This window comes from Amycolatopsis sp. lyj-23, assembly GCF_046549135.1.
Classification (GTDB): domain Bacteria; phylum Actinomycetota; class Actinomycetes; order Mycobacteriales; family Pseudonocardiaceae; genus Amycolatopsis.
In genome coordinates this window covers 1-55,334 of record NZ_JAJPWN010000025.1, presented here as the reverse complement: position 1 = coordinate 55,334, position 55,334 = coordinate 1, and the positions used below count along the sequence as shown (strand labels likewise).

55 protein-coding genes, 1 tRNA gene and 1 pseudogene are annotated in these 55,334 nt (G+C 68.3%); 23 read left to right on the top strand and 34 right to left on the bottom strand.

Translation table 11 applies throughout. The annotated features are described in order from the left end of the window. The first annotated feature begins 10 nt into the window (after positions 1 to 10). From ACLJPY_RS44965 to ACLJPY_RS44950, 4 genes are all read left to right on the top strand, one after another. Positions 11 to 931 carry a GNAT family N-acetyltransferase gene (locus ACLJPY_RS44965; RefSeq protein ID WP_410597113.1) on the top strand — a complete coding sequence of 307 codons (921 nt, stop codon included), beginning with the start codon at positions 11 to 13 and terminating at the stop codon, positions 929 to 931. A 159-nt stretch (positions 932 to 1,090) separates the two neighbouring features. Further along, positions 1,091 to 1,816 (top strand): ABC transporter ATP-binding protein, encoded by a 726-nt coding sequence (locus tag ACLJPY_RS44960; RefSeq protein ID WP_410597112.1) that lies wholly within the window; start codon positions 1,091 to 1,093, stop codon positions 1,814 to 1,816. Continuing rightward, positions 1,813 to 3,711, top strand: a complete 1,899-nt coding sequence (locus tag ACLJPY_RS44955) for a YhgE/Pip family protein (protein WP_410597111.1) — start codon at positions 1,813 to 1,815, stop codon at positions 3,709 to 3,711. The genes ACLJPY_RS44960 and ACLJPY_RS44955 overlap by 4 nt, the downstream gene beginning before the upstream one ends. Further along, a complete protein-coding gene (locus tag ACLJPY_RS44950; RefSeq protein ID WP_410597110.1) occupies positions 3,708 to 4,280 on the top strand; it encodes a TetR/AcrR family transcriptional regulator in 573 nt (190 codons plus the stop codon). The genes ACLJPY_RS44955 and ACLJPY_RS44950 overlap by 4 nt, the downstream gene beginning before the upstream one ends. Here the strand turns inward: ACLJPY_RS44950 and ACLJPY_RS44945 are convergent. After that, positions 4,277 to 4,996, bottom strand: coding sequence for an AraC family transcriptional regulator (locus ACLJPY_RS44945; RefSeq protein ID WP_410597109.1), 720 nt, complete (start codon positions 4,994 to 4,996; stop codon positions 4,277 to 4,279). The genes ACLJPY_RS44950 and ACLJPY_RS44945 overlap by 4 nt on opposite strands. 86 nt (positions 4,997 to 5,082) lie before the next feature. Here ACLJPY_RS44945 and ACLJPY_RS44940 point away from each other — a divergent pair, with 86 nt between their 5' ends. After that, entirely contained in the window at positions 5,083 to 5,994 is a 912-nt protein-coding gene (locus ACLJPY_RS44940; protein ID WP_410597108.1) for an NADP-dependent oxidoreductase, read from the top strand. Here the strand turns inward: ACLJPY_RS44940 and ACLJPY_RS44935 are convergent, their stop codons facing one another. The 3 genes from ACLJPY_RS44935 to polA all read right to left on the bottom strand — a co-directional run bounded on the left by ACLJPY_RS44935 (position 5,995) and on the right by polA (position 11,069). Then, complete coding sequence (locus ACLJPY_RS44935) at positions 5,995 to 7,596, bottom strand: trypsin-like peptidase domain-containing protein (protein WP_410597107.1); 1,602 nt, start codon at positions 7,594 to 7,596, stop codon at positions 5,995 to 5,997. 102 nt (positions 7,597 to 7,698) lie between these two features. Further along, positions 7,699 to 8,238: an EF-hand domain-containing protein gene (locus ACLJPY_RS44930; protein ID WP_410597188.1), complete on the bottom strand. Its 540-nt coding sequence runs from the start codon at positions 8,236 to 8,238 to the stop codon at positions 7,699 to 7,701. A gap of 89 nt (positions 8,239 to 8,327) precedes the next feature. Then, positions 8,328 to 11,069 carry a DNA polymerase I gene (gene polA, locus ACLJPY_RS44925; RefSeq protein WP_410597106.1) on the bottom strand — a complete coding sequence of 914 codons (2,742 nt, stop codon included), beginning with the start codon at positions 11,067 to 11,069 and terminating at the stop codon, positions 8,328 to 8,330. Positions 11,070 to 11,131: 62 nt separating this feature from the next. Between polA and ACLJPY_RS44920 the strand changes: the two genes are divergently transcribed. Together ACLJPY_RS44920 and ACLJPY_RS44915 are read left to right on the top strand one after the other, a co-directional pair. Next, positions 11,132 to 11,572 carry a hotdog fold thioesterase gene (locus ACLJPY_RS44920; protein WP_410597105.1) on the top strand — a complete coding sequence of 147 codons (441 nt, stop codon included), beginning with the start codon at positions 11,132 to 11,134 and terminating at the stop codon, positions 11,570 to 11,572. 5 nt (positions 11,573 to 11,577) lie between these two features. Continuing rightward, positions 11,578 to 12,549, top strand: coding sequence for a LysR family transcriptional regulator (locus ACLJPY_RS44915; RefSeq protein WP_410597104.1), 972 nt, complete (start codon positions 11,578 to 11,580; stop codon positions 12,547 to 12,549). Here ACLJPY_RS44915 and ACLJPY_RS44910 read toward each other — a convergent pair. Beyond that, positions 12,515 to 13,285: a prolyl oligopeptidase family serine peptidase gene (locus ACLJPY_RS44910; protein WP_410597103.1), complete on the bottom strand. Its 771-nt coding sequence runs from the start codon at positions 13,283 to 13,285 to the stop codon at positions 12,515 to 12,517. The two genes, ACLJPY_RS44915 and ACLJPY_RS44910, sit on opposite strands and share 35 nt — an antisense overlap. Positions 13,286 to 13,822: 537 nt before the next feature. Between ACLJPY_RS44910 and ACLJPY_RS44905 the strand changes: the two genes are divergently transcribed. The 5 genes from ACLJPY_RS44905 (at position 13,823) to ACLJPY_RS44885 (ending at position 18,649) form a co-directional block, all read left to right on the top strand. Further along, positions 13,823 to 14,977 carry a branched-chain amino acid ABC transporter substrate-binding protein gene (locus ACLJPY_RS44905; protein ID WP_410597102.1) on the top strand — a complete coding sequence of 385 codons (1,155 nt, stop codon included), beginning with the start codon at positions 13,823 to 13,825 and terminating at the stop codon, positions 14,975 to 14,977. Between the two features lie 112 nt (positions 14,978 to 15,089). Continuing rightward, positions 15,090 to 16,052, top strand: coding sequence for a branched-chain amino acid ABC transporter permease (locus ACLJPY_RS44900; protein ID WP_308673362.1), 963 nt, complete (start codon positions 15,090 to 15,092; stop codon positions 16,050 to 16,052). After that, entirely contained in the window at positions 16,049 to 17,176 is a 1,128-nt protein-coding gene (locus ACLJPY_RS44895) for a branched-chain amino acid ABC transporter permease (RefSeq protein ID WP_410597101.1), read from the top strand. Before ACLJPY_RS44900 ends, ACLJPY_RS44895 begins: the two co-directional genes overlap by 4 nt. Positions 17,177 to 17,181: 5 nt before the next feature. Continuing rightward, positions 17,182 to 17,946, top strand: coding sequence for an ABC transporter ATP-binding protein (locus tag ACLJPY_RS44890; protein WP_410574590.1), 765 nt, complete (start codon positions 17,182 to 17,184; stop codon positions 17,944 to 17,946). Next, positions 17,936 to 18,649 (top strand): ABC transporter ATP-binding protein, encoded by a 714-nt coding sequence (locus ACLJPY_RS44885; protein WP_410597100.1) that lies wholly within the window; start codon positions 17,936 to 17,938, stop codon positions 18,647 to 18,649. Before ACLJPY_RS44890 ends, ACLJPY_RS44885 begins: the two co-directional genes overlap by 11 nt. A 48-nt stretch (positions 18,650 to 18,697) precedes the next feature. Here the strand turns inward: ACLJPY_RS44885 and ACLJPY_RS44880 are convergent, their stop codons facing one another. After that, complete coding sequence (locus ACLJPY_RS44880) at positions 18,698 to 19,225, bottom strand: hypothetical protein (protein WP_410597099.1); 528 nt, start codon at positions 19,223 to 19,225, stop codon at positions 18,698 to 18,700. A 33-nt stretch (positions 19,226 to 19,258) separates the two neighbouring features. Further along, entirely contained in the window at positions 19,259 to 19,873 is a 615-nt protein-coding gene (locus tag ACLJPY_RS44875; RefSeq protein WP_247021332.1) for an ANTAR domain-containing response regulator, read from the bottom strand. A gap of 192 nt (positions 19,874 to 20,065) precedes the next feature. Between ACLJPY_RS44875 and ACLJPY_RS44870 the strand changes: the two genes are divergently transcribed. Both ACLJPY_RS44870 and ACLJPY_RS44865 read left to right on the top strand, forming a co-directional pair. Beyond that, positions 20,066 to 20,139 (top strand) — tRNA-Leu (locus ACLJPY_RS44870). Positions 20,140 to 20,264: 125 nt separating this feature from the next. Beyond that, a complete protein-coding gene (locus ACLJPY_RS44865) occupies positions 20,265 to 20,720 on the top strand; it encodes a hypothetical protein (protein ID WP_410597098.1) in 456 nt (151 codons plus the stop codon). Positions 20,721 to 20,759: 39 nt separating this feature from the next. Here ACLJPY_RS44865 and ACLJPY_RS44860 read toward each other — a convergent pair. Beyond that, positions 20,760 to 21,212 (bottom strand): annotated as a pseudogene (locus ACLJPY_RS44860) (recombinase family protein); the annotation flags it as partial. On the opposite strand from ACLJPY_RS44860, the gene ACLJPY_RS44855 reads away from it, so the two are divergent. Beyond that, complete coding sequence (locus ACLJPY_RS44855) at positions 21,177 to 22,043, top strand: hypothetical protein (protein WP_410597097.1); 867 nt, start codon at positions 21,177 to 21,179, stop codon at positions 22,041 to 22,043. The pseudogene ACLJPY_RS44860 and the gene ACLJPY_RS44855 sit on opposite strands and share 36 nt — an antisense overlap. Positions 22,044 to 22,457: 414 nt before the next feature. On the opposite strand, the gene ACLJPY_RS44850 is transcribed toward ACLJPY_RS44855, so the two are convergent. From ACLJPY_RS44850 to ACLJPY_RS44790, 13 genes are all read right to left on the bottom strand, one after another. Beyond that, the gene (locus tag ACLJPY_RS44850) at positions 22,458 to 25,157 is read right to left on the bottom strand and encodes a LysM peptidoglycan-binding domain-containing protein (protein ID WP_410597096.1); all 2,700 of its coding nucleotides are present in this window, start codon (positions 25,155 to 25,157) and stop codon (positions 22,458 to 22,460) included. Between the two features lie 11 nt (positions 25,158 to 25,168). Then, positions 25,169 to 25,573 carry a pilus assembly protein TadG-related protein gene (locus ACLJPY_RS44845; RefSeq protein WP_410597095.1) on the bottom strand — a complete coding sequence of 135 codons (405 nt, stop codon included), beginning with the start codon at positions 25,571 to 25,573 and terminating at the stop codon, positions 25,169 to 25,171. Further along, positions 25,570 to 25,989, bottom strand: a complete 420-nt coding sequence (locus ACLJPY_RS44840; RefSeq protein ID WP_410597094.1) for a hypothetical protein — start codon at positions 25,987 to 25,989, stop codon at positions 25,570 to 25,572. The genes ACLJPY_RS44845 and ACLJPY_RS44840 overlap by 4 nt, the downstream gene beginning before the upstream one ends. Then, the gene (locus tag ACLJPY_RS44835; protein ID WP_410597093.1) at positions 25,986 to 26,357 is read right to left on the bottom strand and encodes a hypothetical protein; all 372 of its coding nucleotides are present in this window, start codon (positions 26,355 to 26,357) and stop codon (positions 25,986 to 25,988) included. Before ACLJPY_RS44835 ends, ACLJPY_RS44840 begins: the two co-directional genes overlap by 4 nt. After that, positions 26,357 to 26,551 (bottom strand): hypothetical protein, encoded by a 195-nt coding sequence (locus ACLJPY_RS44830; protein WP_410597092.1) that lies wholly within the window; start codon positions 26,549 to 26,551, stop codon positions 26,357 to 26,359. Before ACLJPY_RS44830 ends, ACLJPY_RS44835 begins: the two co-directional genes overlap by 1 nt. Before the next feature lie 13 nt (positions 26,552 to 26,564). Next, positions 26,565 to 27,407, bottom strand: a complete 843-nt coding sequence (locus tag ACLJPY_RS44825; protein ID WP_410597091.1) for a type II secretion system protein — start codon at positions 27,405 to 27,407, stop codon at positions 26,565 to 26,567. Continuing rightward, positions 27,404 to 28,261 (bottom strand): type II secretion system F family protein, encoded by an 858-nt coding sequence (locus tag ACLJPY_RS44820; RefSeq protein ID WP_410597090.1) that lies wholly within the window; start codon positions 28,259 to 28,261, stop codon positions 27,404 to 27,406. Before ACLJPY_RS44820 ends, ACLJPY_RS44825 begins: the two co-directional genes overlap by 4 nt. Next, positions 28,258 to 29,610 carry a CpaF family protein gene (locus ACLJPY_RS44815; protein WP_410597089.1) on the bottom strand — a complete coding sequence of 451 codons (1,353 nt, stop codon included), beginning with the start codon at positions 29,608 to 29,610 and terminating at the stop codon, positions 28,258 to 28,260. Before ACLJPY_RS44815 ends, ACLJPY_RS44820 begins: the two co-directional genes overlap by 4 nt. After that, a complete protein-coding gene (locus ACLJPY_RS44810; protein ID WP_410597088.1) occupies positions 29,600 to 30,406 on the bottom strand; it encodes a hypothetical protein in 807 nt (268 codons plus the stop codon). Before ACLJPY_RS44810 ends, ACLJPY_RS44815 begins: the two co-directional genes overlap by 11 nt. After that, complete coding sequence (locus ACLJPY_RS44805; protein WP_410597087.1) at positions 30,403 to 31,050, bottom strand: SAF domain-containing protein; 648 nt, start codon at positions 31,048 to 31,050, stop codon at positions 30,403 to 30,405. Before ACLJPY_RS44805 ends, ACLJPY_RS44810 begins: the two co-directional genes overlap by 4 nt. Further along, positions 31,047 to 31,931, bottom strand: a complete 885-nt coding sequence (locus ACLJPY_RS44800) for a hypothetical protein (RefSeq protein ID WP_410597086.1) — start codon at positions 31,929 to 31,931, stop codon at positions 31,047 to 31,049. The genes ACLJPY_RS44805 and ACLJPY_RS44800 overlap by 4 nt, the downstream gene beginning before the upstream one ends. Then, positions 31,925 to 32,494 carry a hypothetical protein gene (locus ACLJPY_RS44795; protein ID WP_410597085.1) on the bottom strand — a complete coding sequence of 190 codons (570 nt, stop codon included), beginning with the start codon at positions 32,492 to 32,494 and terminating at the stop codon, positions 31,925 to 31,927. The genes ACLJPY_RS44800 and ACLJPY_RS44795 overlap by 7 nt, the downstream gene beginning before the upstream one ends. A gap of 86 nt (positions 32,495 to 32,580) precedes the next feature. Next, entirely contained in the window at positions 32,581 to 32,922 is a 342-nt protein-coding gene (locus ACLJPY_RS44790; RefSeq protein WP_410597084.1) for a DUF6355 family natural product biosynthesis protein, read from the bottom strand. 629 nt (positions 32,923 to 33,551) lie between these two features. Here ACLJPY_RS44790 and ACLJPY_RS44785 point away from each other — a divergent pair. After that, complete coding sequence (locus tag ACLJPY_RS44785) at positions 33,552 to 35,513, top strand: tetratricopeptide repeat protein (protein WP_410597187.1); 1,962 nt, start codon at positions 33,552 to 33,554, stop codon at positions 35,511 to 35,513. A 491-nt stretch (positions 35,514 to 36,004) separates the two neighbouring features. Here ACLJPY_RS44785 and ACLJPY_RS44780 read toward each other — a convergent pair whose 3' ends face one another. From ACLJPY_RS44780 to ACLJPY_RS44770, 3 genes are all read right to left on the bottom strand, one after another. Continuing rightward, positions 36,005 to 37,093: a hypothetical protein gene (locus ACLJPY_RS44780; RefSeq protein WP_410597083.1), complete on the bottom strand. Its 1,089-nt coding sequence runs from the start codon at positions 37,091 to 37,093 to the stop codon at positions 36,005 to 36,007. Between the two features lie 896 nt (positions 37,094 to 37,989). Then, complete coding sequence (locus tag ACLJPY_RS44775; protein WP_410597082.1) at positions 37,990 to 38,181, bottom strand: hypothetical protein; 192 nt, start codon at positions 38,179 to 38,181, stop codon at positions 37,990 to 37,992. 648 nt (positions 38,182 to 38,829) lie between these two features. Next, positions 38,830 to 41,268 (bottom strand): NACHT domain-containing protein, encoded by a 2,439-nt coding sequence (locus ACLJPY_RS44770; RefSeq protein WP_410597081.1) that lies wholly within the window; start codon positions 41,266 to 41,268, stop codon positions 38,830 to 38,832. An 817-nt stretch (positions 41,269 to 42,085) separates the two neighbouring features. Here ACLJPY_RS44770 and ACLJPY_RS44765 point away from each other — a divergent pair. Next, a complete protein-coding gene (locus tag ACLJPY_RS44765; protein WP_410597080.1) occupies positions 42,086 to 42,415 on the top strand; it encodes a hypothetical protein in 330 nt (109 codons plus the stop codon). A gap of 293 nt (positions 42,416 to 42,708) precedes the next feature. Here ACLJPY_RS44765 and ACLJPY_RS44760 read toward each other — a convergent pair whose 3' ends face one another. Genes ACLJPY_RS44760 through ACLJPY_RS44750 form a run of 3 tightly spaced genes read right to left on the bottom strand, consistent with a single transcriptional unit; the run spans position 42,709 to position 46,018 of the window. Next, positions 42,709 to 45,027, bottom strand: a complete 2,319-nt coding sequence (locus tag ACLJPY_RS44760; protein WP_410597079.1) for an MAB_1171c family putative transporter — start codon at positions 45,025 to 45,027, stop codon at positions 42,709 to 42,711. Then, positions 45,024 to 45,575, bottom strand: coding sequence for a hypothetical protein (locus ACLJPY_RS44755; RefSeq protein ID WP_410597078.1), 552 nt, complete (start codon positions 45,573 to 45,575; stop codon positions 45,024 to 45,026). Before ACLJPY_RS44755 ends, ACLJPY_RS44760 begins: the two co-directional genes overlap by 4 nt. Next, on the bottom strand, positions 45,572 to 46,018 hold the full coding sequence (locus ACLJPY_RS44750) for an XRE family transcriptional regulator (RefSeq protein ID WP_410597077.1): 447 nt from the start codon (positions 46,016 to 46,018) through the stop codon (positions 45,572 to 45,574). Before ACLJPY_RS44750 ends, ACLJPY_RS44755 begins: the two co-directional genes overlap by 4 nt. A 152-nt stretch (positions 46,019 to 46,170) precedes the next feature. Between ACLJPY_RS44750 and ACLJPY_RS44745 the strand changes: the two genes are divergently transcribed. Then, entirely contained in the window at positions 46,171 to 46,623 is a 453-nt protein-coding gene (locus ACLJPY_RS44745) for a winged helix-turn-helix transcriptional regulator (RefSeq protein WP_410597076.1), read from the top strand. Here ACLJPY_RS44745 and ACLJPY_RS44740 read toward each other — a convergent pair. The 4 genes from ACLJPY_RS44740 to ACLJPY_RS44725 all read right to left on the bottom strand — a co-directional run bounded on the left by ACLJPY_RS44740 (position 46,615) and on the right by ACLJPY_RS44725 (position 48,627). After that, a complete protein-coding gene (locus tag ACLJPY_RS44740; protein WP_410597075.1) occupies positions 46,615 to 47,253 on the bottom strand; it encodes a prepilin peptidase in 639 nt (212 codons plus the stop codon). The two genes, ACLJPY_RS44745 and ACLJPY_RS44740, sit on opposite strands and share 9 nt — an antisense overlap. 97 nt (positions 47,254 to 47,350) lie before the next feature. Further along, positions 47,351 to 47,536 (bottom strand): hypothetical protein, encoded by a 186-nt coding sequence (locus ACLJPY_RS44735; RefSeq protein WP_410597074.1) that lies wholly within the window; start codon positions 47,534 to 47,536, stop codon positions 47,351 to 47,353. Positions 47,537 to 47,617: 81 nt separating this feature from the next. Beyond that, positions 47,618 to 47,794, bottom strand: a complete 177-nt coding sequence (locus ACLJPY_RS44730; protein ID WP_308673337.1) for a DUF397 domain-containing protein — start codon at positions 47,792 to 47,794, stop codon at positions 47,618 to 47,620. Then, positions 47,791 to 48,627, bottom strand: coding sequence for a helix-turn-helix domain-containing protein (locus ACLJPY_RS44725; protein ID WP_410597073.1), 837 nt, complete (start codon positions 48,625 to 48,627; stop codon positions 47,791 to 47,793). Before ACLJPY_RS44725 ends, ACLJPY_RS44730 begins: the two co-directional genes overlap by 4 nt. 179 nt (positions 48,628 to 48,806) lie before the next feature. On the opposite strand from ACLJPY_RS44725, the gene ACLJPY_RS44720 reads away from it, so the two are divergent. From ACLJPY_RS44720 to ACLJPY_RS44700, 5 genes are all read left to right on the top strand, one after another. Then, positions 48,807 to 49,037, top strand: a complete 231-nt coding sequence (locus ACLJPY_RS44720) for a hypothetical protein (RefSeq protein ID WP_410597072.1) — start codon at positions 48,807 to 48,809, stop codon at positions 49,035 to 49,037. Positions 49,038 to 49,469: 432 nt separating this feature from the next. Continuing rightward, positions 49,470 to 49,802 carry a hypothetical protein gene (locus ACLJPY_RS44715; protein ID WP_410597071.1) on the top strand — a complete coding sequence of 111 codons (333 nt, stop codon included), beginning with the start codon at positions 49,470 to 49,472 and terminating at the stop codon, positions 49,800 to 49,802. A gap of 168 nt (positions 49,803 to 49,970) precedes the next feature. Further along, positions 49,971 to 50,192, top strand: a complete 222-nt coding sequence (locus tag ACLJPY_RS44710) for a hypothetical protein (RefSeq protein WP_410597070.1) — start codon at positions 49,971 to 49,973, stop codon at positions 50,190 to 50,192. Then, complete coding sequence (locus ACLJPY_RS44705) at positions 50,189 to 50,995, top strand: Scr1 family TA system antitoxin-like transcriptional regulator (RefSeq protein ID WP_410597069.1); 807 nt, start codon at positions 50,189 to 50,191, stop codon at positions 50,993 to 50,995. Before ACLJPY_RS44710 ends, ACLJPY_RS44705 begins: the two co-directional genes overlap by 4 nt. After that, entirely contained in the window at positions 50,983 to 51,249 is a 267-nt protein-coding gene (locus ACLJPY_RS44700; RefSeq protein WP_410597068.1) for a zinc finger protein, read from the top strand. Before ACLJPY_RS44705 ends, ACLJPY_RS44700 begins: the two co-directional genes overlap by 13 nt. Positions 51,250 to 51,973: 724 nt before the next feature. Here the strand turns inward: ACLJPY_RS44700 and ACLJPY_RS44695 are convergent. The 3 genes from ACLJPY_RS44695 to ACLJPY_RS44685 are packed head-to-tail and all read right to left on the bottom strand — an operon-like array spanning position 51,974 to position 55,103. After that, the gene (locus tag ACLJPY_RS44695) at positions 51,974 to 53,926 is read right to left on the bottom strand and encodes a DUF3732 domain-containing protein (protein ID WP_410597067.1); all 1,953 of its coding nucleotides are present in this window, start codon (positions 53,924 to 53,926) and stop codon (positions 51,974 to 51,976) included. Further along, complete coding sequence (locus ACLJPY_RS44690; protein WP_410597066.1) at positions 53,923 to 54,408, bottom strand: three component ABC system middle component; 486 nt, start codon at positions 54,406 to 54,408, stop codon at positions 53,923 to 53,925. Before ACLJPY_RS44690 ends, ACLJPY_RS44695 begins: the two co-directional genes overlap by 4 nt. Further along, positions 54,405 to 55,103, bottom strand: a complete 699-nt coding sequence (locus ACLJPY_RS44685; RefSeq protein ID WP_410597065.1) for an ABC-three component system protein — start codon at positions 55,101 to 55,103, stop codon at positions 54,405 to 54,407. The genes ACLJPY_RS44690 and ACLJPY_RS44685 overlap by 4 nt, the downstream gene beginning before the upstream one ends. Positions 55,104 to 55,334 lie beyond the last annotated feature (231 nt).

The window sequence follows — 55,334 nt, the reverse complement described above, 5'->3', positions numbered from 1 at the left end:
GGGGGCACCCGTGGACATCGCCGAGCCGCTGCTCGCGGCGCACCGGGCGCGCTTCGCCGCCGTCGACGCGCTCCTGCCGCCGGCCGCGCCACCGGCCGACGGCGAGCGGCTGGACGCGGCGACCGCGGACGGCACCCGGGTCACCGGGGTGGTGCAGCGGCAGCGGCTCGCGCCCGGCGACGTCCCGATGCTGTGGTCGGCGGCCGACACCTGGCAGCTCTTCCCGTACGTCGGCGCGACCGGCACCGAAGGCGTGGACCTGCTGCTCCGGGCCCTGCAGCGCCGTCTCGCCGCGGAAGCGATCGACGACGACTCGGCGTGCGTGGTCGTCTGGCCGAGCCGGGACGCCGAGGCGATCCGCGCCTTCCTCGACCACGGGCTCGTCCCGCTCTCGGCGGTCGGCGTGCGCACCGCTCCCCCGCCCGCGCCCGAGCCGGGGGTCGCGGTCCGCCGCGCCGGCCCCGGCGACTTCGACGCGGCCCTCGAGCTGGCGACGGCGACGTTCGACTACACCGGGCTCGTCGCGGCGCCGCGCCGGCCCAACACGGCCGAGCTGCTGGCGCCGTCCCTGCGGGACGCCCTCGCCGCGGCCGAGCCCGCCGTCTGGCTGGCCGAGGCCGCCGGCGAGCTCCGCGCCTTCGCGCACTGCGCGTGGATCGACGCGGTGCCGGGCAGCGAAGCGGGCGAGCTGCTGCCGCCGGGGCGCTGGGGGTACGTCAACAACGTCGTGACCGCGCCCGGCGAGCGCGGCGGCGGGTTCGGCCGGGCGCTGATGGCCCACGTGCACCGGGAGCTGCACCTCGGCGGCGCGACCCGGACGTACCTGTACTACAACCCGACCAACCCGCTGTCCTCGGTGTTCTGGCACCGGCAGGGTTATCGTCCACTGTGGACGACGTGGGAGGTGCGCCCGGCATCGGCACTTCGGTGACCCCCGGACGGGGCACTTTCACGTGAAAGTGCCCCGTCCGCCGGGTTCGTGAGCCACCCACAAGTGTGACGTGCGTCCGGTGATCTTGCCGCCACCCCGCGCCGGGACTAACTTTTGAACTGACCGGTCAGTTCAAAAGTTCTCGAAGCGGGAGAAACCGTGCAGGTCCGAGCCGATCGGGTGTCCCTCGAAGGGCACCACGGCACCTTGTTACCGCCCACCTCGCTGACCTTCGGCGCGGGCGACCTGGCGATCGTGCACGGCGAACCCGGCGTCGGTGTCACCGCCTTCGGCCTCGCGCTGGCCGGACGGCTCAAGCCCACCACCGGCACCGTGCACGCCGAGGGCGTCGACGCGCCGCTGACCGAGCTCGTCGCCGTCGTCGACGCGCCCGGCGTCAGCGAACCCGACGACGCGCTGCCGCTGCGCGTGGTCGTCGGCGAGGAGCTGGCGCTGGCGCACCGCCCGGCGGGCAAGGAGGACGTCGCCCGCTGGCTCGGCGAGCACGACGCCGCGCCCTTCGCCGGCACCCGGTTCGAGAACCTCGCCCCGGCGGTGCGCACGCGGCTGCTCACCGAGCTGGCCGCCGAGCGCAAGGGCGTGCGCGTGCTCGTCCTCGACACGCCCGACCGGCACACCAGCGACGTCGGCAGCTGGCTCGCGACGGCCCGTGCGCAGGCCACCAGTGGCCTGGCCGTGGTCGTGCTGGCCGCGACGACACCGGCGGCCGCGCTGCCGGTCACACCGGCGCTCCTCGGCTCGGCCGGGCAGCCCGCCCCGGAGCACTGCGCTCCCCCCGAAGCTCCCCCCGAAGCTCCCGCCGAAACCCCCGAACCCGAACCCACCGAAGAGCTCCCCGAGAGCACTGACGGAGCCCCCGAATGAACGCCTTCCGGATCGCGCGCAACGAGCTGCGCCGCCTCTTCACCGGCACGCTGCCGAAGCTCGCGCTGGTCGCGCTCGTGCTCGTGCCGCTGCTCTACGCCTCCTTCTACCTCTACGCGAACTACGACCCGTACGGCCGTCTCGACAAGCTGCCCGCCGCCGTCTTCACCAGCGACGCCGGTGCGAAGGACTCCAGCGGCCACGAGCGCAACGTCGGCCGCGAGGTGACCGACGAGCTGGTCAAGTCCGGCACCTTCCAGTGGCACGAGGTGTCCGAGCAGGAGGCGCGCGACGGCGTCCGCGACGACAAGTACTCCTTCGCGATCGGTATCCCGAGCGGCTTCTCGGCCGCGCTGCTGTCGGTCGGCAACTTCCAGCCGCAGCAGGCGACGATCACGCTGACCACGAACGACGCCAACAACTACCTCTCCGGCACGATCGCCAAGCAGGTCGCCGAGCAGGTCCGCAAGACGATCGCGGAGAAGGTCGGCAGCGAAGCCGCGGACCGGTTCCTGGTCGGCTTCTCGACCATCTACGCCAAGACCCAGGAGGCCTCGAACGGCGCGTCGCAGCTCGCCGACGGCGCCACGCAGCTCAAGACCGGGCAGCAGAAGCTGGCCGACGGCGCCGCGAAGCTCGCGGACGGCTCGTCGACGCTGGCGACCGGCCTCGGCACGCTCAAGAGCGCCACCGCCGACCTGCCCTCCCAGACGCAGAAGCTGGCCAACGGCGCCTCGCAGGTGGCCGCCGGTGACCAGAAGGTCGCCGACGCGGCTTCGGTCGCCGCGACGGCGTCGTCCGACATCCAGGGCAAGCTCGACTCCTACCGCACCCAGCTCCAGACGGACCTGCGTAACGCGGGCGTGCCGGAGACGCAGGTCGAGGCGATCCTGGCGAAGGCCGACCAGCTGCGTTCCCCCGTCGACCAGGCCAACAGCAAGATCCAGCAGGCCAACGGCGACCTCGCGAAGCTGGCCAACGGCGCCCGGCAGGTGTCCGACGGCGCGGCCAAGCTCGCCGCGGCGTCGCCGCAGCTGGCGAGCGGCATCGCGCAGGCGTCCGACGGCGCGAACCAGCTGAAGGACGGCGCGTCCCAGCTCAGCGACGGCGAGAAGACCGCGGTCAACGGCACGAACCAGCTCGCGGACGGCGCGGTGAAGCTGCGCGACGGGCTCGCGGCCGGGCTCCAGCAGATCCCGAACCCGGACGACCCGACCCGGAACGCGACGGCCAACACGATCGCGGACCCGGTCGCGGTGAACGCCAACGGCGAGGCGTCGGCCGGGACGTACGGCGCCGGCCTCGCGCCGTTCTTCATCTCCCTGGCCACCTGGATCGGCGCGTTCGTGCTGTTCCTGATCCTGCGCCCGCTCTCGACGCGCGCGCTGACCGCGGGCGCGGCCCCCTTCCGCGTCGCGGTCGGCGGCTGGCTGTCCTCGGCGCTGCTGGGCATCGCGCAGGTGGTCGTCCTGTTCGGCGCGGTCACGTGGCTGGTCGGCATCCACATCGCCCACCCGCTCGAAGCGATCGCGTTCGCGATGCTGGTGTCGCTGACGTTCACGTCGGTGGTGCACGCGCTCAACGCCTTCTTCGGCGCGGTCGGCAAGTTCCTCGGCCTGGTGCTGCTGGTGCTGCAGCTGGTGAGCGCGGGCGGCACGTTCCCGTGGCAGACGATCCCGGACGCGCTGTACCCGCTGCACGTGGTGCTGCCGATGGGTTATGCGATCGACGGCTTCCGGCACCTCTTCTACAGCGGCGCTTCGACCGGGCGGCTGCTCGGCGACATCGGCGTGCTGCTGGCCTACCTGGTGGGCGGGATCCTGGTGTCCACTTTGGCCGCACGCAAGCGTCGCGTTTGGACGGTGTCCGCGCTCAAGCCCGAGCTGAGCCTGTGAGCGGCGGGACGAAGCAGAAGCTCTTCGAGGCGACGCTGGAGCTCTCGAAGAGCCGGGGCCTGGTGGGCCTGACGGTCGACGACATCGCGGCCGCGGCCGGCGTCGCGAAGGGCACGGTGTACTACAACTTCGGCTCGAAGGACGGCCTGGTCGACGCGCTCCTGCGCTACGGCGTGGACATGCTGGCCGTTCGCCTGCGCGACGCCGTCTCCGACGCCGACCCGCTCGAGGTGATCGAGGCCCAGGTGGACACGACGCTGGAGTTCATCGCGCGGTACCCGGGGTTTTCGCAGATCCTGGTGAGCGAGCTGTGGCGGACGCCCGGCCAGTGGCACGGGACGCTTTCGCTGCTGCGCGAGGAGATCATCTCCATCGTCAAGCAGCAGCTGTCCCGGCTGGACGCGGCGGGCCGGCTGCCGGAGGGGGTGCAGATCCCGACGGCGGCGGCCGGGCTGTTCGGCACGATGCTGGTGGTGGCGCTGGACTGGCAGGTGTTCGGGCCGCAGCGGACCCGGGCGGAGGTGCGGGACGCGGTCATGGTGCTGATCCGGGGGCTCGGCCGCCGTTAGCCGGCCGCTTCCGCGCGGTAGCGGCCCGGCGTCCGGCCGACGAGAGCGGTGAAGGCGTCGATGAAGCTGCCCGGGTTCGCCCAGCCGAGCCGGGTCGCCGTGTGGGTGACGGAGGTGCCGTCGCCGAGTTCGAGCACGGCCCGCTGGACGCGCAGCAGCGTGCGCCACTGGGGGAAGCTCATCGCCAGTTCGCTGCCGAACAGCCGGCTGAGGGTCCGTTCGCTCGCGCCGGTCCGGTGCCCGAGCTGCGCCAGGGTCGCCGGATTCGCCGGGTCGGCGTCCAGCAGGTCGGTGACGGCCTTGAGCCGGGGGTCGGCCGGTTCCGGCAGGCGCAGGGGTTCCTGCGGCGCGCGGACGAGCTCCGAGAGGACGACCTCGAGCAGCAGCCCGGCGCGGGCCGGGTCTGGCTCGCCGGTCATCGCCAGGAAGGCCTCGCGCAGCAGGGCGCTGGCCACGAACACCGAGGGCTCCGCGGGCAGCCGGCCGGCCTCGGTCGCCGGGACCGCCAGCAGCCGGACCTCGGTTTCGCCGTGCGAGCGGCTGCTGTGGACGTGCCGCGGCGGCACCCAGGTGATGCGGTTCGCCGGCGCCACCCAGGTGCCGGCCCGGGTCGTGGTGACGAGCGCACCCGAAGCGGCGTACCGCAGCTGGCCGAAGTCGTGGGAGTGCGCGGCGACGTCCTCGCCGTGGGCGAGGGGTCCGCAGGCGCCGGTCATGACTCCACCGTACGTTGGCGGGTTTCCGGAATTTCCGGGCGGCCTACCGGTGGTACGCCCGGCTCGTGTCGATCATCGTCATGGGCATGCGAATCATCACCCAGCACCGCTACGGCGGCCCCGAAGTCCTGTCCGTCGTGGACACGCCCCGGCCCCGGCCGCTGCCGACCGAAGTCCTGGTCCGGGTCGAGGCGATCGGGCTCAACCCCCTGGAACCCCGCCTGCGGGCGGGCGAATTCCCGTTGCTCGGCCGGCCGCCGTTCGTCCTCGGCTGGGACATCAGCGGCGTGGTCGAGACGGCGCAGACGTGGCGCTTCCGGCCCGGTGACGAGGTGTTCGGCATGCCGCTCTTCCCACGCGCGGCCAACGCGTACGCGGAGTTCGTGGCCGCGCCGGCGTTGCACCTGGAGCGCAAACCGGCGTCGCTGTCCCACGTCGAGGCCGCGGCGTTGCCGGTCGTCGGGTTGACGGCGTGGCAGGGTCTCGTCGACCTCGGCGGTGTGCAGGCGGGCGACCGGGTGCTGGTCCACGGCGGTGGCGGCGGGGTCGGCCACGTGGCGATCCAGCTCGCGAAGTCCCTGGGCGCGCACGTGATCACGACGGCGGGCGCGGCGTTCGACCTCGGCGCCGACGAGGTCATCGACTACCGGACGGTCGACTTCACGGAAGTGGTGAGCGACGTCGATCTGGTCCTCGACACGATCGGCGGCGACACGGCCGCGCGCTCACTGGAGGTGCTCCGCCCCGGCGGCCACCTCGTGACGGCGGTGGCGGAGGAGGACGAGGAGCTGATCGCGAAGTTCGAGGCGGCGGGCATGCGGTTCAGCGGGATCGCGGTCGAACCGGACCCGATGGCGCTGCGGGGGCTGGTGGCGCTGGTGGAGCGGGGTGAGCTGCGGGTGCGCGTGCAGGAGACGTTCCCGTTCGAGCGGATCGCGGACGCGCACCGGGTGCTCGAGGGCGGTCACCTGCGGGGGAAGGTGGTGCTGACGGTCTGATCAGCCGCGGTCCTCGATGCGGGCGCGGACCGCCGCCGCGTAGGTGTCCACCGCGGTGGCCGCTGCCGTCAGCTCGCAGGGGCCGTCGATCAGCAGTCTCTTCGCCGGGGTGTACGCCTGCTCGATCTCCGGGTCGCCCACCAACCCGTGCTCGCGGGCCAGCTCGACGTCGCCCGCCAAGCGGGCTCGGAGCTGCTCGCGGCGGGCCACCAGGCCGTCGAGGACCGCTCGCTGGCGGCGGCCGTCCTCCACCGCCGGGGCCACCGCGTGCTCGTGGCCGTCGATGTGGCGCTCGACCCACTCCGCGTCGCCGTCCACCTCGGCCGAGCGGAGCTGCTTGAGCGCCCCGCGAAGCCGCTGCGCGCGGGCCGGGAGCATCGCCACGCCCGTGAAGCGCGTCGCCACGCGGAGCTGGTACGCCTCGATCTCCGCCAGCTCCGCCACCGCCTGGGTGAGCACCTCCAGGCGGCCGGCGAGGTCGTCCGGGGCCGGGCGGGCCTGGCCCGTGCTCGCCCGGACCGCCGCCACCCCCGGCGACGACTCCTCGCGGAACCCCAGCAGCAGACGCAGACCCAGCTCGGCCGCGCGGCCGGCGAGCGGGGCCAGCACCTCGCCGACCAGCCGGTCGGGCTCGGCCGAGTCGTCGATCGCGTCGACGACCAGCGTGCGGCCCGCGACGCCGGTCGTGAGCCGGTCGGCGATGCGGTGGCGGACCGCGTCCGCCGTGCGGCCGGTCGCGTCGACCGCCAGGTCCACGCTGCCCGGCGGCGGCACGTCGCCGAGCGCGGGCGGCAGCCCCGGCACGCCGAGGGAACGTTCCCGGTCGGCGAGCACGATCCCGAACCGCAGCGCCGCGGCGACCGGCGAGCCGGCCTCGCCGGTGTCGACGACCCAGACCGTCCCGGGCTCGGCGTTGGCGAACCAGCCGGCGACCCGCTGCACGAAGGAGACGTCGACGGCCTCGCCGACCGGGCGCGAGAAGCTCGCGTCCACCGCCGGGCTGCCGGAGGTCCAGATGCTGAGCTGGGGCAGGTGACCGAGCATCGTCTCGACGGGCACCATCCACGTGCCGGTGTCCTTGCCGACGACCATGCCGACGACGTGGCCGGTCGCCTCGTCCAGCACCGCCGTGCCGCCGAAGCCCGGGCCGAGCGGTTCGGCTTCGGCCGTGCGGAACAGGCGGACCCACTCGCCGCCGGTCTGCTCCGGGCCGCCGAGCCGGGCGTGCGTCCAGCGGCCGACCGAGCCGGGCGGGAACCCGAACGCGCGGACGAGCTGGTGCTCGCCGAGCGGCATCCGGTGCAGGGGCGCGCGGAACACGCGGGATTCGGGGCGTTCCAGGCGCAGCAGCGCGAGATCGCCGTGGCCGCCGCCGTCCGAGGGCACCCAGCAGCCTTCGACGACGCTCGCGGCGCCGGGCAAGGCCTCGGCCAGTCCGACGAAGTCGACGTTCAGCGCGGCGCGCGGGCCGCCCGCGGCCTCGACGACGTGCGCGCTCGTGAGCACGTGGTACTCGTCCAGCACCGTGCCCGCGCCGCACACCCGGCCGAGTTCGTCGTGCAGCCGGACCCGCCAGCGTCGTCGCTCACGCTCGAACCCCATTCGGCGGACCCTACGCCGTGATCGCCACGCGTTGGCGCCGACCCACTTACCCAGCGGTAATGGCTCACCCGAACGGAGTCCTCCGTTCGGCGCATCGCCGGATCACACTCGTCCGAAGACCAAGCTGCCGGGCGCGGCCGGGTCGTCGCCGGCCCAGAACTCGAACCAGTGCCGGGTGAACTCTTCCCGGGACAGGCGGCCGTCGCCGTCGGTGTCGAGGAGGGCGAAGACGTCCTCGCTCGGCGTGCCGACGCCGTTCCAGGCCGCGATGAGGCGCTCGTACTCGGCGGCCGAGATGACGCCGTCGCCGTTCTCGTCGACGGCTTCGAACATCGCCTCCGCCGTGCCGGTCACCGCGCCCGGCATCCGCGGGAGTTCGTCGACGACCCGGAGAACCTGGTCGAGACTGACCTTGCCGCCACCGCCCGCGGCGTCGTCCAGGGTGCCCCACCAGCCCATCATGATGCCGGTGAGCCGCTGCCCGGCGGGCGTGCTCGCGTCGGTGCCGCGGAGGTCGAGCCACCGCGCGGTGAGCGCGCGGAAGTCGGCCTCCGTCAGGAACCCGTCGCCGTCGTGGTCCATGGCGCCGAAGACGCCCGAGATCTTGCGCCGCTGGAAGTCACTGGACATGGCGCCCAGCATCGCCGCGGCGGGTGACGCCCGGCGACCTCCGCTCGAGTACATCCGCGTCACGACCCGGTGATCCGGGCCGTGACGCGGAGTGAGCAAATCTAGTGCGCGGCTTCGTTCCACGACCGGCCGTAGCCGACCGAGACCTCGAGCGGCACCGCCAGGGCGTACGCCGAGCCCATGCCCTCACGGACCAGCTTCTCCAGCTGTTCCTTCTCCCCCTCCGCGACTTCCAGCACCAGTTCGTCGTGGACCTGCAGCAGGATCCGGCTCTTCAGCTTCGCCTCGACCAGCGCGCGGTGGACGTTGAGCATCGCGACCTTGATGATGTCGGCCGCGCTGCCCTGGATCGGGGCGTTCAGCGCCATCCGCTCGGCCATCTCGCGGCGCTGGCGGTTGTCGCTGTTGAGGTCCGGCAGGTAGCGGCGGCGGCCGAAGATCGTCTCCGTGTACCCGGACTTCGCCGCTTCGCCGACCACCGAGTGGAGGTAGTCGCTGATGCCGCCGAAGCGGGCGAAGTACGCCTCCATCTGCTCCTTGGCTTCTTCGGTGGAAATCCGCAGCTGCTGCGAGAGCCCGTACGCCGACAGCCCGTACGCGAGGCCGTACGACATCGCCTTGACGCGGTAGCGCAGCTCCGGCGTGATCTCCTCCGGCGGCATCGAAAACGCCCGCGACGCGACGAACGTGTGCAGGTCCTCGCCGGAGTTGAACGCCTCGATCAAGCCTTCGTCCTTCGAGAGGTGCGCCATGATCCGCATCTCGATCTGGCTGTAGTCCGCCGTCATCAGCTCGGTGAAGCCCTCGCCGACGACGAAGGCGTCGCGGATGCGGCGGCCCTCCTCGGTGCGGACCGGGATGTTCTGCAGGTTCGGCTCGGTGGAGGACAGCCGTCCGGTGGCCGCGATGGTCTGCAGCAGCGTGGTGTGGATGCGGCCGTCGTCGGCGACGGACTTGATCAGCCCCTCGACGGTCGTGCGCAGCTTCGTCGCGTCCCGGTGCTCGAGCATGTGCTGCAGGAACGGGTGCTCGGTCTTCTCGAACAGGCCCTGCAGCGCCTCGGCGTCGGTCGTGTAGCCGGTCTTGGTGCGCTTGGTCTTCGGCATGCCGAGCTCGTCGAACAGCACGACCTGCAGCTGCTTCGGCGAGCCGAGGTTGATCTGCTTGCCGATCACCGCGTACGCCTCTTCGGCGGCCTGCGTGACACGCGAAAGGTAGTGCGCTTCCAGGGAAGTCAGCTGTTCGAGGTCCACGGCGACGCCGGCGATCTCCACCTCGGTGATGACCTCCAGCAGCGGCAGCTCCAGCTCGGCGAGCAGCTTCGCGCCGCCGATCTGTTCGAGTTCCTTCTCGAGCGCGCCGGCCAGCTCGAAGATCGCGCGGGCCTTGACCAGCTCGTCCTGGATCTCCTTCTGCTCCAGGCCTTCCGCGCCGCCGTCGAGCAGGGACAGCTGGCCGTCGCCGCCGTCGGTCTCCGAGCGCAGCTCGCGGTGCAGGTAGCGCAGCGCGAGGTCGTCGAGCTCGAACGTGCGCTGGCCGGGCCGCACGAGGTAGGCGGCCAGCGCGGTGTCCATGGCCAGCCCGGCCACCACCCAGCCGCGGCCGCGGATCGCGTGCAGCGGGACCTTGAGGTCGTGGCCGGTCTTGCGGATCGCCGGGTCGGCGAGCCAAGCCGCGAGCGCCGCGTCGTCGGCCTGGTCCATGGCGGTGACGTCGACATACGCGCCTTCGCCGTCGGCCGTCGCGAACGCGAACGCGCGCAGGTCGGACCGGACCGACGCGCCGACGGTCCGGAAGGACAGCGCCACCGGCTCGCCCGCGCCCGCGTGCGCGCTCAGCCACTCGCCCAGTGCACCCGGGGCGAGCGCGGACCCCGAGACCTCGAAGCCTTCGTCGGCCTCCGGCTCGGCGCTCTGCAGCGTCGCGAACAGCCTGTCGCGCAGGACGCGGAACTCCAGCTCGTCGAACAGGCGGTGCACCGCTTCGCGATCCCACGGGCGCAGCTCCAGCCCGGACGGCCCGACTTCCAGCTCGACGTCCCGGATCAGCTCGGTCAGCTGCCGGTTGAGCTGGACCGAGGACAGGTGCGCCCGCAGCGCGTCGCCGACCTTGCCCTTGACCTCGTCGACGCGGTCGATCAGGTCGTCGAGCGAGCCGAACTGCTTGATCCACTTGGCCGCGGTCTTCTCGCCGACGCCCGGGATGCTCGGCAGGTTGTCCGACGGGTCGCCGCGCAGCGCGGCGAAGTCCGGGTACTGGCGCGGGGTGAGCCCGTACTTCTCCTCGACGGCGTCCGGGGTGAACCGGGTCATCTCCGAGACGCCGCGCTTGGGGTACAGCACGGTGACGTGCTCGTTGACCAGCTGCAGCGCGTCGCGGTCGCCGGTACAGATGAGGACGTCGAAACCGTCGGCCGTCGCCTGCGTGGTGAGCGTGGCGATGATGTCGTCGGCCTCGAAGTTCTCCTTCACCAGCGACGGGATCCCGAGCACTTCCAGGACCTCCTTGACCAGGTCCACCTGGCCGCGGAACTCGTCCGGCGTCGTGCTGCGGTTCGCCTTGTAGTCGGCGTAGGTCTCCGAGCGGAACGTCTTGCGCGAGAGGTCGAACGCCACCGCCAGGTGGGTCGGGGCTTCGTCGCGCAGGAGGTTGATGAGCATCGAGGTGAAGCCGAAGACGGCGTTGGTGACCTGACCGGTCTTCGTCTTGAAGTTCTCCGCGGGCAAGGCGAAGAACGCGCGGTAGGCCATGGAATGGCCGTCGATCAGCAGCAGCTTCGGCCGCTCGGCGAGGCTGGTGGATCCTGTGGCGTTGGCAACGGTCGTCTTCTCACTCGGGCTCACGGGGCCGAGTCTAGGCTGAGGGTCCGACACTCTTACGTGTCGCATAGGAAGAGGAGCACTGCGTGACCGAACGCGCCGCCCACATCGACGTGGACCGGTTGTCGGGCATCGACCCGGCGGCGGCGGACCAGCAGCTGAACGACAAAGTCGGCATGAAGCTGCTCGAAGCGACGGCTGAACGCGTCGTCGGCACGATCCCGGTCGAGGGCAACCTCCAGCCGTACGGCCTGCTGCACGGGGGCGCCAACGCCGTGCTGGCCGAGGCGCTGGGCTCGACGGTCGCCGCGCTCAACGCGGGCCCCGGCCGCGCGGCGATGGGGCTGGAGCTGTCCTGCACGCACCACCGCGCCGTCCGCTCCGGCACGGTCACCGGCGTGGCGACGCCGCTGCACGTCGGCCGCGGGACGATCACCGCGGAGATCGTGCTCACCGACGACGAGGGCCGCCGCACCTGCACCGCGCGGCTCACCTGCGTGGTCCGGGACCGCCCGCCGGGCGCCTGAGCCCCGTGGACCTCGACCTCGCCCAGGTCCGGGCGTTCGTGGTGACGGCGGACCAGCGCCACTTCGGGCGGGCCGCCCAGGCGCTGTTCCTCACCCAGCAGGCGTTGTCGAAGCGGATCCGGAAGCTCGAAGACACCCTCGCCACGCCGTTGTTCCTGCGCACCAACCGCTCGGTCGAGCTGACCGCCGACGGCGAACGGTTCCTGCCGCACGCGCGCGAGCTGGTGCGGGTGGCCGACGCCGCGGTGGCCGCGATGGGCGCCGAGGACCGGCCGCTGCGCGTCGACCTGGTCGACCACCGGCTGTCCCCGATGTTCGTGCTCCGCCGGCTCGCCGCGCACGAGCCGGGGCTGCGCATCGACCGGGTCGCCGGCCGCGGGTTCGCGAACGCCATCGATCCGCTGCTGTCCGGCGAGCTCGACGCCGCCTTCGGCCGGGTGTCCGGCTGCGGGCGGCCGCTGCCGGACGAGCTGGAACACCGGCCGGTCCGGCTCGAGCCGCTGGTCGCCCTGCTCGCGCCGGAACACCCCCTGGCCGTGCAGGACGTGCTGCGCCTCGACGAGCTGCGCGCCGACGGGATCTGGCTGCCCGGCCTCGGCGGCCCCGCCGAATGGCTGTCCTACCTGCAGGAGCTGTGCGAGGCGTTCGGCGTGCCGATCGACGACTCCGGCGTCAGCTACGACCTGCGGCACACGCTGGAGCAGACGCGGTACGGCAAGCGGCGCGTCACCCTGGCGGGTGCCGACATGGAGCTGGCCCCGGACCTGAACCTGACGGTGCTGCCGTTCGAGCCGTCCCCGCTGTTCCCGTGGTCGCTGGTCTGGCGGCGGGGCCGGGCGCACCCGGCGCTGCGGCGGCTGCTGGCCCTGGCCGGGCGCACCAGCCGCGAAGAGGACTGGTGCGCCTACGACTCCGGGGCCGCCTGGCTGCCCGCCGGCGACGTCAGCCTCGCAACCGCCGGGCGAACCACTCGGTGAAGGCGGCGTCGACGCGCGCGGCGGCCGGGGTCCCCGGCGGGAACTCGTGGGCCATCCCGTCGACGGTCACCAGCTCGCTCCCCAGCTTCTCGTGCAGCGCCGCCGCGGGTTCGCGCACGGCGACGTCGTCGTCCGCCCCGGTGACCAGCAGCAGCGGCGCGGCCAGCTCGGCGGCCCGGTCCACGTAGTCGTAACGCGCCGCGACCGCGCGGGAGCGCTCGGTCCACGAGTAGCTGACGCCGAAGCGCCGTTCGTTGGCCGCGATCATCGCCGCGAGCTGGACGACCGGGCTGGCCACCGCCGCGGCGGCGACGTCCGCGTCGCCGCGGGCCAGCACCTCCAGCGCCACGATCGCCCCGGCCGAGCCGCCGAACACCCCGAGCGGTCCCGTCGCGCCCGGCAGCCGGTCGCGCAGCTCGGCCAGCGCGGCCGGGAACTCGCTCGCCGCCTGCTCGGTGACCGGCTCGAACACGTTCAGGACGGCGTCCTCGCTCGCCCGCCGGAAGACCTCTTCCGGACCGCCTTCGGGCAGCCGCGCGCCGGAGAGCGGCAGCCCGAGGTACACCCGCCACGCCGGCAGGCCCGCCATCGGGACGGCCTCCGCCATCGTGCGTTCGCTGGCCGGCGCGTCCATCAGGTGCCAGCCCGCCACCAGCGCGGCCGGCGCGGCCGGGTCCGCCGGCGGCACCGCCACGAACGGCACTCCCGCCGCGACACCCTCGACCATCTCGCCCATCCGGTTCTCCCTGTCTCTCGGTTGCCACCAGCCAACCGCCGGGGCGGGGCGGGGGTCCAACAGCCGTTCCGGCGGCCACGACAACCGCTGGTTGTGACAAGCCGGATGGCCTTTCGGGCAGACCTGCGGGGGCTGGGCCGAACGGCGGCCCGAACCGGACGTAAGGTGCATCCCTACGGCGGTGCTCGCGCGGCCGCACCCTCGCCAGGGTGAACACCGGATCGCCGGGAAACCGGCCACCGACCGGGCGCCGAAATGGGCGATGACATACCGGTGAAACACGGTCGTCACCCATTCGCCAAACGTGCGCCGATACTTAGCATCGCTGCGTGACCAGCGACAGCCCACCACGAAACGTTCTTGGCCTTTTCGTGCAATTCGTGTCGGTTGCGATCGTCACGATGTGGACACAGAGTAGCGAGGGCGCCTGTGCACAAGACGGCGGAGAGGGATATCTTCCTGCCCTAACCTAGCCCCTGTGTCGGGGGCAACGCCTACCGGCGGCTGGTTGGTCATGGGAGGTAGTCGGTGTCAGGAGTGCGTTTTGGACGGGTTCTCGCCCTCGCAGCGGCGACGTCGCTCGCGCTGGCGGGCTGCGCCGGTGGCGGCTCGTCCAGCAACAGTGGTGACGGCAGCACGCTGAAGATCGGGTTCATGGGCGACCTGACCGGGGAGAACTCCGGGATCGTGATCCCGCCCAACAACGGCGCCAAGCTCGCCATCGACGAGTACAACGCCACGAACCCCAAGGTGAAGCTCGAGCTGAAGAACTACGACAGCCAGGGCAAGCCGGAGCAGGCCACCTCGCTGGTGCAGACCGCGATCGGGACGGACAAGATCACCGCCCTGATCGGCCCCGCGTTCTCCGGTGAGTCGAAGGCCGTCGGCGGCGTCCTCGAGCAGGGCAAGATCCCGAGCGTTTCGCCGTCGGCGACGAACCCGGGTCTGGCGAACAACGGCTGGAAGTACTGGCACCGCGTCGTCGCGAACGACAACGACCAGGGCCCGGCCATCGCGAACTTCCTCATCACGGCGAAGTCGCCGAAGAACGCGTACGTCATCTCGGACGACCAGGAGTACAGCGTCGGCCTGGCGGACGCCTTCGAGAAGACCTTCAAGGAGAAGGGCATCACGACCGAGCGCGACAAGTTCGCCAAGGACGCGTCGGACTACTCCTCGACCGTGCAGAAGGTCAAGGCCGCGAACCCCGACGTCATCGCGTTCGGCGGGTACTACGCCCAGGGTGGCCGCCTGCTCAAGCAGCTGCGCGACGGTGGCGTGAAGGCCATCTTCGCCACCGGTGACGGTTCGCTCGACCCGCAGCTGGTCTCCGGCGCCGGTGCCGCCGCGGCCGAAGGCGCCGTCGTCGGCTGCCCGTGCAACATCCCGGACGCGGGCGCCCAGAACGAGTTCGCCACGAAGTACAAGGCCAAGTTCAACGTCGACCCGGCGATCTACGCCACCGAGGGCTACGACGCCGCGACCGCCATCATCAACGCGGTCAAGGCCGGCAACACCACCGGTGAGAAGATCAACGACTTCCTGAAGACGGAAGACTTCAAGGGCGCGTCGAAGCAGGTCAAGTTCAAGGAGAACGGCGAGCCGCAGACGAACGCGATCTACGTGTACCAGGTCGTCAGCGGGGTCATCAAGAACCTCGGCGCCTCGACCGAAGCCAAGATCAACGGCTGACGGAGCTAGAGAAACACCTAACGGGAGCGGGGGCGCTGTGGACGACCACAGCACCTCCGCTCCCCGCCAATGTGGCGACCATCCTCGCCCCGTCAGGTAAGGCAACTACGTCATGTTCCAAGATCTGCAGAGCCAGTTTCTGGGCAGCACCATCGGCGGCCTGGTAGCCGGCTCCATCTACGCCCTCATCGCCCTCGGCTACACGATGGTCTACGGCGTGCTGAGGCTGATCAACTTCGCGCACTCCGAAATCTTCATGATCGGGACGATGACGTCCCTGTTCATCCTCGTCACCATCGCCCCCACGGCGCCGTTCACCATCTTCTCGATGATCGGCATCCTGCTCCTGCTGATCGTCGCCTCCGCCCTCGTGTCCGGCGGTTCGGCGATCGTGCTGGAGCAGCTCGCCTACCGGCCGCTGCGGAAGAAGGGCGCGACCCGGCTCGCCGCCCTGATCTCGGCGATCGGCGCCTCGCTGTTCCTGCAGGAGGCCTTCGGCCTCAAGATCATCCCGTGGCTGTTCGACAAGCCGGGCCGCGTGCAGCAGTCCGCGCCGCGGTTCGTCCCGCACGAGGAGCTGTTCCGCATCGGCAACGGTGTCGTGCGCACCGACCACGTCTTCGTGATCGTCGGCGCGGTCATCGTGATGGTGGTGCTCGACCAGCTGGTCAGCCGCACCCGGATCGGCCGCGGTATCCGCGCCACGGCTCAGGACCCCGAGGCCGCCGTGCTGATGGGTGTCAGCATCGACCGGATCGTCCGCATCACGTTCCTGCTCGGCGGGGCCATGGCCGGCGTCGCCGCCGCCCTGTTCGTCATGGAGTACGAGAACACCGACTACCGCATCGGCTTCCTGCTCGGCATCAAGGCGTTCACCGCCGCGGTGCTCGGCGGTATCGGCAACCTGCGCGGCGCCCTGCTCGGCGGGATCGTGCTGGGCCTGGTCGAGAACTGGAGCTCCATCTTCCTCGGCTCGGCCTGGAAGGACGTCACCGCGTTCGTCGTCCTGGTGCTGGTCCTGATGTTCCGGCCCACCGGCATCCTCGGTGAATCGCTGCAACGGGCACGCGCATGAAGGGCGAAGAAGTGGCTACCAGCAACGGAAAGCCCGCCCGCGGCGGGTTCCACCCCGTCGACGGGCTGCGGGACTGGTGGGCGGAGGCGCCCCAGTGGCAGCGCTACGGCGTCTACCTCGCCCTGATCGTGTTCGCGCTGATCCTGCCCGCGCCCTGGATCGGCGCGTTCATGTCGCCGGACTCGGACTGGACGACGGTGCTCATCTTCCCGGTCGGCACGTACATCCTGCTGGCCGTCGGCCTGAACATCGTCGTCGGCCACGCCGGCCTGCTGGACCTCGGCTTCGTCGCGTTCTTCGCGATCGGTGCCTACACGTGGGCGTCGATCGGCACGTCGTACGGGTGGTCCTACTGGCCGACGGTGGTGCTCGGCATCTTCCTGGCCTCGATCTCCGGCGTCATCCTCGGCGCACCGACGCTGCGGCTGCGCGGTGACTACCTCGCCATCGTGACGCTGGGCTTCGGGGAGATCGTCCGGATCACCGCGAACAACACCGACGCCATCGGCGGGGCGCGCGGCATCACGAACGTCCCGCACCCGGAGCCGATCTTCGGCATGGAGTTCTTCCTCGACCCGGCGCCGTACTACTACCTGATGCTGTTCGCGATCGTCCTCGTCATCACCTTCTCGGTGCGGCTCAGCAAGAGCCGGGTCGGGCGGGCGTGGGCGGCGATCCGCGAGGACGAGGACGCGGCCGAGCTGATGGGCGTGCCGACGTTCAAGTTCAAGCTGCTCGCCTTCGCGATCGGCGCGATGATCGGCGGGTTCGCCGGCACGATCTACGCCAGCAAGGCGGTGTTCATCGAGCCGAACAACTTCCCGTTCATCCTGTCGGCGACGATCCTGGCCGCGGTCGTGCTCGGTGGCTCCGGCAACCTGCCGGGCGTCATCCTCGGCGCGTTCGTGATCGCGTGGCTGCCCGAGCGGTTCCGGTTCCTGTCCGAGTACCGCATCCTCATCTTCGGCTTCGTGCTGGTCCTGATGATGGCCCTGCGGCCGGAGGGCCTGCTGCCGTCCCGGCAGCGCAAGGCCGAACTACGGGAAGGAACCGGCGGCATGGGCGCCATGGGTGCCGAAGTGGCCGGGCCCGACACCGAGGCTTCGGCGGAGGTCGTCAAGTGAACACCATGCTCGAGATCGACAACGTGACCATGCGCTTCGGCGGCGTGACCGCCCTGCGCGAAGTCAACATCAGCATCAACCAGGGCGAGATCTTCGCCCTGATCGGGCCGAACGGCGCGGGCAAGACGACGGTGTTCAACGTGATCACCGGCGTCTACCACCCGACCGAGGGCCAGGTCCGCTTCGACGGCGACCGCATCGACGGGATGAAGCGCTTCAAGGTCACCAAGCGCGGCATCGCCCGGACGTTCCAGAACATCCGGCTGTTCCACAACATGACGGCGCTGGAGAACGTCATGGTGGGCGTCGACGCGCACCACAAGACGGGCGCGATCGGCGCGACGCTCGGCCTGCCGTGGCACCGCAAGGAAGAGAAGCACGGCCGCGAGGTGGCCCGGGAACTGCTCGACTTCGTCGGCATCGGCCGGGTCGAGCACAGCATCGCGAAGAACCTCTCCTACGGCGACCAGCGCCGGCTGGAGATCGCGCGGGCGCTGGCCACGGACCCGAAGCTGCTGCTGCTCGACGAACCGGCCGCGGGCATGAACCCGGCGGAGAAGAACGCCCTGCAGGCGCTGATCCGCAAGATCCGGGACGACGGCCGCACGGTGCTGCTGATCGAGCACGACATGGGCCTGGTCATGCACATCAGCGACCGGCTGGCGGTGCTCGACTTCGGGCAGAAGATCGCAGAAGGGCTCCCCCACGAGGTGCAGAACAACCAGAAGGTGATCGAGGCGTACCTGGGGGTGTCCGAAGATGCTTCTTGAGGCCGAGGACATCAACGTCCACTACGGCAAGATCGCGGCCCTCAAGGGCATGAGCATCCAGGTCGACGAGGGTGAGATCGTCTCCCTCATCGGGGCCAACGGCGCCGGCAAGACCACGACGCTCAAGACGATCTCCGGGCTGCGGCCGCTGACCAGCGGCCGGATCGTGTTCAACGGCCAGGACATCTCGAAGACCCCGGGGCACAAGCGCGTGCTGCTCGGGATCGGCCAGTCGCCGGAGGGCCGGGGCGTGTTCCCCGGCATGACGGTGCAGGAGAACCTCCTGATGGGTGCCTACACCCGCAAGGACGACCTGAAGGCCGACCTCGACGAGGTCTACGAGCTGTTCCCGCGGCTGAACGAGCGCAAGACGCAGTTCGGCGGCACGATGTCGGGCGGCGAGCAGCAGATGATCGCCATCGGCCGCGCGCTGATGACGAAGCCGAAGGTGCTGCTGCTCGACGAGCCGTCGATGGGCCTGGCGCCGATGCTGATCGCGCAGATCTTCGACATCATCCGGGAGATCAACAAGCGCGGCACGACGGTGCTGCTGGTCGAGCAGAACGCCCAGCAGGCGCTGAAGCTGTCGGACCGGGCGTACGTGCTCGAAACGGGCCGCGTGGTCCAGAGCGCCCGCGGGTCCGAACTGCTCGACGACCCGAAGGTGCGGGCCGCCTACCTCGGTGGCGACCTCGGGGTCTGATCGCGGTTGTTTTTCAGGGGCCCGGCGCTTGCTGCGCCGGGCCCCTTTTCACAGCTTGATGTCGGTGCCGTTGAGGTTCTTCATGTCGGTGATCGTGGGGCCGCCGAAGGCCTTGATCGCGACCGGCTTGCGGTCCTTGGGGATGTCCCAGTAGAGGTCGAACTCGACGCGCACGCCGTGGCCGAGGTCGAACTGGGCGGGCTGGCGCTTGATCAGCATGGCCTGCTCGTCCGACGGGTGGGTCCCGCCCTGGTCGTCGACCAGCAGCTGGCGTTTCGTGTCGAAGAGGACGCTCGAGGTGCCGGTGTTGGTGACCACCAGCCGCAGGCGCACGTACTGGCCCTTGGGGAGCATCTCGGCGTGGCTCCCGGTGATGCTGGGCAGCCCGGCGGCGAGGCCGATCAGGTCGAACTCGGTGTCGCCGTTCTTGACGGGCGGCAGCTTTAGGGCGGTCTCATCGGGCCGCACCGGCCGCGGCGGCAGCTCGTAGGCGGTGGGCGCGGGCGCGCTCGGAGCGGCTGCTTGGCAGCCTGCTGCGCTGAGGAGGACGACGACGGCCAGCAGGCGGAGTTTCACGTGCGTGATTCTGCCTGCCGGCCGCCGGTCCGGCTAGCTCCCGATGCTCTCGACGACGGCCTCGGCGACGGCCTTCATGGTGGTCCGGCGGTCCATGGCGGTGCGCTGGATCCACCGGAAGGCATCGGGCTCGGTGAGGCCCTGCCGACTCATGAGCAGGCCCTTGGCCCGGTCGATGACCTTCCGCGTCTCGAGCCGGTCGGTGAGCCCGGCGACCTCGGCCTCGAGGGCCTGCAGCTCGGAGAACCGGCTGACGGCGAGCTCGATGGCGGGCACGAGGTCCCGCTTGGCGAAGGGCTTGACGAGGTAGGCCATGGTCCCGGCATCCCGCGCGCGTTCGACGAGGTCCCGCTGGCTGAAGGCGGTGAGGATGACCACGGGCGCGATCCGGTCCCCGGTGATCTTGGCCGCGGCCTCGATGCCGTCCAGCTTGGGCATCTTGACGTCGAGGATGACGAGATCGGGCTTCAGATCGGTGGCGAGGGCGATGGCCTGCTCGCCGTCCCCGGCCTCCCCGACCACTTCATAGCCCTCTTCACGCAGCATTTCGACGAGATCAAGCCGGATGAGAGCCTCGTCTTCCGCGACGAGCACCCGACGCTGCGGCACGGTGGCGGCACCGTTGGCCTCGGTAGCCTGATCGGTCACCGGGGTCCTCCTGAAGACTCGACGTGACGTTGACGTCCGGCGGCGTTCCGCGACGTCTCGCGGCGTTCCGCGAACCTGAAGCCTACCGGGAACGATCCAGATGAAGAGATGGCGTTCACCACGAAGTGGCGGGGGACACTGCGCCCCCGGAGTCAGCGGGGGGCGGGTGATCCCGTAGAGTCACGACGTCACGCCCCCGTAGCCCAACTGGCAGAGGCAACGGATTCAAAACCCGTCCAGTGTGAGTTCGAATCTCACCGGGGGCACGATCCAGAACCCCACCGGCACGCCCCTGGGGCGTCCCTTGCGGGTTCATCTGGTCGCCAATCCTCTCTGCTGTGCTCGCCACCTCGTTGACCTGGTCGGCGGGCAGGGTGATCGTCATTGTCGCATGCTCGCCCTCGTCGTGGACCTGGACGATGAGCTGAACCACCTCGAAGAGGGTCCTCAGGAGATCCTCCGGCGCCTTCGCGAGGTTCACGGCCAGGTACGGCAGCGCGTCGAGGATCGAGAGGGCTTCGGCACTCGGTTTGTTTGGCTCGGCTCCGGCTGGCTCGTCAACGGCCGCCAGCCTGGACGCCAGATCGGCACGTTGGGTCTCGAGGTCGTTGTACCGCCCCCTCAGCGCCTTGGTGAACGCGTCATCCGGGTCTCCGTTCATCGCTTGCTCCAGGACCGACTCCTGCTTCTTAGCCAGACCGTCCAGGGCCTTCTGCAGCTGCGCGCGCTGGGCATCGCGCTCGTCTGCCTCTCCGGTGTCCATGCCGGCCAGCTGAGCGTCGAGGATCGCTCGGCGTTCCGGACCGAATACGCGGTCAGCGAAGAAGGCAGTGACGGCGTCGAGTAGTGCGTCTTCGCGCAGGTAAAGCGTCTTGGGGTGGCCCAGGTAGTTGTCGGGCCGTCCGCGGTTGTTGTTGCTCGGCCGGCACAGGTAGTAGGGCCGGCCGTGGCGGATCTCCCCCACCATGCGACGGCCGCACGGGCAGTAGATCACGCCACGGAACAGGTAGGTCCGCTTCGTCTGTGGATGTGAGTTCGGCGCGTTGCTCGCCCTGGACCGCTCCTTGCTCCGGCGGCGCCCGATGAGCTCGTCGTACATCCACTTCGGGATCAGCGGCTCGTGCGCAGGCTCAGGTGACCAGACCCACTTGACCGGGTCGTTGTGCTTGCCCTTGCGGGACCGGGTGGCCCGGCGGTTGTAGACCTGGTAGCCGGTGTACTTCGGGTTCCGGAGAATGTCGTTGACGCTCGACCTGCTCCAGCATCCCCGGGCCCGGCGGCTGTCCGGCGGGCATGGTGGTGGATGCCTGACGAGGTCCTGGTTGAGCAAGTCCGCGATGGTGTCGGTGCCCAGGTGGTCGTAGTAGGCCCATGCAGCGATCTGTGTGACCGTCTCGCCGCAGGGCCCGTCCGGCTCGAGGCGGGATTTGGTGAATCCCTTCGCCGCCTTCGCCGGATTGGGGTGCCGGAAGACCTTGGCCTTATAGCCGTAGCAGGGCTTGCCGATGTTCCAGCCTTCGCGGACGTGGGTGCAGGTGCCTCCCCAGGATTGTTCGAGGGTGTTCAGGACCTCGTACTCGGCGACGGACTGGTTGATCCGGCGCTGAAGGATCCGCTGGGCTCGACTGCCCGAGACGCTGATGGTCTCGTTCGCCGCGAACAGCGAGACCTCGCACCGCTCGAGGTCTCGCTCGACCGAGAGTCCCTCGTAGGCCCGGCGCGCCACTCGCGCAATGCTCTCGCAGATGACGACGTCGAACCTGCGGTTCGGTCTCGCGGCTTCCTGCAGAAGGTCGGCGATGCCACCGTCACGGGCGATGGGGATGTCGAAGCGGTCGTAGTGGTCGCCGCGGCCACGCCGGTCCAGTTCCATGCGCCCGGATTCGACGTCGTAGAAGTGCGCGACGATGACCCAGGATTCGGGCAAGGCCGTCTTGCTGTTGCCCAGCTGGCGCAGGATCGACTGGCGGGGGTCCTGCTGGTCCTCTGTGGAGGTTCGCCCCAGGAAGGCGACGCGAACCTCGTCGCGCAGCAGAGCCAGCGGCATCCCCAGAGGCGAGACCGCATGGTCGGACAGTCCCGATGGCCCCGAGACCCCGGTGTGAAGGCCACGCTGGCCGAAACCGGGCAGCCCGGGGGCGGGAGGGTTGACGATCACACGCTCGGGTGAATTCATGGCGATCAGGCATCCTCGGCGGGTTCAGCGGACGACGCGTCGGCAGCCCAACGAAGAAGATCTGCCGATGCGCGAGCAAGCCGGGCGCGCAATCCTTCTGCGGTTGCCCCACCGACTAGCTCGACGCGGCCGGAGAAAGAACATTTCTCGCCGCGGGAATGCTCCTGATCGTAACACCACCGAGGACCACTCTGGCGCGATGCCAGCTCCCCCATCGAGACGTGACTGCACCCCGATTCCTCTGCCGAGACTGCCACTTCGACCACCGAGCCTGTTCGCGAGACCAGGGTCGAGACCGGCATGACTTTGATCCACAGGTCTCGCAACCCACTTCAGAGGGAACTTCTGAGCGAGACACGTGAAAAGACGTGGTCGACAATTCAATATCGCGGCAGGCTAGCTTGATCGCTAAGACCGGCCAGCCAATAGCGCGCTCACCAGGGAGCTGGTTTCCTCGTCAAGCTCCAGATCAAGTGAATTGGCGAGGGCGGCGAGCTTGTCGGCCGTCTGGCGAACGGCTGCGAGGTTGCCGGCGCGGTACTCGATGCGGAGCAAGTCTCGGTACAGGATCTCGCTCACCGGCTCGGCCAGCAGCCCCCGCATAGCTGCCCGGCGTGCCGATGGGAGGTCGCCGGCCTTCTGGTGGGCGTCAGCCAGTGTGTGGGCGACGTCCACGATCGCATCGATCATCTCCCGCTGCTGCCAGGAGCTCCACGCATACCTGCCGGCCGGGACGTTACCGAACGGGGTCCCCTGTACCAGGTCGAGAGCTTGCTGCAGATCCGAGACCCCGCTGTCTCGGTCGGCGAGACCACGGCGAGCCAAGTCTCGGAAGATACGCCAGTCGGAGGTGAACGAGTCCGACATCCGGTAGCCGCCGTGACGGGCGTCGACGTTCGGCACGTACGGATCGCCGTTCTCGTCTCGGCCGAGCCAGGTGCGGAGGCGCGAGATGTAGCCCTGCCGGGTCGCCGCGGACCAGGGCTGGGTATCCGTGCCGAGCTGGTGGGAGATCTCGTCGGCCGTCACGCCGGGATGCAGGGCAAGGAATGCGGCCAGCTCCGTCAAGCGGTTGAGCTTCTTGCCCTCGACGGCTTGCGGGTCGGCCCCGCGCAGCCGGACCGGACCCAGCATCTGGAGCGACGGCGTCGCCGTCACGGTGGAGTCCAGCATGACCGGCTTCACAGGCTCGCGTGCCTGATACGGCTCTGGCAGGCCGTTTTCCTCCGGCGGGACATCTCGGTACTCGTCGTGCAGTACCTGGTTGGACTCATTCGCCTCAGCGAGTGCTGACACGAGTTCGGCGACCTGCGCAGGTGAAAGCCTCCGCAGCTCGATGTCCTCGCCCAAGACCTCTAACGGCGTGAACCTGTTCGTCACGTCGAGGTGCCACGCACCCGGCAGCACAACGTCTTCTTCGTGAGCTGCCACGACGGCGTCCAAGCGAAGCGGCTGAAGGCGTCGCACGATGTCGCCAGTCAGCGGTATAGCTGACAGCAGCACCTGGGGCCGGGCCGGTTCGGGCTCGAGCGACGCGATGGCCTCGTCCCAGCCTGACGCGAACCGAAGTCGATCCGGGTGGGCCTCGGCCGAGGTCCTTCCCACACCGACCAGCGTGATCTGCGTCCGAGCGCTCCACGGAGCCGCTGCGAGGTCCCAAGCCATCGCGAGCAAGACGGGTTTCACCGCCTCAAGGTCGCCGCCGAGGGTAAGGACGCCCACTTCTCGCAAGTCAATCAGCAGGAGGTCTCGCTCCTGGGTATGCCCGAGGGACACCAACGCGGGATACGGGTGTGGGACGCCGCCGCCGTTCAGGCTCGCCGTCGAGTCCAGCCGCCACTCGGACGGTCCGGACTTGACGAACGGCTCGACCGGCTCGCTCGTCCCGACGAGCCGGAGCGTGATCCCCTCTGTCCCGATCTTCACGGCTCGGAGCTTCGGCAGGTCGTATCCGACATGCCCCGCAAGCGTTTGCAGCGCCCGGGCCAGGTCCTCCACAGTGGCCGGATGCGCGGCTGCTCGGAGGGCGTGTTCGAGCGGGCCAGGTTCCTTCGTGTGGATGCGGTGTCCGGGACGTCGACGCTGCTGCGCACGACGTCGCCGGATGGCCAGCAGCGTCAGCAGGCCGGCTGCGAGGACACTGCCGAAGCTCGTCAGCAGGACCGACGATCCGTCGTCTACCTCGGCGGCCGACGGCGGCGCCTTCGAGGGCTGGCTAATCGGGGCAGGGGTTTCGCTGCCAGACGGCTCAGGCGGTTGGACGGGATGAGGCGGAGACGGAGACGGTTCAGCCGGCTGGCACGAGTCGGAGACGCGGGCGAACACTGCGGCTGCCGGAGCCCCGCCACCTCCGGCGGCTGGCTTCGGCGGGCGGGGTATGCGCAGGACGTCGCCGGGATGGATCGTGTCGGGGTCGTCCAGCAGATGCCCAGCGGGCTGGAGTCGTCCGCGGTTGAGGTCGAAGATCTCGCGGTATCGTCCAGCGTCGCCGAGCTGTTCGCGGGCAATCTGGGTCAGCGTCTGGCCAGGCCGCACGACGACTTCTTCGCAGTCGGAGTCGTGCGGCAAGCGCAGGACCCAACCGGGCCGCAGCAGGCCGGGCTTCTGGATGGAGCGACCGTCAGGCTGGCGGGCGCCGCGGTTGAGGTCGTAGATCTCCTGGTAGCGGGCGGCGCTGCCGAGTTCGCTCGCGGCGATCTTCGTCAGGGTGTCGCCGGGGACGACCACATGCGTGGACGGAGCTCCGTCGCCGGCAGGCTCCGCGGCCTCGGCCGCTGTGCCGGTCAGTACGACGAGCACCAAGCCGGCAGCGATGCGCTGAGCCCATGCGAAGCAAGGGAGCCGCGGAACGGTGGCGCCGCGAAGCTGGGCAACCGCTTCCAGCGCGATCGCAATCACCAGCTGGAGCCAGGCGACGAATCCCGCGCCGACCAGCAGCAGAAGGAAGACCTGGCCGGTGTCTTCACTGGTCAGCCACGCGGCGACCTCTGACATCGAGGGCACGTGGTCGGGCAGGTAGGCGGACCGGAAGTGCCATAGCGCCATCGGCGGGGCCGCGATGATCGCGGCCAGTGTGACGACGCCGACGAACAGCCTCGCAGCTCGCATCGCACTTCCTCCTATCCTGCGGACACCGCGACCGCCGCTCCGGTGCCGTGGACGGTGAACTCGGAGACGCCGATCGAGCCGAGGAAGACAGTCGGCCGGGTAATCGTGGTTTCGACGATGAGGCGGCCGTCGGCCCAGCGCGCGGTTCCGCTTGCCCCGGACGCGGTGAGGTAGCGCTGTGCTTCGGCCACGGCCAGCTGGGGATCCACGTCCGCGTCGGTTCCTGCGGCCAGCTCGCGGGTCTTCAGTGCCTGGTCTCCGGCACGTGCGGCTTCCTCGGCGATCGACGTCGCCTGGGAATAGGCCTGGCCCTTGCGAGTGGCGTCGACGGCGAACCCGACGCCGACCAGCACCGCAACGCTCAACCCGAGGATCAGCACCGATGCCGAGCCGCGTTCACCTTGCAGGGACCTCATGACCGGGCTCCGTACCGGTCGATCGGCGAGCGGAACTCCGACCGGAGCGTCTTCGAGCCGCCGATGCCCGGAGCCAAGTCAGCCAGGGCCACGACGCAGGTCACGGTCGCGACGACGTATCCGGACTCTCCGAGCGACTTGGCGAAGTCACGGGCGTCCACCCCCACGTTCAGGCTGCTGCACGCCAACTTCTGCTCGGCCAGCACGGCGCGAGCGCGGCGATCCGCCATGACCGCGGCGGCCTGGCCGTCGCGAGCGATCGACGCCGCTCGGGCGGCGGAGCGGGCGGCATCGTCGATGGCCGCGTCGGCCACGAGCAGCCGCAGGCCGGCCAGACCGAGTCCGAAGATGAGGAAGAGCGCGACGACACCGACCACGGCCTCGATGGTGATGTCGCCCCGCTCGGACGGCTTCACGGCCGCAGCTCCTCGATCGGACCGGACGAGGTCTGGCTGATCGGGAACTGCGCGAACGGCACCAGCGACACCGCGTCCCCGGTGACCGTCACCGAGACGTTGGTGCCGTCGGTCTCGGCGTGCGCCGTGACGTCGTTCAGCCACGAGCCAGTGGCCCGAGTGACGTAGCCGGCCGCGGCAGAGGCGGCAGCCGCGGTGTCCACCGGCGGAAGCCGGGCCGCGTGGACGCCGTCGCGGGCGGCTTCGAGCGCGACGCCGCGGCCGAGCAGTACGACGGCGACCTGCAGGATCGCCCAGGCGACCAGCAGGATGGCGCTGAAGATGACCGCCGCGGCGACGTTGTCGTCGCCGCGTTCACCGGGCAGCATCAGTGGCCGCCGATCAGCGGGAGCTTGCCGTTGACGAAAGCGGTGATGCCGGCGCCGATCAGCGTGGCGACGGTGATGCCGAGTGCGGCGTAGAACGCCTTGGTGATGTTCTCGTCGCCGCGTTCACCCTCGTCGGCGAACTGGCTCAGGCGGGTCTGGAGGTAGAGCCACCAGTACGTGATCTTGCCGTGCATGATCTTCTCCCTTTCAGGTGCGGAGCATCAGGTAGAGGCCGGGGAACGCGAGGAAGGCGATGAACGCCAGGCCGAGCAGGGCGACGGGCATGTCCATGCGGTCCGAGCGGACCGAGGAGCCGGTCTTGCGGTCGGCGAGCTGCTTCTCGTCCAGGGCGGCGGCCTTGGCGCGGAGGGTGTCGACGATGCTGGCGCCGTCCTGGCCGGCGCTGGCGATGATGTGCCCGATGTCCTTCAGTTCGCGGACGCCGGTTTCCTCGGCCAGCTCGGTGAAGCCGTCCCAGGGCATCCGGCCGCGCAGGGTGGCTTCGTCGATGGCCAGTTTGATCCGCCGGAACGCCCAGTCCGAGCCGAGCGTGGCCGGGTAGCGCAACGCCTCGACCGGCCCGCGGTCGCCGAGCCGGCCCAGCGCGACGAGCCGGCAGTAGGCCGCGAGTGCGCCGGCGAACGCTGCCCGGGCGTGCTTGACCTTGCTGTTCAGCACGATCACCGGCAGCTGCCAGCCGAGGAGCGCGCACCCGATGGACGCCGCGCCGGTCAGCACGATCGGCGGGGCTGCACCGACCAGTGCCAGGACGACGGTCAGGACGGGGATCCACAACGCGCCGACGAGCAGGAAGCCGACCCGCTGGACCACAAACGACTCGCTGGACTGCCCCACCAGCGACAGGTCAGCAGGTTTCGCGATGAGCTTCAGCCGGTCCGCACGCGCGAGGAGACCATGGCGCACTCCCTGCGGCGTCTCGTGCAGCACGTCAGCAAGCCGGGGCCGCGTCGGCGCGAAGGCCGCCACGACCAGCGTCACGCCGATCGCGGCCGTGATGGCGAGGATGATCAGCGCCGCTTCGGTGTTCATGACCGTTCCCGAAGGAACCGAGGGGCCGCGGGCTCGACACCGAGCCGTCGCAACCACACCATCGCGACGCCGACGACGCCCAGCACGACAGCGAGCACCAGCTGCCCGCCGACCGAGTTGTAGACCGAGGTGTAGCTGTCGCTGCCGAAGGCGGCGAAGCCAACGAACATCACGGCCCAGAGGCCAAGCAGGATCCGCGCCGCGGATCGCCTACGGGCTCGTTCCGACTCCGCGTCCCGACGCGCCGCAACGTCGGCGGCGATCTGCCGGGCCAGGGTCGTCAGGAGCTCGGCGGTGCCAGTGCCTTGCCGGTACGCGACGCAGAGGCCGGCCGCGGCAGCGTCGCCGATCTGGTCGTCGAGGTCGTCGGCAAACTGCAGGAGCGCGTCGGCGACGTCCCAGCTGCGCAGGCGCTGCCCCAGCGTCGTGACTTCGGGGCTGATCGCGGGCGGCGCGTCGTGAGTGGAGCCCTGGAGCGCGCCGACGAGTCCCGCGTTACCTGCGCGCAGGACATCTGCGAGGCGCCGCAGCCAGTCCTCGAGCGCCTCCAGCCGCTCGATCCGCTCGGCGGCGAGCTTCCCGGCGCCGAACAACCACGGCAGGAAGACGCCGGCCGCGATGATGGCAATCCCGGCGACCGGCCAGCCGCTGACCAGCCAGACGAGCGCGCCCGCGCCGCAGGCCAAAGTCCACCGTGCTGAGCTGCGCCGCCGAGCCGCCCACCAGGCGAGGAGCCACCGCCCGCGTCGGAACGCCGGCACATCGGTCGGCTCGAAACCGTTGATGCCGAGGACGACCAGGGTGACGCCCAGGCCGGCGCACGCGCCGGCCAGCGTTAGGACGAACTCGGTCATCGGGGGCTCCGATCGGTCAGCCAGCCGCCATCGCCGCTGCTCGTCAGCCAGCTGCGGTCGAAGCCGCCACGCTCGTAGTCCTCGATGTCGGTCGGCAGGTTCCCGGTCGGCACGGAACGCCGACCCTCCGCCGAGGTGAACAGGAAGGTCCGAGCAGGACGCCCGTACTCCCCCGGCTCAACGGCGACGATCTCGGCGATGTGACGATCGAGGCGGCCGGGCTCCTGCACGAGGTCGACGTGGACGATCAAGTCGATCGTGTTGGCCACGACCTCGTAGGCGAACTCGGGCGTCCAGGCCGCGTTGGTCTCCAGGCAGAGCAGGACCATGCGGTGGATGGCCTGCGCGGCGCTGCGTGCGTGCAGGGTGGACAGCGACCCGGCGCCGCCGGCGGCGAGGGCGTTGAGCATCGGGACGATCTCGCCTCCGCGGACCTCGCCGACGACCGTACGCGCGGTGTGCATCCGCAGCGACTGCCACACCAGCCGTGGGAGGTCGACGCCGCCGACCGGCCGGCCGTTCTCCCACCGCTCGGTGTTGCCTTCCCGCTCCTCGAAGGCGACCACCGCAGGGAACCGGTCACGATGGCGGTGCAGGCCGAGCTCGAACTCGGTTTCCAGCGTCGCAAAGCGCTCGGTGGGCGGGACCTCCCAGCACAGCGCCCGCAGCAAGGTCGTCTTCCCGGCCTTCTGCCGACCGCAGATGACGATGTTCTTCTCCGCCCGGACCGCCGCGCGCAGCAGTGCCAGCTGGGCGGTCGAGAGCATGCCGCGTTGGCGCAGCGCTTCCAGGCCCGCGGTCGGTAGCCGGTGACGGCGGATCGAGATGTGCGGGCGATCGGTGACGCCGATGGCCGCGGCCAGGCGTTCCCCGCCGGGCAGCTCCATATTGAGCAAGGGGCGGGCGTCGTTGATCGTGTGCTCGGTGCGGCCCATCCGGGCAGCGATCCGCTGCAGCCACTGCACGACGGCCTGGTCGGTGGCGGCTATCCGCGGGGCCCGGCCGACACGCCCGTCGTGGTAGGACAGCCACACCGGGTCGCTGCCGATGATGTCGATGTTCTCGACCTCGTCGTCGGCCAGAAGGGCCTCGAGCCGGCCGAGACCGAACATCTCCGCCAGCACCGCCGACCTGACCGCCTGCTCCTGCTCGAAGTCGAGGAACGGCCGCCCGGAGCCGGCCCATTCCTTGATCACCGTCTCGAGGACGTCGTCGAGCAGGATCTCAGCGACCGCCCGCTCGTCCCGTTCGCCTGACGCGATCTGCTGCTGCACCAGCGGCGCGAGACGCTGCTGCACCCGGTCGACGATCTCGTCGAGATCCGCGAACGCGGCGACGTCAACGGACATGGCCGTTCACCACCGGTGGTGGCTTCCGCAGCCAGCTCATCCGCTCCATCGCGCGGCGGCCGATCTCGTCCGCGGCCCGGCGCGCGTGAGTCAGCAGGGGCGACGTCTCGAACTTCCGGCCAGGCCGGTGCAGATCGGTGAACTGTGCCGCGCCGACCGGGTCCCACGGCAGCGCGCCGACGACGTGCAGGCCGAGTTCCTTCCCGATCTCCCCGTGCGCGAAGCGCTGATGGATCCGGGGGTCCGGGTCGGCGATCAAGACCACAAGCCCTTCGTGGTCGAAGACGCCGTGCTCGTCGCGAAGGACGTCCACGGCCCTCGCGAAGCTTCCCAACGAGCCGCGGCAGTTCCGCACGACCGCCACGACGAGGTCGGCCTCGCTCAGCACCGCGGCCGGGGTGGCCCGGCTGCGGAACCGGCCGCAGTCGGCCAGGACGTCGACCGTCTCCAGCTCCAGGAACAGCGAGGTCAGCCGCCGCCAATCCAGGCTGTCGGCCTCCCTCGGAGAACTCACACCGGGCAGCAGATGGTGACGGCCGGTGCCATCCGGCAGGACGAGCAGCTGGCCGGACATCGCCCGGTGCAGCGGCATGGTCCGCGCCTGGAGCATCAAGTCGAAGACGCCAGGCCGGCCGTGGCTGCCATCCGGGTCGAACACGCCGAGCGCACGACCCCCGGTCGGGTCGCACTCGGCGACCACCGCGTGGCGCGGCCAGACCCAGGTCAGCGCCATCGCAGCCGTCGAAACGCCAGGACTGCCGTTGACCGAAACGAACGAGATCAGCACGTCGATCACCGGTCCTTCGGCAGCACGACGATCGCCACCCCACCGGCCGAGGCGCGAGAGGCCAGCTGCACGCCATTCGCTTCCGGCACGACGACGTCCACCACCTGCGTCGAAGTCGCGTCGCGGTCACTCACGCTGATCACTGCGCCGCGGACAGGCGGCCACGCCTCTGCGCCTGCGGGTACGAGGAGGATCGGCTGGCGAGGTTGCAACGGCGCCGCGGGCAGCTGTCCCGGCTTCACCGGCACGCCGATCAGTTGCTGCCCGGTACCCGGGACCGTGGGCGAGTCCGCGACCGCGTCGGGCGTCACGATCTCGCCCGGCTCGAGGTCCGTCGGGGCCGTCCGGCCGACGATCTGGAACCGCTGATCCCAGGGCATCGGCCGGAGGCCTGGGTCCGGCCGGACCTGGACCTCGCGCAGCGCCTCGGCGGTTATGACCTCGCCGTAGCGAACGGGCCGAGCGACACCGACCGCGGCCACTGCGTCATCCGTCGCCCGGAAAATCCAGACGATGCCCGCGGCGGAGACGGCCGACAGCACCACGCCCAGCAGGACGAGCAGCTTGGACCGGCGACGACGCGGCGGTCGAAGCGGAACCGGCGCCGGCGGCGTGCCGGGCACCCCACGCAACTGCTGCACCCGCGTCGTCATCGCAGGCCCCTGGTGTTCAGCGTGCGAATCTCGCGGACGGGAAGGCGCGCCGACGAGGTCAGTGCCATCGTCCGGAACGCGCTCTGCCCGCCACCGGGCCAGCGGATCTCCCAGCGGCTGGTCGCGTTGATCGCAGCCACTCCCCCGGCGACGAGGCCGCGATACACGTAGCCGCAGGTCGGCGACTGCTGTCCGGCCAGGCCGTCGCTGAACTCGGTGCCGGGCCCGACGCAGTTGACCGATGCCCCGTCGCCCATGGACCAGTCGATCTTCGCCAGGGTCGCGGTGGCGGTCACGGTGATCGAACCCGCACTCGCGGTCCGGGTGATCGGCCCGACGGTGGCCTCGCGACGGGCGGTCCACATCCACACCGGGAAGCCGATCGTCGCACCGTGCGGAGAGCCCGCCGGAGGCGCGAGCCGGATGTCCGGCGCCGACAGACCCATCGCCGAGATGGCCTGCTCGGCCAGCTCGGCCGGCGACACCTGCGGCACCACGACAGGCTGCCCGTTCGGCGCGAACACCACCCGCGGCCAGCCCTGCAGTGCTCCGCCGCCCTGGCAGATCAGCAGCTTCAGCGAGCCCTGGGACGGCGAGTGGCCACCCCACAGGGGATCGCCCGCCGGCGGTGGCGTCCACGGCTGGTCGACGCATGCAAACTGCGGCGCACCCGATGCGCGGCCACCGGCTTGCTCGGCCGGGCCCGAGCCGTGTTGCGGGGAACCTGCTGTGCCAGGGCGTCCCGGGTCGGTCGCCTCCACCCAGCACATCCCGCGGGTGCCCGCTGACTGACATCCGCCCGGGCCCGCCTGGCCGTACGCCACCGCGGGCAAGGCTGCGGTGACCAGGCCGGCGGCCAGGAGGCAGCTTTCTTTCAGCATGGTTTCTCCAGGCGTGGTTGGACTTGCTGGACCAGCCAGCGGTCCGGGTTCGGGTAGCGCACGAGCTGGGCTTCGAACTCGTACCGCCGCGGCTGGTCCGGGTTGTCGAGGTTCCGGCCACCCGCGTCGCTCACGAGGTGCTCGTCAGTGGCGTCGAGGCAGTCGGTGACGACCACCCGCGGCGGCTGGCCGAGGGACACCGAAGTCACCTTCGGCGCCCGCCGATAGCGGCCGACCGTGTGTGCCGGCACGGAGGCGAGGTTGGCGACCTCGTTCACGTAGTCGGTCAGCGCCGGGTCGGCCATGGCCTTCGCCAGCTCCGGCCGCCAGTCCTTCTCGCGAGGCGCCCGCCCGGCGTCCTCGCTGATCTGCCAGTAGAGCTCGTAGGCAGCCAACGCCGCTCGGGAAGCCTCTTCCTCCGGCAGCACGGGTTTCGAGTTCGGCGGCTGCGACGCTCCGGAAGGCTCCGCGCTCGCCGACGGCCTCGGTGTTTCCGCCGCACAACTCGCCAATCCCGCCGAGACGAGAATCAGCCCCGCGATCGAGAACCAGCTTTGCATCATCGTTCAACCTTCCTGACGAACCGTTGATCAGGTTCATCAAACCGGGCAAGCAAGGCGACACATTCCTATTCACTCGAATGTGTGCTTCACGCTGGTCCGTAGTAACCGGGAGCACAGCCAACGCCACCGTTCCACCAGGCGCCGGTGACACGCCATCTGATCACCGGCTGCAGGTCGGTCACGCCCGGCCCGACGCAGTAGTGGTAGATGTTGCCCCAGATATCCTGGACGTCCAGCATCACTGTGGAACCCGTGCCACCGTCGCAATGCCGATACATGCCCCAGCTCTGATACCCGCACGAGTCCCTCAGGCCGATGTGGACGGCCGCGTCCGCGGCCGGCGTCAACGCGCCACCGAGCATGGCGATCACGATCGTCCCCGTGGCAGCGATACGGCCCGTCAGGTGACGAGATTTCGAACTCTTCATTCCGGCCTCCAAAACGATTCACGGTGGTGGTATGAATCCGGTCTACAGGCGCATTCCCACGCACTGCAAACGGCGCATGACACGGACTTTCGGGTACGCATGGGACTCATGTCGAGTTCACCCGTTCACACGGCAGGAAGTCCGCTAGGAGGCTGCTCGGCCCCGAGGCAACCAAGACGGCAGGCGTCGCGGACCGTGGATGTAACGCACTGGCTGCAGGCGCACATACATTCATCGCACCGGCCATCGGAGCGGACCTGCGAGAAGGGTCACCTACCTGGTGTTCGAAGACCAGGAGCGCGTCGACGTCCTCGATGTCACCTGACTCGGATGACCGCTGCGGCTCTCGCCTCGGCGCTGGCGCCTCCTCAAGGAAGAATCGGCTGGCAACCCACTGCAGGTCACCTCAGCGAGGCCCGTTTACCCGGACAGCCTCGCCTAGGATCACCGGTAATACAGACTTCTCGACCAGCAACTTGGCTGATCCGCCGGACAAGTGCAGTTCGTCCCGAATATCGACACGCGTCGTTACGCTGAGCTGCTCCTGGGCGACTGGTTCGATAACGATGAAGGAGGGCGCCGTGGGCAGACGTCGGCTTCGGCCACGGAGTCAGTGGCCCGTGGTTACCATGGCGTTTGCTCTGCTGGTCGTGGCCGGCGGGCTTGCTCTGGCTCAGAAGTGGCAGGGCGCCACATGGTGGGTCGTCGGCGGGGCCGCGGGGCTGGCCGCGGTAGTAGCCGGGGTATCGCCGCTGTTGCTACGCTCGCGTGACCAGCGAACAGCAGGGGCGGCAGTGGTCCGCCGCAGCGTGCACACGACTGGCAGGTCAGTGACCGAACTGAGCCTGGACGACCTGCGCGTTCACACCTCGGTGGTCGACGTCCCCTACCTGCCGAGGCCGGAAAAGGAACGTGAGGTAATAGAGCACCTGCGTGCACGCCGCGCGGTATTGATCGTGGGAGCGTCGATGGTGGGCAAGACTCGGTTGGCGGCCGCAGCGGTTGAGCAGTTTCTTCCCGACACGCCGCTGCTGCTGCCAGACACCCCGACCGCGCTCACCGACCTTGACAAGGCCGACGTTATTCTTGATCAACAGGTAATTTGGCTTGACGACCTCGAGCGATTCCTTACCACTGGCGGCGTGACAGCCGGGCTCATCCATCGCCTGCGCGAATCCAACTGGCTCGTGGCTACCCTCCGGGCGCACGAGTGGGACCGGTTCCAGCCCACCGATCACCTACGCCCGCCCGAATGGGATGCACTCCGCCTCTTTGAGTTGGTGCTGCTCGATCGCGACCGAGACCAGCCTGCCGAGTCAGATCTGCGCCGTGCGGTACCCGACGAATATGTTCGTGAACGGATAGCAAGGATAGGAATCGGCGAATACGTCGGCGCTGCCCAACACGTCCGCGACCAGCTCACCGTCGGCGAATTCGCCAACCCCCTCGGTTTCGCCCTAGTCGCAGGTGCGGCGGACTGGTCACGCATGGGCCTCAACCGGTTCGTTCCCGCTGAGCTGCTGCCACAGTTGGCTGCGGCTCGTCTCGCTAGCCGGCGACGCGCCGAACTCAGCGACGAGAAGAAATTCCACACCGCACTAGAGTGGGCAACTCGGAATATAAACCCGGCCGTGTCGTTTCTAGAACTTGTTAACGGCACCTACCAGGTTCATGACCTCGCCTTAGAACAACTTGCAGCCACCCATAGAGCTATTCCCATTGCCACTTGGGAATTAGCTGTCGACGAAGCCGCAGAGGGCGAACTGATGTCTGTCGGTTACCAGGCCATGGTGCTTCACGATCAGCACGACATCGCCGAACGCGCATGGGAGAAGGCAGCAAAAATGGGCTATACCGGCGCAATTAATAACCTGGGCTTGCTGTCGAGGAAGCGCGGCGAACTTACCAAGGCAGAGCACTGTTACCGCCAAGCCGCTACTATAGGCGACACCGAAGGCATGAATAACCTCGGAGCACTACTCGGCCAACGCAACAAAACTGAGGCCGAACACTGGCTACGCAAAGCCGCCAACGCCGAACATGTCGGCGCAATGAACAACTTAGGCATGCTACTGCGCAAACAAGGCGAGTCGACCGAAGCCAAGCACTGGCTGAGCAAAGCCGCCAACGCTGGCATCGTCGAAGCAACGTACACCCTGGGCACGCTGCTCGAGGAACGAGGTGAGACAACCGAAGCCGAATACTGGTACAGCCAAGCGGCAGACCTCGGCGTGACCGACGCAATATTTAATCTGGGCGCGCTATTGCAAGAGCGAGGCAAACTAGCCGAAGCTGAATTCAGGTTACGCGAAGCTGCTGTCGCAGGTTACTTCGGCGCGATGTTCAGACTGGGCGTACTACTCGAAGAGCGAGGCGAGTCAACCGAAGCCGAGCGCTGGTACCTGGAAGCCGCCGAGGTGGGCGATACCGACGCGATGACCAATCTGGGCGCACTGCTGGCGAAACGAGGTGAATTAACCCGATCTAAGTATTGGTTGCAGGCAGCCGCCGAGACTGGCCATACCGAAGCGATGGCCAAGCTGGACCTGCTTTTGCAGGTCCTGAACGACCAGCCCGAAGCAGAAGATTGACTGCGGAAGGTGAAGCGACCAAGCCGATAAGCTGCCGCACCACAGTCCTCGTCGCTAAGTTCTAGCGGGTCATGCGCCAGTCCTCCTGAAAGTCGCAGCCTAAAACAACACCGGTCAGCGATCGGAACCGGAGCGAGGCGCCCCTTTCGCCAACCGCGCATTCACCTGGGCACATGCGGCCGTGCAAGCTCGGGAACACAGTAGGTGGGCCGTTAACTGCCAATTTTTGCGCCCGCGATCGGGTTGTTCCAATGCGGCATGGACGTCACCCAGGCGGACTAAATTCGCCGCCCCGGCGCAGCTGCGGCCTGCCTTCCGGCACAAGTCGACAGCCTGCCGGAAGTGCTCACATGCGTGGGTATGCGCTGCTCCAATGCTTGCGAGACGTACTAGCGTATTCAGGATATACATCTGCCCGTACTCGTCGTTCAAATTGCGAATCCCGAATCGCGACAGACGATATAACCGTCCTCACCAACCGCAACAAAGCATCATTCCGGCTTGTGAGCGGCCTTAAGTATAGCCTGCAAGGCGGCTACAAGGCAGGCAACAGCGGCGCCGAGCAGGATCGCATCGACGAACAGGACGTTGCGCGAGCGATCTTCTTTGCCTTGGTCGAGAGTTGCGTAGACAATCGGTCCGAGTTCGTTCTGAGCTTGCCAGGCGAGCTCATTCGAAACTTGCAGCGGTGGCGACGCCTGAGTGACAGTCTCCAGCGGGTTGAGTCTCCCACAGTCGACGGTCAAGTTGAGCGACTTCGGACGTGCGGCAGGGATTGCGGCGCCTGGCCAAGGCGAGTTGTCAACAGGACTGGGCAGCTCAGCAGAGATCGGCGGCAAATACACCACGGATCGCGAGGCAGTACGTCTCTGAACGGATCCTATGATGGTGCCGTAGTACCAGCCGGGGTTATCCTGCGCTGCTAAAATTGCTTGACGGCCGTCGGATGAGGCGGTCAGCGTGATTCCGTCCATGTCCCTCCCGTCGTCAGGGGTCAGCCGGGCTCCTCCGGATAGGATTATTCCCCAGCAATGGTCAGCGGAGCCGCTCAAAGCTACATTCAGCGTCAGCAGCGTCGTCCCGACGCCGTCACCTGGGGAGAACTTGACGGCGAGGTTCACCTCGGCAGCGGCGTCGGCTGTGAACACGGCTATGGCCGAGTCGTCTGTCACTGGCGTGGAAAACGGAGCGGTGAAGTACGAGATTCCGTTGAACGATACGGAACCTAGCTGCCACGCGATCAATAATAGCGCCCCAACCTCGGCGAGAGCGGCCATTTTCCAGGACGCGGCGAGCCATGCAAGTACGCCGACGAAAACGATGAACAGTCCTGACTGCAGCAGTAGCCCGCCGACATCAAACGCGTTGCGGTCGGTCCCAGCTTTGATCATCAGCAGGTCGAGAGGGGCCGCTATCGCAGCCAGGAAAGCGAGCACGGTGAATGTCCCCAGGCCGTGCCGCTGGACCGGTCCTCGGAACTCGATAGCCAGCTTGATCACGGCGGCAGCCGCGGCGATCTCGGCGAGAAGGAAGTGTTCTTGGCTCGACAGCCAAGAGGAGAGTGCCAGCAGCGGTGGCACGAGGATGAGGGAGAGGACCGCTGTCGGAGGACGCGGCTGTGCGTCCGGTCGTTCCACGATAGGGGGCCGCGCTCGCAGCACCACCGGCCGTTCCGCCGACGCGCGCGGGTGGGTCGTCACCAGGCGGCCTAGTACTGCCCCGAGAATCACTGACACGGCGACCAGCAGGGCCTTCCGACCCCACTTGGGCTCGTGAGTCACCGAGTTTCCTCCCCTGAAAGATCTTTCACGTACCGGGGAGTCGTGACGATGTGGGCGGCCGTTACGCGCCGGCACAGCAGTGTTCACATCGCGCATGACCTGTGCGCCAATCTCGAGAACGGATTTTGAGACCACTCAGACTCGCCCAGGTCAGAGGAGATCTACATGCTAACGACCGTGCGAGCCATGTCGCAGTCGCAAGCGAATAAATCGTTATACGGCGTAGTCGCCACGGCGGCTCTGGCTACGCTGATCGGGCGGGGCCGCCCTCCTTCATGCGGCCCGGCCGAGCGGCAGGCCAACGGCATCAGCGCCCATCGCCGACATCGGTCATCCTTCGACTTCAGACAACTTCACGCCCCCGCAGGTCCAGTGTCGCAACCGTTTGCGAAGTAAGTCGGTTGTTCACCCAGAGTCGGAGCCCGCCGGCCTGGTCTACCTGGACGCGCTCGCCGTATACGTCGCCGCTCGAAAGGCCGCGACCGCCGCCGAAGAAGCGCCCGCGTACAGCGCGTTCGTGACCGCGCCGAACGCCAGATCGGCAACCCGGCCACGCCCGAGACCGACCTCGTCGCCTGCGAAGACGCCGCGACCGGTGTCACGGACCCGCCCGCTGTCGCGCTCCACGCCGCGGCCGAGACCGCAAAGCATCGAGGCCGCGGCGACTTAAGGCCTGCGCCACCGACCTGACACCTTCACCGGAGCGAATCAAGGATCACTTCCAACATCGGAATGTCTCCTTTGGAGACAGCGACCAACGCCAGCAGCAGAACGCCCGCGATAAGCAGGACACGCAACGACTTTCTGTCGCGTAATGCACCAGCCACACCTGCGACGGCGATGAGGGCGACCAGCACCGCAGCGGGAATGATTTCGTACCAGGCCATGTGGCCCCCTTCCTAAGCGATCATTTCTCGCAAGATCAGGGGGGCCAGTTGCACTCGGACGGGTTTAGTACACGAAAGAAGTAACTGCGCGGCCCCGACGGCCGTCCCGCCGACACCGCAGCGGATGCCGTGAAGCTCGCGCCTGCGGCAGTCACAAGCCCGCCGAAGCCTGGCGCCGATCACCGCCGGATCAGCTTGACGAGCGGACAGCAGTTCGGCTTGCCGGTGGCAATGCACATCGCCGCGAGATCGAGTACCCAGCGTCCTCGATCGAGTTGGGTGCCGGGGTCACCCTGCGTGCGACATCCGCGTCGCGGAGTTACTCATAGCCAGACATCGCGCAGCGTGCCGTCCACACGAACACCGATACGAGCGCGCTAGCTATGAGCTACGACGGCACGGCCTTCGGGCGATCCATTCCATGATCGTCATCCTCGGCTGGCCCCGTCCCAGCCACCCGGCCAGATGCCACTCCACGATCTGGACGGCCCATGCCTTTGACACCATTTCAACAGGCTATGGGACAGAGTGTGGGCGACGCGCCGCCGGCCACGATCACCCCCGAGACTCAAGGGGCGGACGCGGGACGTGCGCGCATCCGCCGCAGAATCGCCTCCGTGCTCGCTCATGCCGATGTCCGGATGGGCGTTAGCGCACGACCTCGACGCCATCGCGAGCGTAGTTAGCGTTCAGGCCGGTGATCTCCACGCGCTCCAGGTGGGGCATGCCGTCGAGCGGACCGAGATCGTCGATCAATGTTCCGACCAGACTAAGTTCCCGCACGGTGGCGCCTACTAAGCGGGCGAAAGTCCGGAGGTCGTAGTTGCCAGCGGTAGACGGGAGGCGCAGCTTACGCAGCTTCAGCTCTGCGACGGACCCGGTCAGGTCAGCTGTGGGCGGTTCTACCCACAGGTCATCGAGCAGGACTTTGCTGAGCACGTTACTCGCGTATCGGGCGGGCTCGGGTACCATCGCCCATGCTGCGACGAGTTCCACCCGGATCTCCGGCTCGGGCCGAGTTGCCAGCGCATCGAAGGCGCTGCTACCTGCAAGAGCCAAGGCGCGGATTGAGGCTGCGGCCTCCGCGACGGACAGGGTGGCGTGGATCTTCCTCGTTAGGGCCGTCAGGACATCGGGGCTCGCGTTGGCGACTTGGCGGGCCTCGTAGAAATCTCGAGGGGGCAGGAGGTCAATCGCAGGGCCATGAGTCTTGCCAGCCGTGGCGGCACACTCCGCGGCGAGCAGGTGGAAGTAGCGGCTGCCGCTTTCGGAGGCACGCTTCGCCAAGCCGGCGGTGATCATATCTTCCGCTTTCGGGTCCAAAGCGGCGGCGCGCACGATCACGTTGTGGTAGTCGGCATGATCCGCGTGCTTGACCAGGTGTCGCAGGTGATTTCGCCGCACTGCTTGCTCAGCAGCCAACTGATCACCTGTGCCAGGGATCCGCAACTCGAACCCACCTAGACTATTTTGCTGGAGTAGCCCGGTCTGCTCCACGATCTCCCACAGTAACTTCTCGGCGTCCACCCTATCCTGCGCGTCAGCCCAGTCCAGGTGGTTCGCAGAGTCGGCGAATGACTTCGCAGTGCTGAGGTCGATCGACTCCTCGCCATTGATTAGCAACCACCACGCGATTTCGCACAGCAGGTCGCGCGACACCTCTGCCGGGACCTGCCAGTCCAACTGGCGGAAAGCACGGACCACGTCGCGTCGGATGAGTAGGAGTTCGAGCACTTGGTCGAGAAAAGCCGAGCCGCGCACGTCGTGATGGTGCCTTCCGAACAGCGCGCAGTAGGAGGCGGCCAATAGCGGTGCGGTCAACTGGCGGGCTAGCAGGGAGTCAGTGGCAATCGCGACCCACACCGCCTCGGGAACAAGCTCACCCTGCGCCTCGAACCAGGCTGTTATGAATCGGTCGACCTGCGCGCGAGTCATGGTCCGCAGCCCGGCGGCAATGAAACCGGAGCAGACCAGCATGCTTCGCCAGTCGTCGCGCAGCGCGGAAGGTCGGGACGTTGCGATGAAGCTGGCCTCGGGATACCAGTGCGTTAGGTCGGTGAGCCACTGCACGACGTCACTTCGGTGCCGCTCCCGTACCTCATCGATGCCGTCGACCAGCACCACTGCCTGCCCTGACAGCAGCAGACCGGTTTCCCAGCCGTCTGGTGGCTCCCCAGCGAGTGGGGCGGTGGCGGCGGCAAATTGGTTCGGTTTCGGCAGGACGAGGACATCGTCGACCACGAACGACCGCAAGCGTAGCAGGAAGGGCATCCGAGGTTTGCTGCCCAACAGTCCGCCGCGTGCCGCCTGAACAGCTAGCTTGCGCAGAACGGTGGACTTTCCAGTTCCTGCTGCCCCTTCAAGCAGCACGAGCCGATGTTTGTCGAGCAGTTGCGTCGACGTGGTCGCGGTGAAGACACCCACCTGCCCGGTCGGCTCCACGCCGAGGTCGATGTACGCGGTGGAAAGTTGGATGCGCTCGTAGCGTCCGAGTCCAATCAATTGCACGTGATCGTTGTGGTCGGCTACTCCAGCGCGAAAATTCGTCTCGTAGTCCGCAGCGGGAGCGGTCTTGTCGGGTACCTGGTGGACGATGAAGTTACCGTCGACCGTCCCCGCAACCGGCTTGCTCGTACCGGAAACGAGCGCGTCGGAGCCCCCGAACACGCCAGTCTCCGCCCTGGCGCGGCCCACCTCCGGCACAGCTGGAAGCGACTTCATCACCGGCACATCCGAACCGGTGATCTCCACATCACCCTGTACAACGTCCGTATCAGGATCGCTGGCACTGCCAGCGCCGTCCTTGACTGGCACTAGCCAGGCGGCCCTGCGCTGCCAGGGGGTAGCTGTGTTGGCTGGGCTGGCGTGGTGCCACAACTGTTCGGCTTCGTGTCGTTTCAACAGCCGGCTTTCGTTGTCGTGGGCACCGAAAGCCAGATCCACAACGCTCCGCACGAAGTCCCAGTCGGGTCGTTTCCGGGCGTTGACGCGGTTCGACAGCGTCTGGGCGGACATGTTCAGGTACCGGCTGAGTTCCCCTAGCGGTTCGGGGCGCCGTTCCAGGAGCTCACGCAGGAATTGCGCCAAGGCGCGCGTCTCGGGAGTGCCACCTGTGAAGGGGCCCCACCGCCTTGGCTGGCCGGGGAGACGCTTAGTCACTGGGGCTCCCGTTCTGTACGTCGCTTGATGTGCCGACTTGCACCCCCTTGACCTGCGCAAACGGCTTCGCGGCCACGTGGATGACGAACAGTAATCATACCGTCTCAGGGTCTGGATTACACGGTGGGACGCGGGTCACGGCTGCGGCCGGGAACGGGGGTCGTGGTGTGGGGTTTACTCGCGGGAGCGTCGCCGTACGTTATGGTGGCTGTACTGGTGATCGCGATGGGAACGGTGCTGGTTATCACGCGGATTGTTAAGAACTCTCCGCATCCGATGTGGGTCCGGTTGCGATTCCTCGGGTTCGAGGTGTCTCGGGGAGCAGACGACGTGAATAACGACTCGTGCGGCTGCGCTACGGAGTGGCGGCTCCCTTCGACTACCGAGGCCAAGTGGGACGCTAGCCACTCGTGTCAACAACTAGTTGTTGCGGGTCACGACGTTGGTGACGCGAGCGAAGGCCTGCAACGAGGGACGGGGCTTTCGGCGGCAGGATGAGAAGTGCGACCAACTCGCCTCGTCCGGGAGTGCATCGCCACCATCCTCACTCGGCCGAACAGGATCGGACTGCGATCCGAACGGGTCACTCCCCATTCACATCCGCCCGTGCCAACGGCGGAGATTGAGACCGACGAACCGAGCACTGACGCTTACCGACGGCCGGCTTTGCTGCCGTCGCAGCTTTTACATCGTCGCACTGCTAGTGCTTTGGGGGCTGCCCCAGCTTATTCTGACAGCGGGCATAGTGCCACTCAATCGAGGAGTCGTCGCGCCCATCGTCGACACGAAGACGCTTCTCGACCCGGCAGCGCTGACCAAGGCGTACCCAGGGGCGAACGACGCCGTGTGGAAACTGTGGAGCTGGTCGTTTTTTCTCGCCCTCGTCTACGCAGGCGCGAGATGGAAGTTCCGCAGGTGGTCAGGCTTAGTCGTCGTGTTTGTGATCATCGCGGCCTTGGGCTTCACCATCCCCGGGTCCGTCGCAGAGGGCGGACGTCGCCTGGCGCGTTACGGTGTGGTGTCGTTACGGCTGGTGGATACTGGCTTCACGGTCGACTATGCGACTGTTCGATGAATCGATCCGGCTCGAAAACCACTGTCCATCGCCGAGCAGAAATCGGCCCAGCCAGCGGACCCGCCGAACCTCTTGATCATCATCAATCAATCGCCGACCAACTACGCCTTCTGGGACTGCCGGACCGGGCAAGCCCACGTGGTCAGTGCCACAGACGTCGTGGTCGAGCGCGTCAAGCCTCCACGTGGAGTCGACAGTCGGCTTTGGCTGGAGAAGGGAACGGACTGTGACCAGCAACCCTAGGTCTCCTGCACGCCAGGGTTTCTGGTCCGGCTCCACACCGGGTCGTGTGCTCAGGCGGCCGGGTGTGGCACCGGCTCTTCCCAGTCGATGTGGTGCTGAGTCAGCCACGCCGCGGTGTTGCGCGGGCCGCCCTTGAGCCGCTTCGAGATCGCCAGGTCGCGGATGAGCCGCTTGAACGGCCCCGGCGTGGCCGTGCCGCCCATCTTCGCGCTGGTCGCCACCAAACGCTCGACCCGCTCCCGGCGCAGCTGCTCGTAGGCCCGGAACGCCGCCGCCGGCTCACGGAGATCACGCAGGCACTTGGCCAGGACCACGGCGTCCTCCATGGCCATCGACGCCCCGTGCCCGGCGTTCGGCGCCGCGGCGTGGGCGGCGTCGCCGATGACGATCATCGGGCCGGCGTGCCACCGCGGCGCCGAGGCGATGTCGTAGCCGTTGTTCGCGCGGATCTGCTCCGAGGCCGCCACGATCGCCGCCGCCGGCGACCGGTCCCGCCGGAGCACGGCGATCGCCTGTCGCTGCCACTCCTCCAGCGACGTCGACGCCAGCTCCGCCTTGGACACCTCCGGGCGCGGGATGTTCACAAACCACCACGTCTCGCCGTCCGGCGCGGTCGTGTACGCGAAGAACACACGCTTGCCGTAGATCATCCGGTACCCCCCGGGCAGCGGCTCGACCGGCGCGTGCCGGGCGTAGCCGCACAACACGACCGTCCCGGTGTACCGCGGCTCGGGTGCCTTCGGGTCGATCAGCACCCGGGTCGCCGAGTGAATCCCGTCGGCACCGATCAACAGATCACCTTCGTGGCGGGAGCCGTCCTCGAAGATCGCCGCCACCCCGTGCTCGAAATCGGTTTCGACGTCATCAAGCCGCGTCCCGTGCTCGACCTTGATGCCACGCCGGTCTGCCTCGTCGTGCAGCACGCGGTACAGCTCGGAGCGCTTGATGGTGTGCGGCCCGTACGAGCCTGCCGTACCGCCGCCGATGGGTGCTTCGCCGAGCTTCTTGCCCGAGCCGCTCCAGAAGAACGCGCGGTCAGCGGGGAAGGACGCCTGCAAGACCGGCTTGTCGGCGTCGATGGCGTGCAGGGCGTCGAAGCCGTTGTTCATGATCGTCATGAACGCGCCGACGTCGTCCGCGCCCGTCCGATGAGCCTCGTAGACGACGGAGTCGATACCCGCCTTCTGCAGGGCCATGGCCGTGACCGGCCCCGCGATACCTCCACCGATGATCAACGCCTTAGTCATCCCCGCTCCTCTTGTCTCGAGGCCCCTGGCCAGCCGCACCAGCTCGCGAACGTCAGCGTCGAGTCCGTCACCCTCCGGCAGTGCGACCGGAACCGCCTTCGCCGGCACAGTTTCACCGGCGGCGTGCGCGGCCAGTGCCTGCTGCAGACGGCTCGGAAGATCAGCGGCGGTGTCGGTCCGCGCCAGGTACGGGCTGATCCGGACCAACCCGTCGCGGCATTCGACGACCCGGCGGTAGTACCGCCGATGCGTCCCACGCAGGCGGAGCGCGTCCCGCCACGGCGCCGCCGGCACTCGGTCCAGTGCATCATCGGGAAACTGCGAGTGCAGCACCGTCCAGAGAGGCGCGAGCTGCCGATACCCACGTCGGTGGCGCCACCAGATTCGCACCGCGCTCAACCTCGTCATCACGGCCGGGTAGCTGACGCCAGCCAGGAACAGCAGAACACCCGGCATTAGCAGCACGGTGACGGCGAGCGCACCCACGACCGTCCCGGCGGAACCGGCGCGATCGGCGACGCCGACGCGGAAGATCAACCCCAGTACGATCGCGGGCACGAACACGCAGTTCGCCAAGACGATCGCGACCAGGCCGACGGCCGCGATACGCAGTCCTCGAGCCAACCGCGCGCCGGCCTCACGCGCGTACTGCCAGGCCCAGACTGCCGCCGTCGCGAAGCCGAGTGCCATGAAGACGTCGGCCGCGATGAAGAAGACAGCCACGCTGGGCACCGACTGGTCGTTGGTCCGCACGGACGCCGGGGTCGCCAGCGCGGCGACGAGAAGCACGCCCTCCGCCACCACGAGCAGCGCTGCGTACCAGCCGGCGCGTCGCCGAGCGACCGCCCGTTCCCGCGCCGAGAACAAGAAGAAGCACACGAGGCTGTACACGCCGACCAGCAGAAGACCGTGCTGGATCAGCCGCGAGATCATCGGTGGCAGGCCCAGCGCATGAGCGCCCTTGTCAGCCGCGGCGCCGAACGGAAAGGCGACAGCGAGGCACGCCACGAGCGCCGTCACGCTGCGCAGAGCGGCGTTCCCCGGGTTCCGCGTCAGCCTCCCGGCCAGCCACAACAGCAGGGCGGCCGACGCGATTCCGTAGGCGAGGACCAGGGGCGTCACAACCACCCCAACCGGCCGTCGAGCGCGGCTCCCATTTCCTGGGCGGCATCGCTTGCTCTTCCGCCGGCGCCGACCTGGTCCAGGACCGACGCCCATTCCAGGATGATCGTCGCCGTCGTTTCGGCCTCGCGCTCCTGGTCGGTGTCGTACGAGGTGCGCCGCAGCGCCCGGCGAACGGCGTCCGGCTCGAGATCTGGGTACCGCCGGCGCAGGCTGTCCGTCGACATGTCCGGGTAAAACTCGGCCAAGAGGTCGTCGTCGCACGGATCGCTCTCGTGGCCGGCCAGCAGGTGGCCCAGCTCGTGCAAGATGATGTGGTTCTGGTGCGGCTTGCTGGTTTCACGCTGGTACAGGATGTAGTCCGCCGGGCGCGTGCTGATCCACACGCCGAACGGGCCGGGCACCGGGATGGAGTGGGCCAGCAGGCGGATCGGCTTGCCGCGGCGTTCACCGACGCGCCGGCACAGCTCGACGACGTCCAGCGGAGGCCGGATGTCCAGCTCGTTCAGCAGCCGCCGGCACCGGCGCCGCAGCAGCCGCTCGTTCACCGCTCCCCTCGCTCCCGCGCTGCCTGCTGGTCGCGGTAGACGACGTCGAGCAGATCCATGACGAGTTGACGGCGATCCGGCGTCAGCTCACCGGCCCGCATCGCGATCCGCTGCGCTTCCTCGTCACCGGCGTTCGCCTTGAGGCGTTCCTGCTCGGCCGCCAGCTCGCGGAGCTGCTGGTTGACGCGATCAGTCACGTCGTCGTCGAAGAAGTAGTTGACCGGCACTCCGAAGAACTTCGCCAGCCCCTCCACGTGCTTGATCGTGGGGTTGTCGCGCTTCCGCTTGCGCAGCTGCCAGATGTAGGTGCCGGAGATCTTCGTGTCCGCGGCCGTGATCGATTCCGCGGCGAAGTCGTTGCTGTACTCGTCGCCCTCCGGCGATTTCGTGACGGTGAACAGGTGGTTCAGCTTGTCCGCGAAGTCACGCCCGCGTTCGGCCATCACCCCTCCTCAGTTCCCTTCGACGGTACCGCTCACCAGGCGTCTTAACTGAAATTAAGACCTGATCAGGTGAATGCCCGTTCGATAGTTGAGACGTGACCTGCGGAAACTTAAGATCAACAGCCTGGGGTGATCGAACCGGGGAGGGAACGATGACTCGACCGAGCACACAGGCCATCACCGCCGAGGACGCCGAGCGCCTGCGCAAACTGCACGACGCCAAGCAGCTTTTCGGCGGCGATTGGATGACAGCGATCCTGCTGGCGCTGAAGAGCGGCCCGAAGCACTACACCGAACTGCTCGACATGGTCGGCTCGCTCAACGACGCCGCGGCGGCGAACAGCTGGTCCGGGCGGCCGCGGGTGCTGCACGCCAGCGTCCTGACGCGGACTCTGAAAACGATGACGGCCGACCGCTTGATCGTCCGGGACCAGGAGGCGGGCGTCTTCCCGCCGTCGGTCGTCTACTCGCTGGCGCCGGCGACGCGGGAAGCGCTCGAAGCCATGCAGCCGCTGGCCGACTGGGTGAGCGAGCACGCGGACATCGTCGACCAAGCGCGGCACCGCCGGAGCCAGGACGCCGAAGGGGCCCGCCGCTCAGCCTGATGAGAACTGGGCCAGCGTGCCGCACACGAAGGCGACGACGACCATGGACGGCCCCATCGGCACCTGCCCCTCCCGGAACGAGTACCTCCGGAGCAGCACGCCGATCAACCCTGCCACCGCGGTGAGGACGTACATCGCGAGGAAGCCGCCCAAGAGCCAGGACCAGCCGAACCAGCCCAGCAGAATCCCGACGCTCGGGGCGAGTTTGACGTCACCGGGTCCCGGCTGACCGGTGATCAGGTAGGACAGCAGCAATGCGGCACCCCACAACGCGCCGCCGACGAGAGTGCGCAGGCCACCCCCGACATCATCGCTCGCGATCGAGGCAACAATTGCGGCGACGACGTTGACGCCGCACAGCGGGAGGCTGAGCAAGTCCGGGATGCGGTGTTCGACGGCGTCGACAGCCGCGGCCGGGACACCCAGTAAGGCGAATGCTGCGCCGAAGGCCATGGCGACCGGTGCCCAGAGCGCCACGACCGCTCCCGCGGCCGCGACGACCACGACCACCTCTGCGACCCATCCAACCGACAGCTCGGAGTTCATCGACCGGCGCAGCAGGCGCACGGTCACCGGCGTGAGCGCCAGGCCCACGGCCAGCCCGAGGGCCAGACGAAGCATCCCCGTCATCCGGCACCCGCCCCGCGATCGCCTCACCCGAGGTGATCATCGTAGGAACGGGGCAGCTCGCTCGCCACCGGTGACCGTCAGGGCCGCCGAGCAGGCTTTACGACGAGCAGGCCACCGACGTCCGGCGGTGGACGGGGAGGCCGTCCGGCGCCCCGGTGACATCCTCATCGAGGACATGGAGCTCGAACCTGGCGGTGTCGTAGCCGCCGGCGTCCCAAGCGAGGTCGCTGTCGCCGATGCGCCACTCGCAGCCGGTGACTCGCTCCCTCAGCAACCACGCCACTTCGACCTCCCGGGACCGCGACCTCGAACGGCGTGAACCTACCACGCAGCTAGAACACGCGTTCGATGAAACGGCGCGTGGTCAGGCTTTCGTGAGACGCTCCAGGAACGCGCCCCAAGCAGCCTGATCGACTGACAGCTGCCCATCGGACGGCGCCTTCGAGTCGCGCACGCCGACATCGTCACCGAGACGAACCTCAACGCAGTCCTGCGTTTCGGTGCTCCAGCTCGACTTGAACCAACCGGTCGAGTTCGTCATCGTTTCATCTCCAACAGCTCGCTCTTCACCTTCGCAATGAGTTCGAGACTCTTCTCCACGCTCATCGCCTTACTGCGCGCTGCCTTGGCCTTCTGCCGATGCACCGCGATGTCCTCCTCGGCGTAAAGCATCAGCCCGCCGCGATGCAGCTCAAGACTGACGATCGACGGCGCCTGAGCCGAATCGAACAGGATGAACGAGCCAGCCAGCAGCGGCGTCCATCCGGCTTCGAACGGGATGATCTGCACCTTGACGTTGGGCAGATCGATCATCTCCGAGAGGTACGTCAGCTGCTCTGCCCAAACCTCCCGGCCTCCGATCACGTGCCGGATCGCCGCCTCGCCAAGCAGCACATCAAGGGTCGCCGGAGCACTTCGAGTAATGAGGTCGCGTCGCCCGATCCGGATCGCGACTCGCTCGTCGATCTCGTCGGCCGGTACGTCGCCTTCCTCCATCATTGCGCGGATGACCGCGCTGGTCTGGAGGACGCCGGGGATCAGCAGCGGAGCCAGGTGCGTGACGGTCGTCGCCGTCCGCTCCGCGGCGAGCAGCGCGTTCATCTGCTGCCGCCGCTCGGCCACCGTCACGGCATGCCAACGCCCGCTTTGGCCGGCATTGGTGACCAGCGCCATCAACTCGGCGCCGGCGTCGTCGCCGAGACCGAGCGCTTCGACGATCGACGCCACGTCGTCCGGCTTCGGGGTGCGCTCGCCGGTTTCCCAGCGCGAGATCAGCCCGGAATCCGACTCCTTGCGACCGATGAGCACGGCCAGCTTCCGCAGCGAAACTCCACGCGACTCGCGCGCCTCTTTCAGGGCGTCGCCGAGGTTCATCGGCGCCTCGCGGTGCTACCAGCCATGCAGCACATGCTAGTGCAGGTGAAGCGGACCGCAGAGGTCACCCGATTAGGTCATTGCGCAGCCACGCTACCAGCGCTGACACTTGCTACCAACATTCGGTAGCAGTGTCAGCGCCCAGCTCATGGCCCTGACAGCCTAACGGGAGGGCGCACATGCGAGGGCACCGCTGGAGTGGAACACCGCTGATCGTCCCCGCACGAACTCCGGCCGGCTCGGCGACGCAGGTCACATTGGGCCTGATCGACACGACCGACGGACTTGTCCGCGCCGTCCGGGTCGGCACCGACGGACCGCCCGCCTTCCTGCCTCGGCAAGCGATGGCCGAGCTGGTCAGCCACGCCCAGACGATGCTCGTCCTCGATCTGCCGGGAGACCGGAGATGAACGCTCGCGAGTCCGCGCCAGCGGCGAGCTGACAGCCGCCCCTGATCAGCCCGGTCGGTGCGCTTGCCCCGACACAGCGCACCGGCCGGGTGTTCACCGTTCCTTTCGTCCAGCTTGACCGCGGAGATTTCACGATGGCTACCGCACCTACGAGACACCCGGCTCCCCCACGCCTGCTGTGGGTCACCGAAGCGTCGACCGGCATCAACCACCTCGTCACCGAAGCTGCTTTCGTCGACGGGATACGAGCCTCCGGCTCGTACCGCGGGATCTGCGGCGCCCAGTTCTCCGCTGCGCCGATGATCGCTCCTCCGCGCTGCGCGTGCTCGGCCTGCCGCGGACGCCTTGTCGCCGATCGAACGTCGTGCCGCAGCAAACCGCGTCGCATCTCGTGGTGGCGACGCCGGCGACGGCCCAAACCCCGGAGGCTCAATGACCGGCTCTGATCGCTGGGACGAAGCTGTTCTTGCCTGGGAGCGGTCCAGCGCGGCCATCGACGAGTCCCGCCGCCGCGGCTGGGAGTGGCGCAGCGCTCCCGCCGGTTCCGCGGAGCCCACGACGATGGTCGGCCACCGGACGACCGATGCCCACCATGACGTCGTGCGTATCGAAGTGCGGAAGGCCTCGGTGCGCGCCATCGGGGCCCGTTTTGCCCTGGGCGACTGGGGAAAACATGGAGCACTCCCGTTGCGAGGACCGGTCGACGGCCTACCCGAAGATGTCCTGCTCCAGGTGATGAGTTGGTCCGACGATGTGCCGAAATGAACTTTCCCGAGGTGGTGAAGCACCGTGGCGCCAACCACGATCACCTGGCCGTCCGAAACCGATTTGTCCTTTGCGGAGCACCCGGAGTATGCCCACCTCTGCAGAGTTCTCGCCGGGTTGCGCCGACTCTCCGATAAGGACAGACCGACTGTCACGCGCGGAGTTCGCATGACCCGTGACACCCAGAAGCTCGTCGACGCTCTCGAAGCGGCTCAGCTGCGGATTTCCGTGGTGGCCATCCAACTGCGAGACGGCACCGCGACTCCGGACGAGCACTACGACCTCGCCGACGTGATCGGCGACCTCCCCGATCTGCTCCGCTCCCACGGCGACGACATCGCCGCCGGGATCATCCCGGCAGCCCGTGACCTGGAACGAGAATGCGCATGACCAAAGCAAGCTGCTACCTTCCGGCCCTGCTCGCCTTGAGTGCCTCACTGCGGAAGGCCCGAACCGCAGAAGGGCTGGGGCTGCGCCAGCTGGCACACAAGCTCGGAGTCTCGGCTCAGGCATTGTCCCTGTGGGAAACTGGAAAACGCGCGCCGGCGATCGAGGACGTGGCACACGTCCTCGGATTTCTCCAGGTGGACTCGGCGGAGTACAACCGCGTCATGCGGCTCCGGCGGCAGCTCGAGGACCCGATTTCCATCGAGGCCCTGGACGCGAGCCCGACCAGTCAGCGGCGAACCCTGGAGGAGCTCGCGGTCCGCATCTTCGAATGGGCACCGCACGTAGTCCCGGAACCGCTCCAGACGCCGGAGTACATCCAGGCGATGGCGCGGGAGCACGTGGTGGCGCCCGACGACCTCGATCAGGCGGTCTTCGAACACCAGGTCCGGCAGCTCGGCCAGGGCTGGACCGCCCAACGCACCGTACTACTGGGTGCCGCGGCCCTGAAACCGGCAACCGGTCCGCAGCTACAAGCGCTTCGGGCGGCGTCCAACGGTCCCGGCCTGGTAGTCAAGATCGTCGCTTCGAGCGCTGCGAAAACAACCGACTCCTTCACGATCTACGAGGGCACCGGCAAAACCTTCACCGTCGCGTTGCAGCACCAAGACAACCTCATCTTCATCAGCGAGCCCGACACAGTCCAGGGCTACCGGTCGACGTTCGAGGCTCTAGAACGGAAATCCTTTGCATGCAACGAATACCAGCCGAACAAGTCATGCGATGCACCACGATGGCCGCGCTGATCTACCTCGACATGCAGACCGTTCGCCCGGTCATCGACGGGGAGTGGCATCGCCTTGCGGGAGCGCTCGAACCAGCAGAAGCGATCACCACCCTGTGCGGTGTCACCGACACGCCGGTGTTCATGCCGTTGAACGAACGGCGAAGTCAGCGCATCCCTCGGCAGTGCGACGCGTGCGACACGATCTACCGCCGAAGCCACGGCATCCCATCACGACCGGATCGGCTCCGCGGCCGTCGACCCGCTCAGGAGTAGCCCGAACGTCCGAGACGGGACTCTCACGGTTGCACCGCCGAGCGATACGACGACGACGCTGTGCCTCAGTTCGAGGCGCATCCGCCTTTCTGGCGAAAAGGCGCCTCGGACGATTGAGCCGCCTCCTCGTCTGGGTATGTCTCCACTACTCGGGATGGGGTTCTCGGGGACGGACGGCGGCCTGCCGCGATGACCGCCTCGCACCGTCGGGGCGGTGTTGGGCCATGACGGTCATCGCAGCAGGCCGCCGTCGTCACGCTCACCACTCGAGCGCAGGCCTTGACAGCGGCCGTCCGTATCCAGTCAGGTACGCCGCCGCTGGTAATAGCCGGCGGTGACCGCGGGAACGTCGTGTGGCGTGGGTATCGACAGCGACAACAGCGAGCGGAAGGAGAGTCGTCCACCGATCACCGACGCTGCCGAGGACTGGATTCAGATCCGGGTATCCGGCGGCTTGGTCCTGCCCTTCGAGCACGAAGCCATCCACGAACCGCTCGCTTGGCAGTCGATCGATGGTCTTCAGCCGATGCAGGCCTGCTTGGGCATTGAGGTAGTGCCCGCCGCCTGGGCACAGAGCACGGGCGCGCTCTTGGCGACCCCGCGGTTCGGTCCTGTGTTCGTCGAGCTGACGGCACCGGTGCGCCCATCAACCCCTGGTGATCAGCCGAATCTCTACCCGGCAGGCCTTCGACCGGTGATCTCACCGCGACCGGCTGGCCTGGCGTCAGCCTGCGGTGATCCACTCCGCCGGGACCAGGGCGCCTTGACCGTCACGCCACCGTCGGATCACCGCAGATGCGAAGACCGGTTGCTCCAGGTCTGCGTGTTCCATGGCGATGACCTGGAGCTTGCCATCCGCGGTGGTGATGGTGTTGGCGATGGCTTGGTACACGCGCAGGAGAGCTGTCCGGTCGGACTCCTCGGCTGGCTGTAGGTCTGTTCCTTTGTAGTCGGCGGGGAAGTAGACCTGGGAAGGCTGGTCGAGAACGAGCAGCTGCGGCACTGGCCGATCATGGTCGATGAACCACTCGTGCAGGCTCAAGAACGCGGCCAGGTGGTAGCCCAGCCAGTTCTGCCCGCCGCCGATCTCCTTGAGGGGGACTGGTCCGTCGTCGGTGTCGGCCACGACGGTGAGGTGGCGCAGGTCGAACCGGATGGGGGCGTCCGAGTGCTCGAGGACGAGTGCGCGGGCCTTCGCGGTGATCTTCTGGTTGATCAGTGACAGGCTGCTGTTGACCCGGTCGGCCTGCACGTCGTGGCCGAGGGCGTCCTCCAGTTCCTCGATGGCCGCGCGCATCTCTTCGCGCTGGTCGCGGATGCGGGGGGCGGCTGTGTAACGTGCGGCGTTTTCCAGGAACAGGCTGATGCGCCCGCGGACGGCGGCGGCGCGTAGCGTGGTATCGCGGTACCGTGCGGCCTCGCGCATGCCGGCCTCGAGTGCGTTGCGCTCGTCGTGGTTGGCGCCGAGTGCGCGGCGGTGCTCGCGGAGCAATTCTTCTTGCTCGTCGATGAGGGCCTGGATCTGCGGGGTGTCGTCGCTGACGTGGACGACGTTGGCGTTGAGCTCCTCCAGGTCTGTCCGCAGTGCGGTCGCGACGGCGCTCGGGGCGGTCACTTCGCTGTTGCAGACCGGGCATGCTTCCACAGAGGTGTCAGGGCTGACTTTGAGCAGTGACAAAGAAGTCAAGCGTTCGCGGTGATCGAGCGCTTGCGTCAGGAACTCGCTGCGGTCGCGGAGTGCGCTTCTGAGTTCAGCGAGCCGGGCGCGCGTCTGCTGGAAGGTGATGCGCAGTCGATCCCGCTCCTGCGAGAGGGTGGCCAGGGGATCGTCTTCGTCCTCGGGGATCTCAGGCAGACCGGGCAGAGGTGCAGAGGCGGCGGTGCCGAGCAGCGCGAGCGCGTCGTCCAGCGTGAGTTCGTCGGTGCTCAGAGGGTCGAGCAGCGAGGTCTCGACTGCTTCCCTGACCAGGGCGCGGGCCTGTCCGGACGCGGGCGCTGCGGATTCCTGCTGGTTGAGATCTCGTTCATGGTTCCGCAGTTCGGACTTCATCCGTTGCAGCTGTGCACGTTGCACGGCCTGTTCGGGATCCACAGCCCCGATGAAGTAGGGGAAGATGTCGCGGATCGTCCTGGGGCCATGATCCTCCCCCTGCGAGTGGAACAGGTGGTCAGGATTCGCCACCACGTTTTGGGCTTGAATGCAGAAGTACAGGGCATGGCGGATGGACGGAGCCATGGTGTTGCCCCGGGTGGTTGGCAGGCGGATTGAGAGGTCGATGCCCGTGAACTCGGCGAGCAGGCCGCGCGCGGCCTCGATGGTGAAAGTGAACTGCATCTGCTCTGCAGCCAGCGGGAGATCTCCTGGCTGCTGGAAGACCAGGCAGAGCCGGGGGGATGGGGTGGTTCCGCGCGCTGCCGGGCGGGCCACGAACAGCTGGCGGTCGCCGCGGACAATCTGCACCGCGAAAACGTCGACGTACTCGCGCAGCTTGCCCGCGCTGATGGGGTAGCTGTCGCCGCTGCTGGCCATGCAGTAGTTGGTGACATCCCAGATGGAGGTCTTGCCCGTGAGGGAGTCGCCAGTGACGATGTTGAGTTCGCCGAGGTTGAACTCCAGGCTGCGCACCTGACCGGGCTGCTTGCCGTAGAGGGTCAGGGACTTGAGCTGCCAGGTCACGGTCGTACTCCAAGCAGGGTGAGGACGGTGGCGGTGGGTCCGCCGGTGGGCAGCCACCGACCGAGCATGTGGGCGGCCTTCTGGACCGCGGCGGCTTCGGCTGACCGGTTCCGGATCCCCTTCGGGATGGCCCTGTCGCGCAGGGTGAGTGCGGCCCCATCCAGAACGAGGACCCGGGTCTGCAGTGCGAACAGCAGTCCGGGTCGCACCACGGTGAGAAGTCCGGGGGCGTTGGCGGACATATGAACTTTGATGGTCCCGTTGTTTTCCGCCCACTGGGCCATGTTGGCGTTGGCGTTCGGCAGCAGGTCCCGGACCGCAGGTTGCAACGCCATGACAGCGGAGGCGACCACGAGGGGCAGCGGACCGGGGCGTTCGTGCGCGTCCAGGTGGCCTTGGACGACGCGGGCGCAGACCAGGGCGGTGAAGGCCGGGTTGTACAGCGCCCGCTCTTCCCTGCTCCACTCGACAGGGCTGCTCATTTGCTCGACACCGACCCGAGCAGCGCCATAAGGCGCTCCCGGAACTCGGGGTGCCAGCCGACCCGCCGCTCGTCAGCGAGGATCTGGTACGAGCCCTTGGTGACGAACGGTTCGTCGCATCCCGGCCGGATGGGGAACCGGGCATGGTGATCGACCCACCGGTAGATGGCGCGGGCCTCGTGAACCTTGGCCTCCTCCGCGGCCTCTTGCCCCAACTCCTCGCGCATCTCCTCGAAGCGGCTTGACCACTCCTCGACGAGACGCTTCTCGTACTTGCCCAGCTCACCCGGCCGGAGCAGGTTGTCGTTGACCCACCTCGACCGCTGGGTGAACGCCCGCAGGTAGTCGCTGACCGCCTGCTGGATCCTGCTGTCGCCGACATTCACGAGGCGCAGTTGCCGGACGTAGACCTGTTCTCCGCCGGCGGGGTCCGCGCCGCCCGTCTCAGGCAGGTCGTCGTCGATGGGCAGGCTGTCCGGGCCGAAGCCATTGCGGCGGTCGCTGAACACCACGTCGAACTCCAAGCCGGTCACCGGTCCCGACGCAGGGTCGCGCAACTGGGCGACGACCCTGCGGAAGAACCACCCGTCCAGGCGCTCCAGAAAGACCTTCGCGTGTTCGTGGCCCACGGCGAGACCCAGCAGGCGCTGGAGGCGCTCGGTTGTCTCGTCGATGTCAGGCGCCGCGTCGAGCACGTGAATCCGCTGAAGCAGGGAACGACGCTGGTCTGCCGTAAGCCTGTCCCACGCCTCGTACGCGGACTTGTTGGTCTCGTTCCTGGAGATGCGACGGGCTTCATCTAGGGCCTGTATCGAAGTGGGTCAGAGCCATTCGTTGATGGCGGCGATGTGGATGATGGCTTCGTAGCGGGCGGCGAGTTTGTCATAGCGGGTGGCCACCCCGCGGTGGCGTTTGAGGCGGTTGAT

Excerpts from the sequence above, each read along its gene's own strand:
- ACLJPY_RS44955 (WP_410597111.1), top strand. The coding sequence starts at position 1,813 with ATGAACGCCTTCCGGATCGCGCGCAACGAGCTGCGCCGCCTCTTCACC.
- ACLJPY_RS44945 (WP_410597109.1), bottom strand. The coding sequence starts at position 4,996 with ATGACCGGCGCCTGCGGACCCCTCGCCCACGGCGAGGACGTCGCCGCG.
- ACLJPY_RS44940 (WP_410597108.1), top strand. The coding sequence starts at position 5,083 with ATGCGAATCATCACCCAGCACCGCTACGGCGGCCCCGAAGTCCTGTCC.
- ACLJPY_RS44935 (WP_410597107.1), bottom strand. The coding sequence starts at position 7,596 with ATGGGGTTCGAGCGTGAGCGACGACGCTGGCGGGTCCGGCTGCACGAC.
- ACLJPY_RS44930 (WP_410597188.1), bottom strand. The coding sequence starts at position 8,238 with ATGCTGGGCGCCATGTCCAGTGACTTCCAGCGGCGCAAGATCTCGGGC.
- ACLJPY_RS44910 (WP_410597103.1), bottom strand. The coding sequence starts at position 13,285 with ATGGGCGAGATGGTCGAGGGTGTCGCGGCGGGAGTGCCGTTCGTGGCG.
- ACLJPY_RS44900 (WP_308673362.1), top strand. The coding sequence starts at position 15,090 with ATGTTCCAAGATCTGCAGAGCCAGTTTCTGGGCAGCACCATCGGCGGC.
- ACLJPY_RS44895 (WP_410597101.1), top strand. The coding sequence starts at position 16,049 with ATGAAGGGCGAAGAAGTGGCTACCAGCAACGGAAAGCCCGCCCGCGGC.
- ACLJPY_RS44890 (WP_410574590.1), top strand. The coding sequence starts at position 17,182 with ATGCTCGAGATCGACAACGTGACCATGCGCTTCGGCGGCGTGACCGCC.
- ACLJPY_RS44885 (WP_410597100.1), top strand. The coding sequence starts at position 17,936 with ATGCTTCTTGAGGCCGAGGACATCAACGTCCACTACGGCAAGATCGCG.
- ACLJPY_RS44865 (WP_410597098.1), top strand. The coding sequence starts at position 20,265 with ATGCTCGCCCTCGTCGTGGACCTGGACGATGAGCTGAACCACCTCGAA.
- ACLJPY_RS44855 (WP_410597097.1), top strand. The coding sequence starts at position 21,177 with ATGCCTGACGAGGTCCTGGTTGAGCAAGTCCGCGATGGTGTCGGTGCC.
- ACLJPY_RS44850 (WP_410597096.1), bottom strand. The coding sequence starts at position 25,157 with ATGCGAGCTGCGAGGCTGTTCGTCGGCGTCGTCACACTGGCCGCGATC.
- ACLJPY_RS44845 (WP_410597095.1), bottom strand. The coding sequence starts at position 25,573 with ATGAGGTCCCTGCAAGGTGAACGCGGCTCGGCATCGGTGCTGATCCTC.
- ACLJPY_RS44835 (WP_410597093.1), bottom strand. The coding sequence starts at position 26,357 with ATGCTGCCCGGTGAACGCGGCGACGACAACGTCGCCGCGGCGGTCATC.
- ACLJPY_RS44830 (WP_410597092.1), bottom strand. The coding sequence starts at position 26,551 with ATGCACGGCAAGATCACGTACTGGTGGCTCTACCTCCAGACCCGCCTG.
- ACLJPY_RS44825 (WP_410597091.1), bottom strand. The coding sequence starts at position 27,407 with ATGAACACCGAAGCGGCGCTGATCATCCTCGCCATCACGGCCGCGATC.
- ACLJPY_RS44820 (WP_410597090.1), bottom strand. The coding sequence starts at position 28,261 with ATGACCGAGTTCGTCCTAACGCTGGCCGGCGCGTGCGCCGGCCTGGGC.
- ACLJPY_RS44815 (WP_410597089.1), bottom strand. The coding sequence starts at position 29,610 with ATGTCCGTTGACGTCGCCGCGTTCGCGGATCTCGACGAGATCGTCGAC.
- ACLJPY_RS44805 (WP_410597087.1), bottom strand. The coding sequence starts at position 31,050 with ATGACGACGCGGGTGCAGCAGTTGCGTGGGGTGCCCGGCACGCCGCCG.
- ACLJPY_RS44800 (WP_410597086.1), bottom strand. The coding sequence starts at position 31,931 with ATGCTGAAAGAAAGCTGCCTCCTGGCCGCCGGCCTGGTCACCGCAGCC.
- ACLJPY_RS44795 (WP_410597085.1), bottom strand. The coding sequence starts at position 32,494 with ATGATGCAAAGCTGGTTCTCGATCGCGGGGCTGATTCTCGTCTCGGCG.
- ACLJPY_RS44790 (WP_410597084.1), bottom strand. The coding sequence starts at position 32,922 with ATGAAGAGTTCGAAATCTCGTCACCTGACGGGCCGTATCGCTGCCACG.
- ACLJPY_RS44785 (WP_410597187.1), top strand. The coding sequence starts at position 33,552 with ATGGCGTTTGCTCTGCTGGTCGTGGCCGGCGGGCTTGCTCTGGCTCAG.
- ACLJPY_RS44775 (WP_410597082.1), bottom strand. The coding sequence starts at position 38,181 with ATGGCCTGGTACGAAATCATTCCCGCTGCGGTGCTGGTCGCCCTCATC.
- ACLJPY_RS44750 (WP_410597077.1), bottom strand. The coding sequence starts at position 46,018 with ATGGCCGAACGCGGGCGTGACTTCGCGGACAAGCTGAACCACCTGTTC.
- ACLJPY_RS44745 (WP_410597076.1), top strand. The coding sequence starts at position 46,171 with ATGACTCGACCGAGCACACAGGCCATCACCGCCGAGGACGCCGAGCGC.
- ACLJPY_RS44740 (WP_410597075.1), bottom strand. The coding sequence starts at position 47,253 with ATGACGGGGATGCTTCGTCTGGCCCTCGGGCTGGCCGTGGGCCTGGCG.
- ACLJPY_RS44730 (WP_308673337.1), bottom strand. The coding sequence starts at position 47,794 with ATGACGAACTCGACCGGTTGGTTCAAGTCGAGCTGGAGCACCGAAACG.
- ACLJPY_RS44725 (WP_410597073.1), bottom strand. The coding sequence starts at position 48,627 with ATGAACCTCGGCGACGCCCTGAAAGAGGCGCGCGAGTCGCGTGGAGTT.
- ACLJPY_RS44720 (WP_410597072.1), top strand. The coding sequence starts at position 48,807 with ATGCGAGGGCACCGCTGGAGTGGAACACCGCTGATCGTCCCCGCACGA.
- ACLJPY_RS44715 (WP_410597071.1), top strand. The coding sequence starts at position 49,470 with ATGACCGGCTCTGATCGCTGGGACGAAGCTGTTCTTGCCTGGGAGCGG.
- ACLJPY_RS44710 (WP_410597070.1), top strand. The coding sequence starts at position 49,971 with ATGACCCGTGACACCCAGAAGCTCGTCGACGCTCTCGAAGCGGCTCAG.
- ACLJPY_RS44705 (WP_410597069.1), top strand. The coding sequence starts at position 50,189 with ATGACCAAAGCAAGCTGCTACCTTCCGGCCCTGCTCGCCTTGAGTGCC.
- ACLJPY_RS44700 (WP_410597068.1), top strand. The coding sequence starts at position 50,983 with ATGGCCGCGCTGATCTACCTCGACATGCAGACCGTTCGCCCGGTCATC.
- ACLJPY_RS44690 (WP_410597066.1), bottom strand. The coding sequence starts at position 54,408 with ATGAGCAGCCCTGTCGAGTGGAGCAGGGAAGAGCGGGCGCTGTACAAC.